The following is a 57671-nucleotide window of genomic DNA, read 5'->3' as shown; positions in this document are numbered from 1 at the left end:
GGCGCGGTGACGCCCAGCAGACCCAGGCCGTTGGCCAGGACGGCCCGCACGCTGTCCGCCAGCTTCAGCCGGGCGGAGAGCACGCCGGGCTCCTCCCCCTTGATGCGGCAGGCGTTGTAGAAGCGGTGGAAGTCCCCGGCCAGGGACACCAGATACCGGTTAATGCGGCTGGGGTCATAATCCCGAGCCGCCAGATGGAGCTCCTCCGGATACTGGGACAGAGCCTTGATAAGGGCCAGCTCCTCCGGGGCGTTCAGCACACCGGCGTCCACCCCCGCAGCGGCGGGGACCGCCGCCCCCTCCTCCGCCAGCCGGGACACCAAGGAGCAGATGCGGGCGTGGGCATACTGGACATAGTACACCGGGTTCTCGCTGTCCTCCCGCACCGCCAGGTCCAGGTCAAAGTCCAGGGGGCTGGTGCTGGCCCGGGAGTTGAAGAAGTACCGGGCCGCGTCCACTGAGATCTCGTCCAGCAGGTCGTGGAGGGCGATCGCCTTGCCGGAGCGCTTGGACATCCGCACCGGCTTGCCGTCCTGCATCAGGTTGACCAGCTGCATCAGCACCACCACCAGCCGGTGGGAGCCGTCCAGGCCCAGCCCGTCCAGGGCGGCCTGGAGCCGGGCCACATGGCCGTGGTGGTCGGCGCCCCAGATGTTGATGGCCTTGTCAAACCCCCGCACCTCCAGCTTGTTGCGGTGGTAGGCGATATCGGCGGCAAAGTAGGTATAGAAGCCGTTGGCCCGGCAGAGCACGTCGTCCTTCAGGTCCAGCTTGTCCACCTGCTCCTGGCTCTTCCCCTCCCGCATGAACTTTTCCTTCAGCAGCTGGGTGGTGTTCAGCCACAGGGCCCCGTCCTTCTCATAGGTCCAGCCCTTGTCGGTGAGCAGCTGTACAGTCTCCTCCACATAGCCGCTGTTGTGCAGTTCAGACTCCAGGAACCACTGGTCATACTCGATGCCGTACTTTTTCAGGTCCGCTTTCATCCTGGGGATGTTGACGGACAGGCCATATTCCGCCATAGCGGTCTCCCACGCATCCTGAGAGGTCTGGCCTGGAAACTCTCCCGCCTGGGCCAGGAAGCCCCGGGCCAGCTCCCGGATGTCGTCCCCATGGTAGCCCTCCTCCGGGAAGGGGTAGTTCTCCTCCCCCACCGTCAGCTGCATGCAGCGGGCGTAGATGGACATGGCGAATTTGTGGACCTGGTTGCCGGCGTCGTTGACATAAAATTCTTTCCAGGTGTCCCAGCCGTCCCGCTTCAGCACGTTGGCCAGGGTGTCCCCCAGTACGCCGCCACGGGCGTTGCCCATGTGCATGGGGCCGGTGGGGTTGGCGGAGACGAACTCCACCATCACCCGCTCGCCCTTTCCTTCGCTGCCGGAGCCGTACTCAGGCCCCTCCTGCTCCACCTGGGCGAGGACCTGGCCGTACCACTTGGGCCCCAGAGTAAAGTTCAGAAAACCGGGGCCGGCGATGTCTACCTTCTGGAAATAGCTCCCTGTCAGGTCCATGTGGTCCACAATGGCCTGGGCAATGGCCCGTGGGGCCATGTGCAGGGCCTTGGCCCCCGCCATAGCGAAGGAGGAGGCATAGTCCCCGTGAGCGGTGTCTTTGGGGATCTCCACGGTGGCCTTCACCTCTGCTCCGCCGGTCAGCACACCTGCTGCAGCGGCCCTCTCGTACGCGGCCTGGGTCAGCTCAGCGACCTGAGCCCGCGCGGCCTGGATCATATTGCTCATCTCTCGTATCACACCTTACAATAATTCTTTCTCGCTGGAGTGGGCCGCACTACTGCTTCAAGCTGCAGCCCGGTGCTGCCTCCTTAATCTTGATCTGAAATACATTTCGCCCCGCCACCGTGTGGTCGATCGCCCACCGCGGGCCGGCCCGCGGCGGGATCCCGGGCTCTTTGATTCCTCGGGCGGGAGTCAATCCCGCCCTGCGGTGCGGGCGCGGAGCGCCCGCAATCGAGATTGACCACGCTACTGCTTCAAGCTGCAGCCCGGTGCCGCCTCCTTGATCTTGATCTGAAATACATTTCGCCCCGCCACCGTGTGGTCGATCTCGATGGCATAATCGATCTCGATGTCGCCGCCGCTCTCGCCCACCTGAGCTGTCAAATGCCGGGTGTTCACCCCGATGGACATGGTGCCATAGGGGGTGTTGTACATGGACATGTGCCGCCGCCCCTCCTGAAACACCATTTGGGAGGTGTACTCCCCCACCCGGAGCAGGGTCACCCGCTCCGGCTCTATCTGGAAGGTGGTCAGGGTCCCGTCCATGCCGGTGACGGCGCTCTCCTGATAAGACAGGGTAAAGCTCTCGCCGTCCCGCTCCAAACGCCCCCCTGTCACCAGCTCGATGGTGTCCGGTTCGGCGTTCTCATATTTCTGCATCCCCTTGATGGAGATGATGACCTCTTTTTCCATAGCAGCCTCCAAAATGACGTTGTCCCGTGCGGTCTTGCCGGAGCGCACACCTGCGCCGCCCCCTGCCGCGGAATGATTATATACTCCCCATCCCGCTCTGTAAAGAAGTTCTGTATGGAAAATCCATTTTCTTTTTCCAGCCGGGGCGCTCCCTCAGTCCTCCTCCTCGATCATGTCCTGCACTGGAGGCGGGGTCTCCGGCTCGTCGTGCTCCATGTGGTCGAAGTACTCCGCCTCGGTGATCACCGGCTTGCGGTGGCGGGCGATGGCCACGATGGTGGGATACAGGATGATGGCCAGCAGGCCGCCGGAAAAGCCGTTGTTATAGAGGTTCAGCCCGGCCACCGGCGTGCCCGCATACAGTACTACCGCCGAGTGGAGGAACCCCGCCAGCACGCCGTAGGGCCAGCCGAAGTAGCCAGAGATGGGAGCCAGGGTAGTCCCGAACAGCATGGCCAGCTGGACGGCGCCGCTGGAGACCGAGGAGTGCATCACGAAGCTGCCCAGGACCACACCGGCCATGATGGGCACGATGTTGCCCGCATGCTTTCCAAAGGCAGAGAAGCCCACGATAGTCAGGACCCCGCCCACTGTGGGCCCATTCAGGTCCCCGCCGGTAAGCAGGATCACCCCCATTGCGATCAACCCGTTGACCCCCATGTTGATCAGCACCGGCGCCGCGCCAAACATGCGCAGATAGTCGCTGGGGGCCCGGCCGCTGGTCTGGAGCAGGCGGCGGTAACCCGCCCAGGCCGCCCAGACCGGCTTCCTGCAGAAAAACAGGCCGGCAAGGATGGCTGCTATGCACATCGTCCCCAGCAGCCCGCCGAACAGAGCGTTGTACCCTGTGGCCCAGAGGTAAGAGACCTCCGGCTCCGCCCCGAAGGAGCTCATCAGAGACACCAGCAGCATGGCCATCAGCCCGCAGGCAAACCCTACATTGTACAGGTTCATCCCGTTCTGGATCTTGTATGTATAGGCGGACAGGGAGGGCATTACAAAGCCGATCATCAGGCCGGTCGCCACCCCAAGCACCGGGGTGCCCCAGCCGTTGTCCAGGATGATATAGCTGATGACCGGCCCCAGGGCCGAGGACAGCAGGGCCACGGCCGCATACTTTCCAAAGGGCTCCTTTCTGCTCTTGGCGTACAGCCAAGTCCCCAGGACGATGGGCCAGGTGTTGACCGGGTTCTTCCCAAACAGGGAAAACCCCGCCATCAATCCTACCACCACCAGCGTGAAGCCGTTGGCCGGTTCCCCAGAGCTGCGCAGGATCAGCACCGAGAGGGCGGTGACTACAGAGGAGTTGATCAGGGCTGCCCCCACGCCGGCCAGCCGGACATAGTCAGTGATGAGGGGGTCCTCCGTCATCACGATGCGGATCAGGCCCCGTGCAATATTGTCCGGGGTATCCAGCAGCGCGCCCGCCAGGAAAAGCCCGGAGGCAAAGATCAGCAGCATGATATACAGGGTCTCGTACCGCATGTGGCGTGTATCCTGTGAATGGGGCATTCGTAGTCCCTCCCGATCCGATTTTTGATTTTCTGCCGCCTATGGCGCGGCGGGGCCTCTTTTCCCCTCTCCTTATTGATACTCCGCCTTTTCCTGAAAATATTCCCGGGTCTGCCGGGCGTTCCTGCGGATCTCCTCCGCCAGCTCCTCCATAGAGGGAAACTTCCGCTCCCCCCGCAGGCGGTGATAGAACTCCATCCGCATCGTCTGACCGTACAGGTCCCCGTCAAAGTCCAAGATGAAGCCCTCCACCGTCACCCGGCGGTCTCCGTCCTGCACTGTAGGGCGCACCCCCACGTTGGTAACGGCGATACGGCTCTCCCCCCCGAAGCAGACTTTGGTCGTATAGACGCCGAAGGCAGGCACGATGACTCCCTCCGGGATATGCAGGTTCACCGTGGGAAAACCCAGGGTGCTGCTGCCGATTTTTTTGCCGTGGGCCACCTTCTGAGTCAGGACATGGGGATGCCCCAGGAACTGGACCGCCCGCTCCATCTCCCCCTGGGCGATCAGGGTGCGGATGTAGGTGGAAGAGATGGTGATGCCGTCCTGCTCCACCTTGGGGATGATGTCACATCCGATGCCCAACTGGGCGCACTTCTCCTGGAGGCGCCGGGGGTTGCCCTTGCCCATATAGCCGAAGTGGAAGTCGTGGCCGGCCACCACATGGACCGCGCCCAGTTCTTCCGCCAGATACCGGTCCACAAAGTCCTCCCAGTCCATGCGCATCATGCCATCAAAGTTGGACACCACCACCTCCTGGATGCCGTAGCGGCTCCGCATCAGCCATCCCCGGTCCTCCACCGAGCTGAGCAGGGGCACTGTCTGGCCCGTGATGGCGGCGGTGGGGCTGCGGTCAAAGGTGAATGCGGCCGCCACCGCATCCAGCTCCCGGGCCTTGTCCACCACCCGGCGAAGCAGGGCCCCGTGCCCGTTGTGGACTCCGTCAAAAAAGCCGAGGGCGATCACTCGTCTGTTCTTGTTCACAATCTGATAAGTCTCCTTCTTTTTCTCTCTGCGGACTTCCGGGCGCTCACACCGGGAAGAAGCTCTTGATGGTGGTCAGCCTTCCCCGCTCCATCCGGCTCAGGGCTAGGAAGGTCCCCTCCGCCCCATAGACCCGGTACTCCCCGTCCGGTGTCTCCGGCAGGAACAGGCTCATGCCGTTGCGCACCTTTTTCTCTGCCGGAGGCTTGAGGATCAGCACAGGGCGGTCAGCAAAGTAGGCGTCCACCCCCAGAAGCAGGGACGCGGGTCCCTCCGCCTGGAGCACCTGCTCCAGAGGCAGGGCGTCCTCCAGCTTGAACCCGGCCGCCATGGTCCGGCGCAGGCCGCTCATGCAGCCCCCGCACCCCAGTGCCCGGCCAATATCATGACACAGGGTGCGCACATAGGTCCCCTTGGAACACCGGACCCGCAGGGTGTAATCCGCCGGCCCCGTCTGCTCTTCCAGCGTCAGGCTGTGGATGGTGACGGCCCGGGGCTGCCGCTCCACCTCCTGGCCCTTTCGGGCCAGCTCATAGAGCTTCTTTCCTCCCACCTTGATGGCGGAGTACATGGGGGGGATCTGCCGGATCTCTCCCCGGAACTGCCCCAGTACCTGCTCCAGCTCCGCCTGGGAGACGGAGACCGGCCGCTCCGCCAGCACTGTGCCGGTGGTGTCCTGGGTGTTGGTCTCCACCCCCAGCCGCAGGCCAGCTACATACTCTTTCTCCGACTCGGAGGCAAACTCCACCGCCCGGGTGGCCCGGCCCACGAACACGGGGAGCACACCTGTCGCTATGGGGTCCAGTGTACCGGCGTGGCCGATGCGCCTTTCGTGGAAGATCCCTCTCAGCTTGGCGCACACATCCATACTGGTCCAATCTTGGGGCTTGTCGATGATGATGATGCCGTCAGCCATGACGCACCTGCTCTATCGCCCACAGGATGGCCCGCTTGGCCTCCTCCACGCTGCCCTCCACCGTGGCGCCGGAGGCGGCGGCGTGGCCCCCGCCTCCCAGCAGGGCGCATACCCTGCTGGCGTTAAGGACCTCCGGATCAGTGCGCAGGGACAGCTTGCACGTCCCGGGCCTCAGCTCCCGGATGGTGATCGCATTCTTCACGCCCTCCACCTGTCCCACAAAGGAGGCGATATCCTCCAGGTCCCGCTCGTCGGCCCCCAGCTGGGCCACCATCGCCAGGTCCACCGCCGCCACGGCGGTCTCCCCGCCGTCAAACAGCTCCATACCCTCCACGATCCGGCTCTCGATCCGGAGGCGCTTCAGGGTCTTGGTCCGGAAGTGGCGCTTGTTCAGCTCCGCCGCAGGGATGCCGGTCTCCATCAGGGCGGCCGCCGTCCGGTGGGTGTCCGCCGTGGTGTTTCCGTAGACAAAGCAGCCGGTGTCGGTAGACACCGCCACGTAGAGGGGCACCGCCATCTCCCGGGTGACCGGGCCCAGCAGGCCCGCAATATCATAGATCAGCTCCCCGCAGGCCGCCCGCCCGGCGTCCAGGCAGGTCTCCCGGGCAAAAAACTCCTGGGAGGGGTGGTGGTCGATGGCCAGGTCCACCCGCTCCAGGTAACACCGGGCGTTCTCCGGGAACAGCCCCCGGGCGGCGATATCCACCGATACCACGGTGTCCGGGCTCCAGCCCTCCGGGGCGGTCAGCCCCTCCAGATAGGGGGTGAAGAGGCTGGTGGCCTCCGGGTTTTCCAGCACCCAGGCCGTCTTTCCCCGCCCCCGCAGGGCCAGACACAGCCCCGCTGCGCAGCCGATGGTATCTCCGTCCGGCCGGACGTGGGTGAGGATCAGAAAATCGTCCCGTTCCATCAGCCACTCCGCTGTCTGTCGCTCATTCATATCCAGGTCTCCTTTGCCCTCCGGGCCTCTGTTTACTCCTTGGGCCCCTCCACGCTGCGCAGCAGCTCCAGAATGTGGGCTCCCTTGTCGATGGAGTCATCCAGCTGGAACACCAGCTCTGGGGTGTAGCGCAGCTTCAGGGCGCTCCCCAGCTCCCGGCGCAGCCAGCCAGAGGCGGATCTCAGTCCCTTGAGCACCCGCTCCCCGTTCTCCTTGTCCAGTACACTGATATATGCCTTGGCGTACCGCAGATCCGGGGTGGTCTCCACCGCTGTCACCGAGATCATCCCAGACACCCGAGGGTCCTTGACCGCGGGGATCAGAGCGGACAGCTCCCGCTGGATCTCCTCGTTGATGCGTCCGATGCGATTGCTTGCCATAGTTGGTCCTCCTTCCCGGGCAAAACCGCCCGCAGATGAAAATCAAATGGTGACCGCCATCCGGCACTGGCCGGGGCAGCCGTTTTGTGTGGGAGGGTCGCACAGCTGCTCCAGGGCTTCCCGGTCCAGATCGCCCAGCCTCCCCTGGAACCGGGCGATCTTCTCCTCCCGGTCGTCTCCCACCCACAAATTCCACAGCTCTATTGTCTCGCCAGGGCGGCAGCTGCGCTTCAGGTAGGCCCTCAGCTGCTCCGCCTCCGCTTCTGCGGCCTCGACATTCAGCTCGTACTGCCAGAGCTTCATCTCCAGCCCCAGTGCCTCCACCGCGTCCCGGTAATACTGATGCGGCTGGATGGAAAATCCGGGAGTCTCCACCTGAACGCACGCTCCGCCCGCTGTGGAAGCAGAGCTCCGGCGTATCCCGGAGTCGTACAGTGGCAGGGGGTGATCGGCCGCCACCAGCATCACATAGCTCACAGCACAGCTCCTTTCACGCAGACAGACCCGTCCCCTCCTCAAATGAATTGGGGATGGAACGGGCCTGTTTTCGGTTGTTCCTTTTACTCCGGCTGCCGCTGGTGGAGCACGCCTCGTCCCCGCAGGGTCCGTATCTCCTGCGGCTCATCTCGGAACTGCGGGTCTGCCTAGAGACAGAGGAAGGTCAGACCTCGATCTGCTCCATCAGGAAGGCCTCTACAATATCGCCCTCCTTGATATCCTGGAACTTCTCGAAGGTGATGCCGCACTCGTAGCCCGCGGCCACCTCTTTCACGCTGTCCTTGAAGCGCTGGAGGGAGGCGATGGCCCCGTCGTAAATGACAATGTTGTCCCGGAGGAGGCGCATCTGGGCGTTGCGCTGCATCTTGCCATCCAGCACATAGCAGCCGGCCACCATGCCCACTCCGGTGATGCGGAACACATTGCGCACCTCGGCCCGGCCCAGGTCCACCTCTCGGAATTTGGGGGCCAGCATACCCTTCATAGCCGCCTCCACCTCGTTGATGGCGTCGTAGATGACCCGGTACATCCGCATATCCACATTGGACCGGGCGGCGGTCTCCTTGGCGTTGGCGTCAGGGCGGACGTTGAAGCCCACAATGATGGCACCGGAGGTAGAGGCCAGCATCACGTCGCTCTCGCTGATGGCGCCCACGGCGCAGTGGATGACCCGGACCCGGACCTCCTCGTTGGACAGCTTCTCCAGGGATGCCTTCACTGCCTCAGCGGAGCCCTGAACGTCTGCCTTGACGATGATGTTCAGGTTCTTCATCTCACCGGCCTGGATCTGGCTGAACAGATCCTCCAGGGTGACCTTGCCCACTGCGCTGCCGGAGGCCATCTTGTTCTCGTGCTTGCGCTGCTCCACCAGCTCCCGGGCCATGCGCTCGTCAGCCACGGCGTGGAAGTCATCGCCCGCACCGGGCACCTCACTCATGCCAATGATCTCCACAGGAACGGAGGGGCCGGCGGACTCCACCTTCTGGCCCTGGGCGTTAGTCATGGCGCGGACACGGCCCACGGCGGTGCCCGCGATGATGACATCGCCCTGATGCAGGGTGCCGTTCTGTACCAGCAGGGTGGCCACGGGGCCGCGGCCCTTGTCCAGCCTGGCCTCGATGACGGCACCGTGGGCGGAACGGTTGGGGTTGGCCTTCAGCTCCCGCATCTCGGCGGTAAGGACCACCATGTCCAGCAGGTTGTCAATGCCCATGCCCGTCTTGGCGGAGATGGGGCAGATAATGGTCTCGCCGCCCCACTCCTCGGGCACCAGCTCATACTCGGTGAGCTGCTGCATGATCCGGTCGGGATTGGCGGTGGGCTTATCCATCTTGTTGATGGCTACGATGATGGGGATCTCAGCGGCCTTGGCGTGGTTGATGGACTCCACGGTCTGGGGCATGATGCCGTCATCAGCGGCCACCACCAGGATGGCCACGTCGGTGATCATGGCGCCCCGGGCGCGCATGGCGGTGAATGCCTCATGGCCGGGAGTGTCCAGGAAGGTGACCGGGCTGCCCTTCACATCCACCTGATAGGCGCCGATGTGCTGGGTGATGCCGCCCGCCTCTCCGGAGACCACGTTGGCGTGGCGGATATAGTCCAGCAGGGAGGTCTTGCCGTGGTCCACGTGGCCCATGACCACCACCACGGGGGCGCGGGGCTGCAGATCCTCCTCCTTGTCCTCCGTGGTGTCGATCAGCTTCTCCTCGATGGTGACCACCACCTCCTTCTCCACCTTGCAGCCCATCTCCTCGGCGATGATGGCGGCGGTGTCAAAGTCGATGATGTCGCTGAGGGAGGCCATGACCCCGTTCTTGATGAGGCACTTGACCACCTCCGCGCCGGTCTTCTTCATCCGGCTGGCCAGCTCACCCACTCCGATCTCATCGGGGATCAGCACCTTCACCGGTGCCTTCTTGGCGATCTCCAGCTGGAGACGGCGCAGGCGCTCCTGCTCCTCCTGCTTGCGCTTGTTGCCCGGCCCCTGCTGGCGGCCGCGCTGGCGCTGGGCGTTGCGTCCCTGGAACTTCTGCTTGCCGCCCCGGTCCTGCTGACGCTGGTCGGTGAAGGACTCCAGCCGCTCGTCGTACTTCTCCAGGTTGACGGCTCCGCCCTTGCGGGTGTCCACCACCTTCTTCTCCGGCACGCGGGTGGCGGGGCGGGCCTGGGCCTGCTCCGGCTTGCCCCCCTGAGCGCGGGGCTGCTCCCCGCTCTTGTCGGCCTGGGGCGCAGCGCTCTGTGGCCTGCTCTCCCCCTTGGCAGCCGGCTTGGAGGCGCTCTGCTGTGGCTGGGCTGGCTTCGCCTGGGCCGGCTTGGGCTCATGGTAGACGTCCGCAAAAATGGACTCTATGTTCTCCACCTGGTTGTGCTGGGTCAGATAGTCGAAAATAACGGCCAGCTCCCGCTCCTCCAGGACCTGCATGTGGTTCTTGGGGGTCTGGCTGTATTTGGTCATGATCTCCGCGATGTCCTTGGAATTCAGCTTGAAGTCCTTGGCCACCTCGTGGACACGGTATTTGTTCATCATATAGGGCCACCTCGTTTCTTAGGGTTTCCCGGCAGGGTTCCTGCCGCCGGATCTGGGCTTCGCAGTCAGCTTCCGCCCGCCCGGCCCCGGTTTCCCGGGGAATGTTCGGGGCGCTCTCCCCGTCCCGGTCTCCGGCCTGCCCGGCCGTCTGCCTGAGCCGCCTTTGCCCCGCTCCCGCCTGGACGTTGTCGGCGGGGCCTCTTCCCTCTTGCTGGGGCGAGAGGGCGGGGCCGCCCAGGGCTTGTGCTTTCCCTGTCTCATATTTTTCTCGTGCTGGCGTTTTTCTCTCTGGCGCATCAGGGCGCGGTCCGCCTTAGCCCTCAGCTGCTGAGCTGCGGGGCCGTACCGCTCCTCGTCCCGAGCGGCCAGCTTCTCCGCCAGGGCGGCGGCGAACCCGAAGTCGGTCACCGCGAGCATGGCGCAGGAGCTGCGTCCCAGCTGCTCCCCCAGCTCCGCCTTGGTGAAGGGCATTTGGAGCCACAGGGCGCCCCCGGCCTCTCCGAAGTGGGCGGCCCGCCGCACCGTATTGGGGGCGGCGTCCGCCGCCAGCAGGAGCACGCGGGCCTGGTGGGCCCGGGCGGCCGCGCCCACCGGTTCCTCTCCGATCTCCAGCCGTCCGGCCTTTTTGGCCAAACCCAGGAGATGGAGGATGGGGTCATGGGGCATCGCCGGGCACCTCCTTCATCTGCTCCTCCAGGCGCTCATAGACCTCTGGAGGGATCGCCTGGGCGAAAGCCCGCTCCAGAGCCTTGGACTTTCTTGCCCGGGCCAGACACACGCTGTCCGGGCACAGATACGCCCCGCGGCCGGGCAGCTTTCCCCGGAAATCCAGGGAGATGGCCCCTTCCGGGGACTTGACCACCCGGATCAGTTCTTTTTTCGGTCTCATTTCCCGGCAGCCGACACATTGGCGCATAGGGAGCTTCTTGGGCACGGTCCGCACCACCCTTCGACGAATTAGGAATTAGGCGTAAGGAATGATGGGGAGGGGGATGATCCCCAGCTCCCCGGTCCCGGTTCTTGTACGGTTAGTCTTCCTCTGCGGGAGCGGTCTCCCCGGTCCCGGCAGAGTCCTCCGCAGGCGCCTCGGCCTCCTCGACGAACAGTTCCTCCTCGGGAGCCTCGATGGGCTCCAGGGGGGCCGAGGCCGGCTTGATATCGATCTTGTAGCCCGTCAGCTTGGCTGCCAGGCGGGCGTTCTGGCCCTCCTTACCGATGGCCAGGGAGAGCTGATCATCCGGAACCACCACCCGGCAGCTCTTGCCGTCAGGCAGGGGCTCCACGCTGATGACGTCGGCAGGAGAGAGGGCGGCGGCGATGTACTCGGCGGGGTCGTCAGAGTACTTGATGATGTCCATCTTTTCGCCCTTCAGCTCTTCCACGATGGTGTTCACCCGCTGTCCCCTGGGGCCGACACAGGCACCGATGGGGTCCACATTGGGGTCAGCGGACCAGACGGCCAGCTTGGTGCGGGAGCCCGCCTCCCGGGCGATGGACTTGACCTCCACCGTCCCGTCATAGATCTCAGGCACCTCCAGCTCAAACAGGCGCTTGACCAGCCCGGGGTGGGTGCGGGAGATGAGCACCTGAGGACCCTTGGTGGCCCGGCGCACCTCCACCACATAGACCCTCAGGCGGCTGCCCTCCTGATAGGTCTCGCCCCGCACCTGCTCGTTGACGCTGAGGTAGGCCTCCGTGCTCTCGGAGCCGCTGCCGATGCGCAGGGCCACTGCACCGCTGCGGGGATCAATCCGGGTGATGATGCCAGTGAGGATCTCGTGCTCCTTGGAGGTGAACTCGTCATAGATCATCCCCTGCTCCGCCTCCCGGATTCCCTGAATGATGACCTGGCGGGCAGTCTGGGCGGCGATGCGGCCGAAGTTCTTGGGCTTGACCTCAATGCGGATGGTGTCCCCCAGCTCCACTCGGGGCAGGGACAGGCGGGCCTCCTCCAGACTGATCTCAGTGCCCGGATTGTCCACCTCCTCCACCACCTCTTTTTTCAGGAACATGCGGACCACTCCGGTCTCCTCGTTGGCCTCCACGGTCAGGTTGTCACCCACCCCCTCGTGGTCCCGGCGGTAGGCGGAGATCAGGGCCTGGGTGATCTTTTCCATCATATAGCCCTTTTTGATGCCCTTCTCCTCCTCGATCTGGGCGATGGCGGCAAAAAACTCCTTGCTGTCCAGCTCGGTGCTGTTGACCTTTTTCGTTACTCTCTTAGCCACGGTAATTCCTCCTAAACGTATCAAAAGCGGGGGTACAGCCGCGTCTGGGCGACCTCTTTTTTCTCAAACGTGATGGGCATCCCGTTCAGCTCCAGGGTGATATCCCCATCCGCCCAGCCTGTCAAACGCCCCACAAAGTCCTTTTTCCCGTCTTTGGGCCGGTAGAGGCGCACCTCCACCTCTTCTCCACAGAAGCGCTGGAAGTGCTCCGGCTTCTTCAGCACCCGGTCGGCCCCGGCGGAGGACACCTCCAGGGTATAGCTTCCCTCGATGGGGTCCGCCTCATCCAGTGCGTCGGACAGGGGGCGGGAGACCGCCTCGCAGTCGTCGATGGACACACCTGTCTCCTTGTCGATGTAGATCCGGAGATACCACGTGCCCGCTTCCTTGACATACTCCACATCCCAAAGGGAGCAGCCCGCTGCCTCTGCCAGCGGCTGCGCCAGTTGGGCCACCAGATCGGTCACTTTCGCCATGGACTTCCTCCTGTCCGGGGCTGAATGTGCCCCCATTTTCTCAATCAAAAAGAGCGGAGCCGCAGCCCCACTCTAACCAATACTACCATAATTACTGTTTCACTATACCATACAAAGTTCTGGATTGCAAGGGGCAGCCCAGAATATTTTTAAAAAAGCAGAGAAAATTTTTCTCGCCTCAGGATATCTCGCCTCTTTCCTGTCTATTCTTTCAAGCAGCGGCACGTCCTATCCTCGCCTGCCTGCGCAGAAGCTTTCTTTCCCAATCGGGGCGGTGTGTGGTATCCCTCCACGGTCCTCCCTCCCGGCGCACTGCCGGAAAGCTCCCTCGGCGATTGACAAATATGGCACATATACTATAATATAGAGAGGGGGATCTCCCCGCCCGAGCTTCCAACAAAAGGAGGTCCTGTGGATGACTCTGGAATTTACCAACAAGCAGTTTCGGCGCCTGCTGGACCTGGTCTATATCGGCAACTGGATCCTCAACTCCACCCGGGGAGACCAGCGCTTCGCGGATTACGACGAGGTAGAAAGCCTTGTCTTCGGCAAGGCCCTGGTCAGCGGTATGCCCGCCCTGGCCGAGGTGTACGAGGGGGAGATCGTCCCCTCCCGCGCCTTTGCGGAGGGCGGCATCCACGAGGCCATCATGGAGTATGAGAACAACGTATTCTTCGATATTCTGGCCGAGGATCTGGCCCGTCGGGACATGGATGATGTCCCCATCGACGAGAGCAACTTTGCCGAGCTCACCAGCCGGATCGACGCCTACATCACCGAGTTCGAGGAGCATGGCACTGACAACATCCTGGTGGATACCGAGGGGCTGTGACCCCGGGCGCAACCCGAACGCGGCGCGGCCTTTTAGCCGCGCCGCGTTTCTGTGTCTGCTCCTGAACGGTCGTACTGAAAAAGGTAGTCATCCACTCCACCAAGTGTCTGTTGCCGGGGGATGCCCCTGCTCCCGCCTGCTCTCCGACCTGAAGCAAGAGACGGACGTCAGACCTGTATCCGGGTCCGGCGTCCGTCCGTTTTCCTGTCTGAGGCTCAGGCCTTCCGGGCCGTGCCCTCTGTTTTGGCCGCCGCCTCCGCCTTGGGCTGAGGCTTGGGCACAGGGACGACCTTCTCCCCCAGGCTGTCCTGGGGGACCAGCTCCCGGCCGGCCACTGCGTCGGTGATGCTGCGGCCGCTGGCCTGCTTGGCGTGGCCCTCCACATCCATCCGATTGCGGGGGCTGCGCACCAGACAGCCGGCCCCCTGGACACAGCCGCCGTCACAGGCCATGCCTTCGATGAAGTTGCCGTCCAGCACGCCCCGTTTCGCCTTCAGCAGGGCCACCTCGCAGGCTTCGATGCCGCTGCACGGCACTGCCTTCAGCTGGAACTCCTTATCCAGCCCCTTCTCCTTCAGGGCCTCCGCCACCGCCTGGGCCACACCGCCGCTGCGGGCGAAGTTCCGGCCGAAGGGGCTTGCCTCGTCCAGCGGGGCCTCCTCCAGGGATTCCAGGTCGATGCCGCGGGACTCGAACATGGCGAACAGCTCCTCGTAGGTCAGGGCGCAGTCAATGGCGTTCATGGTGCGGCCCAGCTGGAACTCCTTCTTTTTCGCCACGCAGGGGCCGATGAAGATCACCTTGGCATCCGGGTCCTTCTCCTTGATGTGCAGACCGATCATCACCATAGGGGACGGGGTGCGGGAGATCAGATTCTCCATCTCCGGGTGCTTTTTCTTGATGTACCCCACAAAGCCGGGACAGCAGGAGGAGCACAGCATCCCCTTCTCCACCAGCTCTTCCGACTCCCGATCTGCCACCATATCAGCCCCCAGAGCCACCTCGGCCACTCCGTTGAAGCCCAGCTTCTTCAATCCGGCCACCACCTGGCCGTAGGAGGCGGGGGCGAACTGCCCCACGATGGAGGGGGCCAGCACGGCATAGGTCTTGTAGCCCCAGTGCTCAGCACCCATGATCATGTGGATGGCATCGGTGATGAAAGACTTGTCCTGAATGGCGCCGAATGGGCACTGATACACACAGTTCCCGCAGGCGATGCACTGGCTCACGTCAATGGATGCTTTCCGGTCCGGGCCCATGGAGATGGCCTTGGCCGGGCAGCCCTTCTCACAGGGCCTCTGGGTCTTGAGAATGGCGCTGTACTGACAGGCGGATACACATCGGCCGCAGGAGATGCACTTTTCATGGTCGATGCAGGCCCGGTGATTCACAATAGTGATGGCATCCTTGGGGCAGGCATGGACGCACCGCGTGGCCAGGCATCCCCGGCAGGAGGGCCCCACGGTGATCTCGGTCACCGGACACTCGTCACAGGCGATAGGCAGCACCTCCACCAGGCAGGGGTTGCTCTTGTCCCCTCCCATAGCCAGCTTGACCCGGCTGTTGATGATGGCCCGTTCCTTATAAATACAGCAGCGCAGCGTGGCCGTGGGCCCGGGGATGATCTTCTCCGGGATGTCCAGAATAGCAGTCCCGGTCTGGAGCCTGTCCTCCCAGGTCAGGCGGGCCACCTCTGTAAGCACCGCGGTCTTCAATTCCTGGATCTTCGTTTCAAATGTACGCATTGTCTCCCTCTTCTCTCTGCCAGTCCCGTTTTCCCGCTGGCATCTTCTCTTCTTCCCTCAACTTTTGCAAGTTTTCTTTCATTTTTTATGTCATTTTATCGCAACTCTTCCACCTCTGTCAATACAAATTTCCAACAGTTTTCCACTCATGTTTCTTTTTCTCTTTGGTCACCCAAGTCCCGCCGCACCTCTCCCCCCTCCGCCGCATAGTCTGAGATAGAAAATCAGAGGCACGGGGGAAATTTTCCCTCCGGCGCCCAAAAACGGAGGGTCGGCCATGTCACCTGTCAATTCGATACAGTATTTTCTGGGGGCAAACTCCCCCACAGGATTCTATTCTCTCTACGACCAGCTTCTTCCGCCGGAGCAGGCCTCCGCTATCTACATCCTGAAGGGCGGCCCCGGCTGTGGGAAATCCACCCTGATGCGCCGCGTGGCTGCCCTGGCCCAGGAGGCAGGCGAGCCCGTGGAGTGCATCCTCTGCTCCGGTGACCCGGATTCCCTGGATGCCATCCTCCTCCCAGGCAAAAAGGCCGCTCTGGTGGACGGCACCGCCCCCCATGACACAGCACCATTAGGACACCCTGTGAAACAATCAGGATTTGCAAGGGGTTGCGGGATCGACTTTTGGACGGCACCAGCACCGGGTACGGTTACTTGGGACACTTTTATGGGACAGGCATTCAAAAATAGGCGTAACTGCTCAAAAAAATCAACCCGCTACTGATCGTAACGAGTTGATCATCAAACCACGCCGCGGTTATAGGCACCTTGCATCGGCGGCGGAACTCGAACCCACACGGTGTCGCCACCAACGGATTTCGAGTCGTTGGCAAGGACTTTCCTTTGTTGATTTTTGTGCGCATCCATTAGCGTCTGAAAACGCTGCAAGCCCTTGCGCCATGCGCGTTTGCGGGTTGTAGGCCGCTCGTTTCAAGGCTTTGGTGAAAAGCGGCCTTCCGGCACGTTTTTTGGATAACTGTTAGCATTCTGTTAGCGTTGATTATAGCATCTGCCTTTGGGCAGGTGCTATTTTTGTGTCCATTTGGAAGGAGGAACTTTATCGTAACAGGCCAATCAGCCCCGTCCATCGTCCCCGCCCTTTGGGCGGTGTTTTTGCCGCCACAGAAACGGTACAAGTAAGGCGGCAAAAACGGCGGCGAAGCCCGGACTTCAGGCTGGGGCAAAGCCGCATACGGGGTCCCGGGGTGTCCCTGGGCGCACACCTTGCCGACGGCAAGGTATAGTGCGTTATACCGCCCCGACAACCGCACATGAAAATGCCCGGCCCGCCTTGTTGGGGCCGGGCGTTTTCGTGGGCGGGGAAACCGCCGCCGCACAGGCTGCCCGATCAGTACAGGCTTCCCTGCGGCGGGTTCCATTTGGCGGGGTGGTATGTGAAAAAAGGCTGGCGATGCTTGCCCAGCTATCTGCATCAGGGAGGAGTGAACACAGAGGGATAAAAGGGCGGCAGTGACCGAGTGTTCCGCGCTGTTTGGGATTCGGTCAAATGACGGACACGGGGCAATACCAGGACTCCCGGTTGTAAGGGATGAGTTCATCGCTCATGCAGAGGATAAGCCCCGGCTGAACATCCAGCTTGAACTGCTGCAGGACGCCGAAGTTTTTATCCGGCTTGGACGGCTCTTTGCTTTTTTTGATCTCGATGGGGTACATCTTATCCCCCTCGACGATCAGCAGGTCGATCTCCTTCTTGTCGATGTCGCGGTAGTAGAACAGGTCAACAGGCTTGCCTGCGTTGTAGTAGCTCTTGACAATCTCCGTCACTACATAGGTCTCAAAGAAGGCTCCGTCCATCGCACCATTCTCCAGCGTTTCCGCAGTGGGCCAGCGGCAGAGATAGGCGGCGAGGCCGGTGTCCATGAAGTACACCTTGGGCGTCTTGACCAGCCGTTTGGTGATGTTGGAGTAGTAAGGCCGCAGGATGAAGATGATGCCGGATCGCTCCAGAATGGACACCCAAGACTTGGCGGTGGGAGCGGACACGCCGATGGTGCTGGCGATCTCGTTGTACTTCAACTCCTGTCCGGTCCGTGCCGCCATATAGACGAGGAAATCGTAGAACTCGTTCAGCTTTCCCACCTGTGCCAGATCCTTGATGTCCCGCTCAATGTAGGTGTTGATGTAGTCCATATAGAAGCGGTCACGGTCGAGGTCTGTGGAGCGCAGCTTGGGCATACCGCCCAGGAAGATGTCCTCATACACCTCGTGGATGTTCTTGCGCTTGCAGTGCTTCAGCCGCTCCCGGATGGTTTTCAGGTCGGGATGGAACAGGTCGGCGGGACGCCCCTCGATCTCCGCCGTGGACAGGCTCGCCATATCGAAGATAGCGATGCGGCCAGCCAGAGACTCGGCAACATCCTGCATCATTTTGAACTTCTGTGAGCCGGTCAGCCAGAACATTCCGTTGTTGTCCTCACCGTCCAGCGCCTTTTGGTCAACAATCTTTTTCATCTCCAGCAGGATGGACGGGACTCGTTGGAACTCGTCAATGAGGAGCGGGTAGCCGTAGGTCTCAAAGAACAGCGCGGGGTCGGTGGAGGCCAGACGGCGGGCGTTGCCATCGTCCAGTGTGACATAGCGGCGCTCTGGCTCCCGGATGTGGTTGAGCATGGTGGACTTGCCCACCTGCCGCTGACCGCAGACCATGACCACCGGGTAGTATTGGGAGGCCTTGCGAATCTGCTCCTCCAAATGTCGCTCGATGTACAATCCAAACACCTCGTTTTGAGAAATCTAAAGTGTGATTTTATTTTACTCAAATCAGTCATAAAAATCAAGTCTTAAAAGCAATTTCCTATTTCATGATATCCAACTTACTGAAGAAAAATACCGCAAAACCGATGAAAGGAGTTTTGATTTATGTCATACGCAATCCTGAGATTTGAGAAGCGCAAGGGCGGCCCGGCCAGTGCCATCGAGAAGCACCATGAACGGCAGAAAGAGCATTACGGCAGCAATCCGGATATCGACCGGGAGCGCACCGAGCTCAACCACCATCTGATCCAGCCGCGCCTGCAATATTACGGCGAGATCCAGACCCGCATTGAAAAAGCCCAGAGAGAAAATCCACAGTACAAGGTGCGCAAGGACAGTGTTAAGTTCATTGACACCATCGTCACCGCTACACCGGAGTACCTTGCCAAGCTGCCGCCCGAGGAAGTGCGCCGCTATTTTGAACACGCTCTGGACTTTTTGAAGGCCGAGGTGGGCGAGGAAAACATTTTCTCCGCCGTGGTCCACATGGACGAGCGCAATCCTCATATGCACCTCTGCTTTGTGCCCCTGACCCGCGACAAACGGCTGTCGGCCAAGGAGATCATGGACGGGCGGGACAAGCTGGTGGAATGGCAGGACAAATTCCATGACCACATGGCGGCACAGTTCCCCGGCCTGGATCGGGGACAGGCCGCCGCAGTCACCAAGCGCAAGCACATCCCCACCTGGCTCTATAAGCAGGCTCACCGCCTGACTAAAGAAATGACCCGCATCCAGAAGGATATCGAGAAAATCGGCACCTTCAACGCCAATAAGCAGAAAAAAAGTCCTGAGTCAACTTCAGAAATGGTATCCGCAGGTCAATGCCTTCGAGACCAGGCTGCGTCCCTATGACGAGCAGCTAAAGCTGCTCCAGCAGAATGAGACCATCCTGCGGTATAACGAAACGCAGGCTCAGTGGGCGCTGCACGACCAGCGGCTGGAAAATCAGTCCCTTGCCTATGAGCTGCAGGAGTATCGGGATTTTATTGACTCTATCCCGCAGGAAATTTTCGAAGAGCTGAAGGCCCGCTACGAGATGAGCGAGCAACTTCAGCAACAGCAAGAAATGTAATAGGAGGATTTTACTATGACTTACGAAGAAATGTATCCTTGCCGTGCGCAGATCATCCGTACAAAGGCCGGGCGTGAGAACGCTCCGCTGGATGAGTACAGCTACCCCGCCGACAGCGGCGAGTTCACCGGCACACTGTCCTTCCGCTGCTGGCATCCGAACAAGAAGATGTTGCTGTGCTACTTTGACACCGATGACGGAGAGCAGTTCAAGCTGCCTGTTTGGTGGCAGAGCTGGGGCGTCAACTACGCACCCGCTGAGACACACATCAACTTTGTGGACGAGGTGGAGGACGGAACCTGCTGGCGCTGCGTCTACCAGAAGAAGGACAACGGGTACATCCGGTGGCGGCGTGCCGAGCCCATTGACTAAGCTTTACTCCTCTGCATCCTGACAGGCAGAACGAGCGCCCGGTCCAACTTTCTTGGATACCGGGCGCTCGCTTTTTTGTTTGTAATGATCCAGTTCGGCGGCCAGTTTGCAGGCCAGTTCAAAACCGCAGATGAAGCTGTCGATGGACAGCAGTTCGGCAGAGCGGTCCTTTGCATCAATGATCCGCAGCACCAGCTTGCGTTCCGGCTTGTCCAGCTTTTCGATGAGCTGCCAGTGGCAGGCTTCAATCTCCTGCTTTTCTGTTGTCAGGTCCAGCGGCTGGTAGAAGCTGTCGTATAGGGCTTTTAGTGTTTCGTTCATGTGTCTCGCCTCCTGTTAGCAAGACACAATAGCACAGAAGGTCAGGAAAATCCAGCAATTATTAGTTGTCCTCTAACATATTTTCAAGTGCGCATCTAAAGTTGTCTTGCCCTAAAAGGACCGTTCCATCTCGTAAATGATCAAAGAAAATATTGTAACTGTTAGGTGAGAGGAAATGAAAGATGTATCTTTCGGGGATATTTTCGTCTTCTAACCGTTTGTTTAATTCCGCAAAGTGTTGCACGGCGTACTTGTATTTTGCCTTGTTTTCCTCGCAATCATCGCCATCATCTTTTATCTCAATAACGAGATAGTACTGCATACCGTCTTTCTCAATTTTCAGGAAGAAATCCGGATTAAATTTGTCGTGATAGTATCGTCTTGATTTTGACTCGCCTGATCCATATCGGCATGTATATTCAATCTCGTAGAAACTTCTATCTCGAGATTTGATCCATGCAGACAGCAAGGCTGCGTTTTCGCGTTTACACAAAAGCTCAACAAACTTGCGTTCAGGTTTTGAGGCGGTCAATACTGTTGTAACGGGTGTTTTAAATAGACAGTAGTCTATTTCTTTCGATGCGGACCGTGGGAAGGATTCGTCATCCAAGACCTCGGAAACAATGTTTTTCTGTTCTTCATCGGTAATCTCTTGTTCCCAATTATTTGTCAAAAAGACAGTTCGGTCTTGTCTTAGCATAGCAACACTTGTTGATTGTTTGGCAAGTGTTGCTGTTTTTATATCAAAGACATCATTGGCGATGGCCCTCGATATAATTGTTTTTTTGTTTTTTCTTAAAAGTGGAGTAAAGGCAGATAGTATTTTATGAACGTTAGTTTCAATTACCTCTTCGCCATTATTACCACGTTTTTTCATCGAGAGTCTTATAATATTTTCAATTACGGTTCGCGGTGGTAAGGCATTCTGGGTATACTCATCTTCACCCAATTTTAACGTTTTCCCTTCCCACTCTCGTTGCTCAAACTCTTCGAATAATTTGTCAACAACTTCATCAATGGTCCATGTTATGTTTCTTATTGCGTAATTTCTTTCACGCGAGGCGCCCCCCATAATTGTCTCATAGGTGGTCCCTCGCTCAACGCTGATAGATTGAGATTCTAATACAATTCCCTCTGTCATCAGACGCGTGAAATCTACCGAACAGGAATCTGTAGGTTTATCAATAGTTGTTTGTTCCGTTGAATAGTTGATATTCTTTACGGAAAAATGATACTCACTTCGTGTGCCTTCTGAAATAATAACGCTATTCACACGAGTTTCGATTTCAAGGACTTCATCAACCAATCTTTTGATTTTGCTGCTCCAGGCCTTATGGTTGAATACTACTACTTTTGGCTGTGGAGATTTATACACTTCTGGAACTCGCAGACCTCGCCCTAAAACCTGAGCAATAAGCAGTTTGGAGTTAAACGCCCGATCTTCCCAAGGGACGATTTGGAATACATTTTTGACATCCCAGCCCTCGGTTAACATGGAGACAGAGATAATCCATTCTGTTTTGTCGGCCTTATCATCGACGAATTTTAGCCTGGATACATTAGGTTTGTGTTCTCTGGATGATGTCACAATGAGTACTTTTTCCTCGATATCCGCTTTCGGCTTATTTTCTTGCTTAACCAAAAAATCAACGAAATCATCGAATAATGCTTTGGCATGTCCGATATCTCGGGTAATTAAAATTGTTAGCGGTTTTACCAGAGGATATCGTTCGATATTATCTCTGTGGTTCTGGTATATTTTCTGAAATCTTTCGTTGTTGCCCTGGCTTTCATCTTCCTTAACATAGTCAATGTTTTTTACAATACGATCCTCTATGGCCTGTCGCAAAGAATACCGGTATAAAACATCCGGAAAATACTCGTCTTCAATGTACGCTGTTCCAGTGAAGCCCAACATATACTTAAAACCGTATTTGTCGTTAAGCAAAAATTGTTTCCATTTTTTAATAGAGGCATCGTTGTCAGAAGGTTTGTTGAAAATATGGTGTGCCTCATCGCATAGCACAAGTGTATCCTGCCCCCTGCCCTCAAAACTATCATCAATAGAAGAACCCGTGTTTTCATATACGGCGTGAATGTTTTCGATACAAAGGGCCCCTTCTGATACTGTTTCGTTGGCACTAACAATACTTGGGTTTTTGCACAAGGAGTTTTCTGGAATAAGTGCCTTTAGCCCTGAAGTGCCGCTTAGTTCCCTAAATTTATCTGTCAAGCCACTTTCGATGGTTAATGAGGGACAAAGAACCAAAACCCTTTTTACAATACCGAGACCAAGGGCGATTTGTGAAATTCCATACATTACATACGATTTTCCAGTACCCGTAGCCAAATCAATAGTTGCATATAATTTGTTCTTCATCTGCAGAGCTTTGGTAAATTCCTCTAATGAGGAATACTTATCTCGTAAGCATGTATTGAGAGAATAATTGTACTCCGCCAAATCTTTCAACGCTGTATATTGGCCGGATGCGAGATAAATAATAGCAGCTTCAATTGCCTCTTTCTGGTAGACACGATCTCCGCATAATCTATTGATATAGGGTTTCCATGCGCTTAAATCCAGCCTATTTGTATTGTATGCTCGGTTTATTTTCAAGACCAGCTCTGACTGCTTAAAGGTTTTTATCTCTTGCATAGCAGTACCTCCCTTACAGAGAAAAGCTTTCAGTTAAATCGTTTCCAAAGATATCTGTATATACGACCATGATCCTGTTCCCAACAGACGATTTGTCTAACTCAATTATTAGGGTTTCATTCTCACATTTAATCTCATCAGAGAAAAACACATCTGTCATAATAAACTCTTGTCCGTTGTAATTTCGATCCAAAAAAACAGCCGAAAGCAATTCAAACCCGCTCATTTTCTTTTCTTCTGTAGTTTTGCCGGAGCGTGGCTCCTCAGAGGAAAACATATGAATCTTGATTGTGACCTTATCGTCCCCTGCCGCTATGCTGCTTTGAACAATGGGCGTTCTGTTGAAGGAAAAGCCTATTGATTCATCTAATGCGTTTACATCATTTTTGGAACGAGGCTGTCTAAATTTTTTAAAATCTTTTTGGTGAAGTTCCTTTATAATTTGATACGGAATTTTCAAAAAGTAATATCGAGTTCCATTGATTTCCTCATAATCTGTAATAAAATCCACGCGAGTAGACGGAGAAACGATGTAAACTCTTCCACCGTTCAGTCGATTTTTGATATGAGTACTGATATCTGCGATGAATGAGTCATCTACATTTGAGTCTTCATAGAGATTATAATTGAAGATAACCACGGGAAAATCGTCTTTCTTCCCGTCAAAAGAGTAACCCCCAATTTTGTGACTTTTTAAGTCAATATTAAATAAGCCGGAAACAAATTCTTTGTATTTATTGAATTCCAAATCTAAAGCAGCCTTTAAATCATATGCTCCCAGTGAGCAGGTGATAAAGCTTTTGGATCTTTGGTTGTATTTTTTGTTTTTTAGGGTCAGGGACTTTGATTTATGTATTTCAAGCATGCGCTTTTGGCATGTGAAGTGGGAAAGCTTTCCAATGTCACAGATTATCCATTTGCGCCCCAATTTTTCAGCAACTGCTGCGACTGTCCCAGAGCCAGCAAAACAATCCATTACGATATCGCCCTCATTCGACGCAGCAAGTATTATCCGTTTAATCAGTTCCTCGGGCTTTTGGGTGGGATAATCGATGAATTCGGAACTGTTCTTTTTGGTTGTTGAACTTTGGCCAATGTCCCAAACATCATCTGCTTTTTTCTCTGTAAACTCTTCATAAATCAGTTTTCCGCTCTCATCACGAGCCGAAACGAGTTTCTTTTCTTCTGCTGACCAAATGCGCTTATCACGTCGAGTTGCTTTTGCCAACGGAATCAAGACTTTGTTCGCTGTATAATGTGACGATTTCGCATACCAAAAGATTACATTATGATTATTGGCAAAACCTTTTACGTTTCCTTGGAAATTGTCCGGATAGTGCCAAACTATTTCATTCACAAAGTTCGATTCACCAAACACTTCGTCGAGAATTACTTTAATATAATGCGCCTTTTTCCAGTCCAAATGAACAAAAATACAACCGTCATCAGACAGGACTTCTCGAATGAGTATCAAACGTTTGCGAATATACTCGATAAATTCAGATCCTTTTTTCTTGTCGGTGTAGGCTTTAGCGCCTTCTTTACTTTGAAAATCGTCAGATGTAGCAAAGGGTGGATCAATGTAGACCAGTTTTATTTTACCCTTTACTTTTTTAGAAATAATGGGGTCCTCATCTTTATAAATCGTTTTTAGAAATTGTAGATTGTCGCCAAATACCATTAGGTTATGCCAGCCATCGTTGTATGCTGGATGATTTGTTCCACCAAAAATCTTTTCTACCTGTAATGGCACCGGAAAAGAACCATCGTCATCTGCCAGCAAGTCTTCTTTGCGCATTTTTCCTGCATATGCAAGTTCATATTCTTTGTGTTCTACGGGAAAAAGCTTATATTTGAAATCTGTTGGTACTTTTTCTCCCTTTTCTAATAAATCTATCAAATAATCCTTTTCGGCCTTGCTTAACACATCAAATACCCCTTTTCTTAAGAATGGTTGGGTTTCAGAAAGTCAAATAGAATTTAAAAATCACGATTTAGCTATTTGAGGCTTCTTTTCTCCGGAACACTTTCACATTGTAATAATTTCTGCACCGCGCCCCGCAGAATTCGCTCTTGGCGTGGGTGTTGTAATACACCCTGCCGCAGTTCTTGCAGACCTTCAGCGGTGTGCCGGGGTTTGTGACCATTGCGGCATAGGCAAAGCGCAGGACGGAGTCCATACTGCGCACATCCCATACGAGTTGTGGCATCCGACCGCTTGTCAGTCGATAGTTGAGAAAACCAGACAGATCCAGTACCTTTGGATTTGCTATCACATCCAGTTCCCCACGAGTGCTTTGGAAGTGCTGGTGGAGCTGCATCAACCTGGTCTGGAAGTCGTCAATATCCTCACCGTACTCCGGCCCGTTTAACGGGCGGAAACACGGGGGCACATCGTTGTCAACAGGAATCATGGGGCCACACTCGGCATCTCCGCCCAAAAGCCCGTGACGGGCTGCAAAAGCGGCACACAGGCGTTCTTTATCGGGGCCCCCCAGTCTAAGACGGCGGCCTAACTCCAAAGCATCGGCCACCAGTGCTTCCGGCTGTTCCGCGCAGTTATAGGTCAGAGAGGTCGCCCCTGGCACCGGCACCAAGTAATGTCGTTTATGGCTCTGGACAACTTCGTAGTCGGACCAGCGTGTCCACATCACATTTAGATTGGGAAACATGGTTTTTAAGTCCATGGTCAAGCCTCCAGTGTAATTCATGTAATCATAATATCATCTTTCAGTCCGAACTGCAACGCAGTCCGGACTTATTTTTCGATGCCTATCGCGCGGCGTATTGCATCCAGAGCCTTTTGCCGATGCTTGGTGATGTTCCGGGTCGAACACCTGGCCTCCTTTGCCAGATTCTCTGCCGGGAAGCGGTGAACGATGTTATCCAGCAATACTTTCTTCTGCACCGGAGTCAGTTCCCGAATTGCGGCACTGATGGTCCCGTCTTCGACCAGATGGTGCAGATCATCCGGGTTTTGAGAGAAGATGATGTCGATCCAATCATTTGCTCTGCATAATTTCAGCAGCAGATTTCCACAGAAGTATTCGCCTTCCTTGGCCTTGCGGTCAAGGAGTGTCAGGTCTGTACCGTCCCGATGGGTTTTGTGCCGCCGCTCGTTATTGGCATCGAAGCGGTCCAACTCGGCCAATACTTTGTCCCAATCACCTGCTGCCGCCAACCGTTCCAGTTTTGCATCTAATTTTGCTTCCCGCATATCTGCCTCGGTCAAAAAATTTTTCTTCGCCATGGTTCCGTTTCTGCCCTCCTAACCGTCTATAATATAGACCGTCCGTAATTGATGTAATCACAATATATAATTACATTTAAAATGTCAAGAGGCGCAGGAGGTGAGAACAATATGAGCAGAGAGGAAAAGAGACTGAGCAGGTATCGGGCCATGTTCCGGGATTACCCGGATGCGCTGACGCCGGGTGAGGTCCAGAAAATGCTGGGCATCGGGTCCCGGCTGACCTACCGGCTGCTGCAGAGCGGCCAGATTCCCAGCGTGCGTATGGGGTGGCTGTATCGTGTGCCGAAGGTAGCGATCATCGACTACCTCTGTGCGAATGAAAGCGCCGAAAAGACTTGAAAAAAGCGCCGTTCCAAGGTAACATCACACGACCTTGAAACGGCGCGGGTTGGGTACAGGTTGTACCCTACCTGACCAAACTAACCTTTTTTGAGAGGAGGAACGAATATGAAATACAGAGAGATCACCGGAAGTCTGATTGAGCGCAACGGCAAATATACCGCCGTTCTAAATCTGTACGATGTGTCGGGAAAGCGCAGGCAGAAATCCATTGCCCTGGGTATTCCGGTCAAAGGCAATACGCGCAGGGCGCTGGCTCAGCTGGAGGAACTGAAGCGGGAATACGCCGGGGCGGCTGGATTGCTCCGAAACGGAAAGCGGGAGTCACCGCTCTTTGCTGATTTTCTGAAGGACTGGTTGAAAATCACTGCACCGACCATTGAACGGAGTACTTATCAGGGATACGAGAGTATGATTGGCGCACGGCTGGAGCCGTTCTTCCGGGAACGGAAGCTGCGGCTGTACGATGTTGAGCCGAAGCACATCCGGGAGCTGCACCAGTCCATCTTTGACGATGGCTGCAACGCCAACACCGTGATTCATTACCACGCCGTGGTGCGTAAGGCTTTGCAGTATGCAGTGAAGAACGAACTGATCACAGAGAATGTGGCTGACAAAGTAGACCGGCCCAAGAAGGGCAAGTATCTGGCTGCTTTTTACTCCAAGGAGGAACTGGCCGCCTTGTTCGAGGCCACGCGGAACGACTCCATGTCGGTGGTCATTCAGCTTGCAGCCTACTACGGTCTGCGGCGCAGTGAGGTGCTGGGCATCCGGTGGAGCGCCATAGACTTTGACCGGGGCACCATTTCCATCAACCACAAGGTCACCGACGGCAAAGAAAACGGCGAGTACAGGATCTTCACCGAGGACAAGCTGAAAACCAAATCCAGCTTTCGCACGCTGCCGCTGATCCCTGCCGTGCGGGAACTCTTGCGGGAGCAGAGGGAAAAGCAGGAACGGTATCAGGCGCTGTTCAAAAAATCTTACTGTCAGGAATACCTCGATTATGTATGTGTGGACGAGATGGGTAAGCTTTTTCGTCCCAACTATGTCACCGACCACTTCAAGCTGCTTTTACAGCAGAACGGTCTGCGGCCCATTCGTTTTCATGATTTGCGGCATTCCTGCGCCAGCCTTTTGCTCAGTCAGGGAATCGCCATGAAGCAGATTCAGGATTGGCTGGGCCACTCTACCTTCGCCACCACCGCCGACATTTATTCCCATCTGGATTTTAATTCCAAACAGGAGTCGGCGGACGCTATCGCGGCGGCTTTCATGCCCGAGGAAATGGCAGAGGAAGAGCAAACTCAGGATTTCGGCATGACCATGAGTATGTGAGGTGGCCATGGACTACGGGTATTTGCGGGAGCAGTATCCCGCCGTGATCTCCAAAGATCAGCTTTACCGCATCTGTCACATCAGCAAACGCAAGGCGCTCTGGCTGCTGGAGCATGGCGTGATCCCCTGTGAAGACTCTGGCAAGCAGACCCGCCGCTTTCAGATACAGTTGGAGGATGTGATCACTTTTCTGGAGCGGCGGGATGCCGGAGAGTTGGACGGTATGCTGCCGGTGGGATACTTTTCCAGCGGCAGACATTCCGAGCGGGAGGCACGGGTATATCTGGACTGTCATGAGCTGCGGGACCTAATTTTGGACCGGTGGACGGATACGCCGGATATGCTGACGGTCAAGCAGGCCACAGCCCTGTGCGGTTACAGCATCAACGCCATTAACCGCTGGATGAAGAAGGGCGTGGTAGAGGGTGTGAACTACTACGGCACCAACCTGTTTTCTAAGGAATCGCTGGCGGAGCACCTGGCCTCTCATGCCGGACAGGACATCTCGGTCAAGTCGGAAATTCACCGGAATCTGCTGGATAAAATGTGGACAGAGCAACAAAACAGCGGCATGCCGCTGTAAAAGTTCAGAAAAGCAAAAGAAAAGCCCTGAAAACAGCCGTTTTCAGGGCTTTGGCGGAGATGGAGAGATTTGAACTCTCGCGGGTTTTAACACCCCTACCGCTTTTCGAGAGCGGACCCTTCAACCACTTGGGTACATCTCCATGTATGTTCAGCCGGTTTTCCGGCGAGACATCCGATATTCGATTGTTTGGACAACTGTTAGCATTTTGTTAGCGTTGGCCCGAAAAAATCCTCCGGGCAAATCCCGCAAAGCCTTGATATATGCGGATTTGCGGGAACGGAGTGGAGAAGTGACCGTGGGGATTTCGAGTCCGCTGCGTCTAACAGTTTTATAAAAGTCAATTTTAAAAGCGAACATACACAGATTGTAAAGGAGAGTGCGCCTGGCCGTGCTCCCTTGACTTTATCTATTGGGAGGAGAAAAGATGGTTGCAGGACACTTGCAGCAGAAAAAAGGCTATTGGTACATGGTACTCAATTTGCATGACCAGGCCGGGAGACGAAAGACGAAGTGGATTGCCACCCATCTCCCGGTACCGGGCAATCAAAAGCGGGCGGAGGAACTGCTCTTTCAGACCCGGCATCAATACGCGGATTCCAAGGGGGAAAGTGGGCTGCCGTTTGCGGACTATATGCTCCAGTGGCTGGGGACCATGAAAGCAAAAGTATCCCCCACCACCTATACCAGCTATCGAAATCTGGTGGAAAACAGCATCTGCCCTTACTTTTGGGAGAGGCGTATCACACTGGCCGGGCTTCGCGCGTCAGATGTCCAGAGATACTACGACGATCTCCTTGCGTCCGGGGTATCGGGCAATACGATTCTCCACCATCACGCCAATATCCACAAGGCACTGAAAGACGCGGTGCGGCTGGACCTGGTGGACCGGAACGTAGCCGATATTGTGGAGCGGCCAAAGAAAGTACCTTATATCCCGCGGTACTACTCACTGGAGGAGGCAAATGAACTGCTGGACAAGCTCCGGGGGCACTGGCTCTGGCTGCCCGTGATGCTGTGCCTGTTCTACGGCCTGCGCCGCAGCGAGGTGCTGGGGATTCAATGGCGGAGCATTGATTTCTCCGTGGGCACCATTCAGATCCAGCATACCAGGGTCTATCAGGAGGTGGATGACCGAAAGGTCTCCGTGGGGAGAGACACCATGAAGCAGAAAGCCAGCTGCCGCACACTTCCCATGCCGGAGGAGATCGCCGCCATTTTGCAGGAGGAAAGACGAAACCGCTATGGGGAGGAAACTCCGCCGCCGGAGAACTACCTCTGCCTGAATCCGGAGGGAGAGCCCATCGCGTCCAACTACCTCAGCCAAAGCTTCAAACAGTTTCTCCGGGATCACGGCCTGCGGGAGATCCGCCTGCATGACCTCCGGCACACCTGTGCCTCCCTCCTGATCCAGAGGCGGACGCCTCTGATTGAAGTGCAGCAATGGCTGGGACACAGTACGCTGTCCACGACGGCAGACCTGTATGCCCACCTGGAATATGAAACAAAACTGGCCAGCGCACAGACGCTGAAAAAAATTTAGCTGGAGGAATATGCCATGACGATTCAAGGGATTTTGAAAAACCTGTCGGCGGAGGATCTGGAACTCACCAAACAGTATTACAAGAGCATCCAACCCTTTGCGGTCCAGCCCAGCGATACCTGTGAATTTGATGCGGAGTTCCCCGCCGAAGACGGGGAGCGCATCATCGCGGAGATCACATTGGACGAAAACGCAGAGATAGAGGATCTGTACTGCACCTGCCGCGCCGGCGGTCTCTGCGTCCATCTGGCGGCGATGATGTGCGATATGGAGGAACGTAAGACGGTGTTCTTCTCCGGGCGTATGCAGGAGTAAGATGCCAAAAGAAGCTATAAGTCAAGAAAAATATAAAAGCGACATATTTTTCTTGACTTAACTGCAAATTAAAGATATGCTGTACTCGTGAGGTGAGGAATGTGAAGCGCAAGATCGAGGAACAGCTGATTGCCTGGAAACAAAAGACTGCCGACCGCCTGCCGCTGATTGTCAACGGCGCCCGTCAGGTGGGAAAGACCTATATCCTCCGCAAATTCGGAGAGGAGCAGTTCCAGAATGTCGTCTATATCAATCTGGAAACCAATCTGACGATTGCGTCTTACTTCAATGAGAATATCCAGCCGGAGCGACTGCTGCGGTATCTGGAGGCGTCCACTGGGGAGCGCATCATTCCGGGAGAGACGCTGATCATTTTCGATGAGATCCAATCCTGCGAGCGCGCGCTGACCTCCCTGAAGTATTTCTGCGAGGAGACGCCGGAGTTCCATATCGCGGCGGCGGGGAGCCTGCTTGGGGTGGCGATCAACCGTCAGCATTACTCTTTTCCGGTAGGTAAAGTGGAGACCATTACCCTCTATCCGCTGGATTTCGAGGAATATCTCTGGGCCAGGGGAAAGGAACTCCTCAGCGAGGAGATTCGCGCAGCCTATGACGCCATGGAGCCGCTGCCAGATGCCCTGCACCAAGAGGCTGTCGAGCTGTATCGGGAGTATCTGATCATCGGCGGGATGCCCGCCTGCATCAATGTCTTTTTGAAAAGCGGCAGCTTTCTGGATGTTCCGCTGGTACAAAATGAGATCCTGGATAACTATATCGCGGACATGGCAAAGTATGCAAGCAATACGGACAGTGTAAAGATCCGGGCCTGCTATAACTCCATCCCGGCACAGCTAGCCAAGGACAACAAGAAGTTCCAATACAAGGTGGTGCAGAAGGGCGGCAGCGCCACGCTGTTCGGGGCCTCTATCGAGTGGCTGAACCTAGCGGGCGTGGTGCTAAAATGCCAGCGCATCAACCAGGCCTTTGAACCCATCGCTGTCTATGCCGATCTCTCTGCCTTCAAGCTCTACATGGGCGACGTGGGACTGCTGACGATGAAATCCGGCATCTCCCAGCAGACGGTCCTCTCCGGCGAGGGGAATACCTTTGTGGGGGCACTTACCGAGAACTATGTGGCCCAGCAGCTGGCCGCCAAGGGCTATGACCTCTACTACTGGGAGAGCAGCAGTACCGCAGAACTGGATTTTGTGCTGCAAAAGGGCAACCAAATCATCGGTATCGAGGTCAAAAAAGGGGAGCACGTTCGCTCCCGCAGCCTCAGCGTCTTTGTGAGCAACTATAAGCCTGCCTACTCCATCCGGCTGTCGTTGAAGAATTTCGGGGAGAAGGATGGGTTGAAGTCGGTACCATTATATGCTATATTTTGTATTTAAAGAGGGCGTAGTATTTTTCATTTGTTAGTTTTTGCTTTGTCAACATAAACTAATTACTGATTAATTGCTATGTGTTTCGCGATAGTTTAGAAGATATGGTCATGAGTTTCACTAGAGAAACAAGAGACCATTAACTTAATATTTTTAGGATATGACATCCCTCTTAAAAAACAGGAACGGAGAAAATAATATGGCAAATGATTATCTGCCACAAATTGATTGTGAAAAGGTAATAACTGATGTTGCGACATCATTAATTAAAGATGCAACAGGTTCCGCATGGGACAAAATTAAATCTTTTTTTAAGGATTTGGATGTAAAAGATCAGATTCGGTATGGTAGTGCATATAATGAGTATCTTACCAATGTGCAGGCTAAGTATGGAAAGATTAAGACACTCATATATAGACATATTCCTAAAGACCTATATTCTTTTTATGAATGTATAGGTGTAAAATATTCTGGAAAAATTGTAAGTACATCTTCAGTTAATAATTTGCTATCTATCGGACATAAAATTATAATAACAGGTACTGGTGGAATAGGTAAATCAATCCTTTTTAAGCATCTGCTGTTGAATTCGGTGAAAGAAACAAATTTTATTCCTGTACTTATAGAACTTAGAAGTTTTAATTCTCTAGATACAAAAGAGATTTCTATGCACGATGCTATATACAAGATCCTAACAAGTAATGGGTTTTGCCTTGATGAAAAATATTACGATTATAGTTTATCAGAAGGGGGGTATTTGGTCCTGTTAGATGGCTTTGATGAGATTAATCGTGACCGTGTTAACAAAGTTACTTCTGAAGTAAAAAATTTTTGTTCAAAATATAATAAAAATCATTTTATTATTTCTTCCAGGCCTACAGATGCTTTTATCGGTTGGAATGATTTTTCTGAAATGTCCGCTTGCGCGCTGACAAAAGAGCAAGCATTAAATTTAATTAAAAAAATTGATTATTCTGAACCTGCAAAGAGCACATTTTATCAAGAATTGGATAATAATCTATATGATAAATACAAGTCTTTTGCATCAAATCCTTTGCTCCTCACGATAATGCTTTTAACATTTAGCAATCATGCATCTATTCCAGCGAAATTGAACGATTTTTATGAGGCAGCTTTTTCTACACTATTTAATATGCATGATGCTACAAAAGATTGTTATGTCAGAGATACCAGAACAAATCTTGGTATTGACGAATTCAAGACAATCTTCTCATATATATGTTTTAAATCATATTTTTGCGCAGAATATGAGTTTACTGAGAGCGAATTACGCCATTATATACAGATGGCAAAAGAAAAGTTCTCTTCACATTCGTTCTTGGTAGATGATTTTTTGGATGACTTGGTTTCATCTGTTTGTATGCTATTTAAAGATGGACTAAATTATCGGTTTTCTCATAGATCTTTTCAAGAATATTTTGCTGCATGGTATACCTGCAAACTGACAGATGAGGCACAATACAAATTATTAACTAGTTGGATGACAGAATCTAATTCCGTTATAACGGATGAGTATTTGACTATGCTTTTTAATCTTCAGCCAGAAAAGGTAAACAAAGTTATACTATGCCCGGGTATAAAAGATATAAAGCATATGTATGAAATTTGCGGATATTCTAAGGAATTACTTGAGCAATTATTTGATAATATATCAATACGACGCACAAGAAAGTCAGATGGCACTATTCGGTATCATTTATCATTGCTTATTAAAGATAGGTATTTGTGTAATATTATTCGTATGACGTGTAAATTAAATTGTTATAGCTATCAGACAGCGGTGTCTCATGAAGAACTGGAGCAAGAGCTAGCTACGCGGTTAGTAAAATATCTAAAAAAGTCTAACCGAAAAATTGATGAATGTCCGATAAGTACTGCATTTGAACTAGTGAATCCTAAAGAACTTTTAGATGTTTTAAAGTGGTTTGAATCGCAACTTTTGTTCTCCTTATCTATTTTGGAAAAGAACTCCGATACTTCAATTAATCGAAAGAGAAAACTTTCTTCGATTATCGAGGAATTGTAATGCGTTCATTTATGCAAATGAGCAGAGCAAATGTGATGGTCACATTTGCTCTGCTCATTATTTGGAGTGCATAGCATATGTTTTAGGGGAGGCGATTTTATGCAAAATGCAACCTTGATCCTAACCGAGCAGCGCCAATCCAACGACGAGTCCCTGATCAGCACCCTCATCCAACAAGCCATCACCGCTTGGCTCACAAAAGAACTATCCAAATGATCCCTACGCTGCGTTTTAGCGGCGTAGGGATTTCAAATAATTTCTTGCCGGGTAGCTGCTCTTGTGCTACGATCAAGGGGAGCAGTTACGCCTTTAAGGAGGTGTAACATATCCTTTGTGCAATCTATACACGGCTGAGTAAGGAGGACGAAGACAAGTATAAAACGGAATCTGAGAGTATCCAGAACCAGAAATCTCTGCTGATCCACTATGCGGTGGAGCGGGGCTGGGACATCTATCACATCTACTGCGATGAGGACTATTCTGGAGCTGACAGCCAGCGGCCGGACTTCAATCGGATGATCGAGGCGGCCAAGGAAAAGAAGTTTCAGATCCTCCTCTGCAAAAGCCAGTCCCGGTTCACCCGGGATATGGAACTGGTGGAGAAGTACATTCACGGCCTGTTTCCCATCTGGGGGATCCGATTCATCGCTGTGGCCGACAATGCTGACACAGAGGTAAAAGGAAACAAAAAAGCCCGTCAAATCAACGGTCTTGTCAATGAATGGTATTTGGAGGACCTGTCCGAGAACATCCGCATGGTCTTTGACATGAAGCGGCGGCAGGGGCAGTACATCGGCGGCTTTCCCATCTACGGCTACCGGAAGGACCCGGACAACAAGGGCCATCTCCTGGTGGACCCGGAGGCGGCGGAGGTGGTGCGGCAGATCTTCCGCTGGTCCCTGGAGGGCCACGGCAAGCAGAGCATCGCCCACATGCTCAACGACCTGGGGGTGGTCAATCCCACCCGGTACAAGGCGGAGCGGGGCTGGGACAGCAACCACTTCTGCAAGCAGGATTTCGGGCTCTGGAACAAGAATACCGTCTGGCGGATCCTCCGCAATGAGATCTACACCGGCGTCATGGTGCAGGGCCGGACCAAAAAAGTCAGCTACAAATCCAAGGCCATCATTGTCATGCCCCGGGACCGCTGGTTCCGGGTGGAGGGCACCCATGAGGCCATCATCGACCGGGAGACCTTTGAGATTGTCCAGCGAAATCTAGACATCCGCTCCCGGGAGGACGGCACCGGCATGGTGCATCCCCTGGCTGGCCTTGTGAAGTGCATGGACTGCGGCAGCACCATGAGCAAGACCTCCAACGGGAAAAAGGGGAAAGCGCAGGTATATTATCTTCGCTGTAAGCTTTATGCCGACAGCGGGACGCAGAAGCTGTGCACCCGCCACTCCATCCGGCTGGACCGGCTGATAGAACTGGTTTCCCAACGCATCCGGGACTACATCGGGGCCTACTACCATTTGGAGGAGCTGGAGCTCCCGCCGCCAAAGGACGACCACCGGGAGGCCCTGCTGCTGGAGCAGCGCACCCTGAGCGCCCAGCTGGAGAAGCGGAGCACGGCCCTGAAAAACCTGTACCTGGATAAGGTTTCCGGTGTGCTCAGTGAAGGACAGTTTGTGGAGCTGAACCAGGACTTCCTGGAGGAAAAGAGCCGCCTGGAGCGGCGGCTGGCCCAGATCGATCAGGAGCTCTCCGGTCAGGAGCAGCCCCGCAATCAGGAAGAGGTCATGGCCAAGGCCCGGGAACTGCTGGAGCTGAAGACCCTCCCCCGGGAGCTGGCGGTGATGCTCATCGAGAAGATCGAGATCGGTGAGCAGGATCAGGAGACGGGGCGGCAGGAGGTCAAGATCCATTGGAAATTCTAAGAAATATGGGGTCCCCGCCGAAGCCCAGCGGCAGCGGGTTCGGTGGAGAGAGGAGCCGCGCCGGAATGAGTGCGCTTTCGCAGCAAGGCGGAAGCGCAGGATATGAAGGCCGCGGCGACGAGGTGTCCTAAAGGGACAATACCCATGTGGTGGAGCCGAAATATCCAGGGGTGGTGGAGCAGTACATCAATCTGGGGAAGTGCTATGACCACAACGGGATGGAGGGACTCCGCACCGCCATTATTTCCTGTATGCGAGGCTACAAGGGGCACTACCAGCGGGCATACCGCTGTCTGGATGCGGCTGCCGAGCTGATGTACGACGTCCGCTCCACCTTGGACTCCGACGCGCTGGAGGAAAAGCTGTCCAAACGCGCCCGGGGCATCCTGGATCGGGAGCTGAAGCCCCGGAAGGGGGCGCCCGCCGGCACGGTGAAACAGCGTTTTCTCGGCGCCGTCACCCACCGCGGGCAGATGTGCCTCTGGGGGACAGTGGAGTGCCAGTGCCAGCGGATCTATGAGCTCTCCGACCGGTATGGCTTGGCCCACCGAATGCTGGCCCATCTGCTCTCGGGTGCCCTGAAGGCAGGCTATGATGTGGTGGCCTGCCCCTCTCCCATGGCGCCGGACCGGCTGGAACACCTGCTCATCCCCCAGCTCTCCCTGGCCTTTCTTTCCTCCTCCCCGGCGCACCCCTACCCCGGCAAGGCCTATCGTCGCCTCCTTCTGGACAACGCCGTCTCCGCCGATCTGCTCCGCCGCAGCAGGCCCCGGCTGCGCTTCTCCCAAAAGATCACCAGCGCCCTGATGGATGAGGCCGTGGATTCCCTCTCCCAGGCCAAGGCCATGCACGACGACCTGGAGGCCCTCTATCACCCCTATGTCAACTTCGAACTGGTAGACGAGACCGCCCTCGCCATTGCTGCGGAGCTCTCCCTCCTTTGAAAGCTGTTTTCTACAGCAAAGCGGCACGCCGTCCCAGATGGCGTGCCGCTTTGTTATGGTGGTCCTATAAAAAGGGGGCCCATCCCTCAGATCTTCTCTCCTACCACTTGGGCCTTGATCAGGTTGGTGGTCCCGCTCTGCCCGATGGGCACACCGGCAGTGATCACCACTGTATCCTCTGCGGACACCACCTCTTCCTTTCTGGCACACTCCACACACAGGGAAAGCAGGCGGTCTGTGGAGTCCACTGACCCGAACAGGAATGGGTGGACACCCCAGGTAATGGCCAGCTGGCGGCGCACCCGCTCCGTAGTGGTGAATGCGGCGATGGTGCAGCCTGGGCGGAAGCGGGAGATCACCCGGGCAGAGTTTCCCGACTGCGTGGCCACTAGGATGGCCTTCGCCTCCAGATCCAGTGCCGTGGTGCAGCAGCTGTGGCTGATGGCATCGCTGATGGGGCGTTCCGCCCGCTTGGAGAACCCCATCTTCTGGAACCTGCCCCAGTAGTTGATGGCCTGCTCCGCCGCCAGCACAGTGTCCGCCATGGTGCGCACAGCCTCCAGGGGATATTTGCCCGACGCGGTCTCCCCAGAGAGCATGACGCAGGAGGTCCCATCGAATACAGCATTTGCCACGTCGGAGACCTCCGCCCGAGTGGGTCTGGGGTTTCTCATCATGGAGTCCAGCATCTGGGTGGCCGTGATGACCGGCTTCCCCTGGTGAATACACTTGGCGATCATCTCTTTCTGGAGCACGGGCACCTGGCAGGCAGGCACCTCCACCCCCAGGTCTCCCCGGGCCACCATCAGCCCGTCTGAGGCCTCGATGATCTCGTTCAGGTTGTCCACACCCTCCAGGTTCTCGATCTTGGAGATAATCCTGATCCCCTGTCCACCGTGCCGGCACAGTTCCTCCCGGATATCCTCCACATCCTCCGCCTTGCGGACAAAGGAGGCCGCCACATAGTCAAAGTCCTGCTCCACCGCGAACCGGAGGTCCTCCCGGTCCTTTTCCGTCAGCGCCGGCAGATGAATATGTACGTTGGGGATGTTGATGCTTTTGTTGTTGGAGAGAACGCCCCCGTTCTCCACCTCACAGTGGATTTCCGGCCCTCTCACCTCTTTGACCAGCAGATCCACCAGTCCGTCGTCCACCAGGATGTGGCAGCCGGGCTCCACTTCGTTTGCCAGGTTCTGATAGGTCACTGACACCCGTCCGGCATCGCCCTCTACCTCTTCCGTGGTCAGGATGAAGGGGGCGCCCCGTTCCAGGCTCACCGGGCCGTCCCGGAAGGCCTTGATGCGGATCTCCGGGCCCTTCGTGTCCAGAATCGTGGCCACCGGGCGCCCCAGCTCATCCCGCACCCGCTTCAGCTTTTGCAGCGTGGCCAGCTGGGACTCGTGCGTGCCATGGGAAAAGTTGAATCTTGCCGCGTTCATGCCAGCCAGAATCAGCTGGCGCAGGGTCTCCTCATCGTCCACAGAGGGCCCCAGTGTGCATATGATCTTTGTCTTTCTCAATTCAGGCATAACTGTTACCTCTTTCCCTGTTTCCTTGCAATTGTCTCGCTTCTTCTGCCCCCTATCATACTACATTTTTTGCCGTTTGAATATTTGTTTTCTGTTAAAATCCCGGGGAACGGGGCGCGGTGCGGCGAGAAAAAACTGCGGCTGCTATTTTCGAAATCAGACAGTTTAGACAAATCAGCGTTTTCCTCTTGACGCACTCCGGTTTTCTGCGTATAATATTTAAGCACATATCTCAGCGCAGCAAAATGATGTTTTATTCCGTGTGCGCCGTCTGCCCGCCTCCAGAGCCAGTCATCCCAGACAGGGCCCAGACGTTTCTGATACGCTGGAATAGCTCAGTCGGTAGAGCAGCTGATTCGTAATCAGCAGGTCGCGTGTTCAAGTCACGTTTCCAGCTCCAAAACACCCCGCAAACATACTCGTTTGCGGGGTGTTTTTGCGCCCTTTTGCGGGATACATCAGGGCCTTGGCCCACAAGCTGAAAGAAGCGGAAAGCACTGGAGAAAAGGGATTTTCCTTTTCTCCGGTGCTTTTCCTGTGCTCACATGACATGCGTCATAAAACTGCCCATCTTCTCCGCCGCCTGCTCCTGCACCAGCAAATCCACCGCTTCTTGGGGGATGGAGATTTTTCGGGCATAGGTCGCTGTCTTGGGCCGAGTCACCTTGATCCCTCCGCCCTGGACGACCCACTTGGATACCAACAGTGCTTTGCGCTCCACCTCCAGATTGCTCCAGAGCAGGGCGGCCAGTTCGCCTTTCCGCAGGCCGCTGATTCGTTCCACAAAGAACACAGGGAGCATCCAGCGGGTATCTGCCTTCCTTGAGGCAGGCGCAATGTCCTTTTGCTACAGTTCTTACTGCATCATTGCAAATGGATATCAGGAAGAGAGCCTTCCTTTAAATATTTCGATATATTTTACAAAGAATTTACCGCAGTGCGGTAGCTGAAAAAGCTTTGCTGATATACGATATGTTTCTGGCCCGGTCATAAAAGAAGCATTAAGGAGAAAAACAAGCTGAGCTTGTGCGCGAAAAGCCTGCGGGTGATGGAAAGGCCATCGCCATGATGCTGCATTTCAGCAGCCTCACCACAGCCAGGTTTCAACTGATGGTCACGCTGTTGAAACTTGCCTGGCAAAACCAGAATTTCCTGGAAGTCTGGCGGTGTGCTCCCGCTGTATTCTGTCGAAAATGCCCTCTGAGGCTCGGCCCAGATTGGGCCGAGCCTCAGAACACAATACAAAGATTAGGGCGCTGGGAAGGAAATGGTTCAAACAGTACATCTATCTGCCGCCCAATCTTTCCTCCGGTCTGCTGTCCATCATTACTGCGGGGAAGCGTGTACCTTTTATTGGGTGCGTTTGCAAAAGGTGCACGCCTTGCCCGCATCATTGACAGAGTAGCCGACCATGGTAATCAGCTGTGATCTGCATCAAAAAAATTCAGTATTTATTACAAATGGACCACTAATATTTTGTAATAACACGCACTTAAAAAACTTGGACCATGTAAATTTATTACAAAGCGAGGAGCAGGAAAATGCAACATGACATACAGGTTTTAGACCGAGTGAAAAGCGCTTATGCTACCCTGCGCCCCTCGGAGCAGCGGGTGGCAGACCAGGTGCTGGCTGATCCGGAGAAGTGCACCCGGTGCACCATCGCAGAACTGGCAGACCAAGTACAGGTAAGCCAGCCAACGGTGGTCCGGTTTGTGCAGGCGCTTGGCTTTGACGGCTAAAGGACGCATGACGAATAACAATCCGGCAATAGGTATCATGGGTATAGCGGATATGTTCTTGATAGGCTTCGTATTCAGTCATGGAAAATCCCCCTTTCTTCGATTATGGGAAAGGGCGGCAGCACTTTTTGCTGTCGCCCCTTGATTACCCACCAGCAAGGACAGGCGGGGCTGTCAACAGTGGGCGCAGCCCATTTACTTGCCGTTGACTGGCTCGGCTGGGTTTGCTACTTGTAGTATTATTTGATTATCGGCGTAATGTTTAATGTAAATTGAAATGCACCATGTTATGAATTGTGCAAGCGGCACGCTAATCCAAATTGCAAAGCCTTCACAAAACTCGATTTGTGGCAAAAAGACAAGTAAGATTGCAATAATAACAGGCTCGGCATAAACAAGCAGATAGGAAAGTGATGTTTTCTCTGTTGCATACAAATATGAAGTTGTAATACGCACATACGCCAAACATAATACTGTAATCAAAAATAGCGGTAAATAACTTGCTACATTTTGATTTGTTTCTATCGACGCACCAAACAAAATCCCGATATGATCACGAAGAAGAAAAACAATCGTCATACAGGCAAATGCAATAACTCCGCTTACCACATATGCCAGCTTTCTCATTATTTTCAATGTGCTTAACTGTCCCTCGCCATAATATCTGCTGACAAGAGGTTGGCTTCCGTCTCCAACTCCTTGTAACAGAAGATAAACTATTGCCATAATATAAGCAATGCAGCCATATACGGCAACTGCCTGTTCTCCGCTATGAAGCATTAAGCTACGATTCATTAAAATTGTTGTTATCTGACAGGAAAAAGTCAAGCCAAAAGGAGAAAGAGAAACTTTTAAGATTTCTGTCATATAGGGTAAAAATTTTTCTGCCGGAAAACAGAAGCCGATATTTTTTTTAATCAAATATCCAACTGCAAGTATCACGGTAACTCCTTGTCCGGCAATGGTCGCCCATGCTGCGCCTGCCATACCTTGCCCGTATTCCCAAATAAACAGGTAGTCTAAAATGATGTTGGTTATAAATCCTGCTATCATAGTGAACATGGCAAATGATGAACCGCCTAAATTACGAACGAATGGCACAAGTCCTGTCGCAAAAATTTGAAATGTTGCTCCAAAAGCAATTACACGAACATAATCTCTCATCAACTCACGGATTTCTCCCTCTGCTCCAAACAAATGAATCAATGAAGAAATTCCTCCTAAAATAGCGATGGTTAAAAATAGGCTAAATGCTGTAAGCAAAAATACTGTACTTGTAAAACATTCTTTTTCTTCTTGCTGCTGTTTTTGCCCTTTGAGTATTGCATACCGGATTGCTCCTGCCAGCCCTATTCCTGTTCCAACAGCTTGGATGAAAGCGGCAATAGGATATGCTAAATTAATGGCAGCCAAACCATTATCTCCCAGACTGTTGCCTACAAAAAAGCCATCTACTATTGTATATACGCCAGAAAGCGCAAAAGCCATAACAGATGGAATAACAAACTGTAAGAAAGTTTTCTTATGATTCATTTTCCATCTCTCCCTTTCTGAACAGTTGGATAAATTGTGTTAAGGTGTCATTCATCTCTGTAATCCTTTCTATCCCTATCTCATTCATTACCTGTAATTCTTTTTTTTGAAGTTTTTTCATAATTTTATCAGTAACCCTTTTTCCCTTGGGAGTAAGCCGTATTTCTTTGTTGCGTTTATCTTCTGGAATAGCAGACATTTCTACAAGCCCTTTTTCTATAAAATCTTTTAATATGGTATTAACTGTCTGCTTAGGGATATACCACTTCTGACTGATTGATTTTTGGGTGCAAACTTCGCTGTTATCATAAAATGAGTAGATAACTAAAAGGCTGTTTGATGAAAGACCTTGTGCTTTTGCCCATTCTTCATAGATGGCATTGCTTTCTTTCCAAAGTGTATAGTATCGTTGCAGTTGTTCTAATATCTCATTTCCAGTATCCATAATTTCCTCCTAAAATTAGTACGGTATCGGACTTATTTATATAATCGTCCGATGCCGTACTAATGTCAAGCATATTTTAAGAAATAGTGGGGAGCCGTCTATGAAATTCCTGTTTGTTACTTTACCGCACATGAGCATTGGGGCAAGTCACGTATTTATCAATTGTTAACAATGGAAGAGAGAACAGGCGGCCTACAGGCGACACCAGCTCTTGGACAGCCGCGTTTGTCCTGAAGTAAAGAGAGTATTTTAAATCTCTCCATGGAAAATTTCGACCTGCCCCGTTTGGTCAATGCTTTAGATGAAGCGATTCTGGAGGATAGTTGCCAGTTATAATCTTCAACTGCCTGCCCAGCAGCAAAAAAGCCACCGAAAAATGATTCTCAGTTGCAACCATCTACCTTAGAGGGGTCATATCACATTGCGCTGTTTTACAAAGTGTTCGGACGAAGTCACGCCAAGTCGCAGTATAGGAATGTCAAGATCCATGGGTGCAGGTGTTGTCAGCAGAAAAATGGCGGCCGTAGTTCCGGCGGTGATCCCCTCCACTGCCCATTTCACCACATCGGCGGAGCGGGCAGCGGACAAAGGGATATCCGGAAGTTGGAGGCGGCGGGCTGATCGATACTCTCATGCTGGCAGGGGACAGCCCCCTCGCCAGTCTGGTCAGCAAAGCCCTGAACCGGCGTTCACCACCGCCGCGGGCTCCTTCCGGAAAGTATGGAAACTGACCGAGCAGATCAGCTAACGCGGCCTGTCAACGAGTCAGTTGACAGGTCTTGATGATTTCAATATACTGATAGGCAGAAGGAGGGTTCGGTATGGACTTTCAAAGCTATTTCCCGGTTTGGAACAAGCTGACACCGGCTCAGCAGGAACGCATCCTTGGCAGCCTGATGGAGCGCAGGGTAAGCAAAGGGACCGTGATCCACAATGGAAGCATGGACTGCACCGGCCTTCTGTTGGTGAAGTCCGGCCAGCTTCGGGCCTATATTCTCTCCGACGAGGGGCGCGAGATCACCATCTACCGTCTGTTTGACCGGGATATGTGCCTGTTTTCCGCCTCCTGTATCATGCGTTCCATTCAGTTCGAAGTGACCGTTGAGGCGGAAAAGGACACTGACCTTTGGGTAATACCTTCCGAAATTTATCAGAGCATCATGGAAGGATCTGCGCCTGTTTCCAACTATACCAACGAACTGATGGCCTCTCGCTTCTCCGATGTCATGTGGCTCATGGAGCAGGTCATGTGGAAGAGTCTCGACAAGCGTGTAGCCGCATTCTTGTTGGAGGAAGTGTCTATCGAAGGGACCAGCCATCTGAAAATCACCCATGAGACCATTGCCAATCACCTGGGTTCCCATCGGGAAGTGATCACCAGAATGCTTCGATATTTTCAGAATGAGGGGATGGTCAAGCTGTCCCGCAGCAGCATCGAGATCACCAATGCCAAAAAGCTGGAAGAATTGAACGGTCAATAATAAAATGTCCGCCGAGTTGAACACAAGGCGGACATTTTCAGCTTTCTATCTGATTTTCAGCAGCTAACGCCCAGCTTTTTCCACAGCGGCTTTGAAGGCGTCGTCTGTTGCAGGTCGATCCAGCCTGACAGATGCTGTTTTGTCCTCCAGACTGACGGACTCTTCCGCAATACCGGGCAGTTCTGCCGCACACCGCTCCACTCTGGTGGACCAGTGCATACCGGTAATATCAAACTGTTCTCTTTGCATAGCAGCCCCTTTTTCTGTCTGTATCCCTTTGCAGGATCATATATGAGTTTGATTTACTGATCCATATTGCAATCTGCTTCTGAGGCTGCCACTTACCACAGCCTTACGACTCGTCAGGTCCTTGCCATGCCGTCCACGCTCAGCACAACGCCGGTGATGTAGGACGCCTCATCGGAGGCCAGGAACGCAAATGCGTTGGCAATATCCTCCGGCTGGCCCAGGCGGCGCAGCGGGATCCTGGCGATCATAGGCTCGATGACCTCCTTGGGCACCGCTTTCATCATATCAGTCTCCGTAATCCCAGGAGCAACCGCGTTCACACGGATGCCCTTGGGTCCCAATTCGCGGGCCAGCGATACGGTCAGTCCATTCACCGCAAATTTGGATGCGGGATAGGCAAAACCGCTGGGCTGACCGGAGATGCTGACCATTGAGGACGTGGAAAGGATCACGCCCGTCCCCCGTGCCACCATACACTCTGCTGCGGCGCGGGTGGTATTGAATACGCCCTTTACGTTCAGATCCATGACCTTATCAAAGGTCTCCTCTGTGTATTCCATAAATGGGGTGCTTTCGGAAACGCCTGCGTTATTGACCAGGATATCCACACATCCATACTTCTCAGTGGCAGACCTGAACGCTTCCCGCACAGACTCCAGACTGGCCAGATCAGGGCTGATGCCGGCGATGATCGCATCAGGATATTTTTCTTTCAGCCGTTCAACCGCCTTTTCGGCAGAGGCTTGTGAACTTGCGGTCAGGATGACCCTAGCACCTTCTCTCAGGAACTTATCCGCCGTAGCATAACCAATGCCGCGGCTGCCTCCGGTGATGATCGCCACTTTATCTTTCAGCCTCATGGGAAGTGCCCCTTTCTGTTTTGATTTTCCCCTCAGTGTACAGAGGGTATGCTCATATTTTACCTAAAGAATACCGGCCGTTCCGTGATGACATCACACTTTGCTGTTCCGCGCCTTGCAGACCAGTTGGGTCATGGTCCCCATAGGGCAGTACACACACCAGCTGCGGGGTTTGAACAGCACCATGGTGATCAGGCCAAGAACAGTGGAGGTCAGCATCACGCTGTAAAATCCAAAGGCGAACTGCGCCACGCCGGGATGGAGGAATGTTCCGTGATAGCCCCACTGCCAGGGCAGCTTGAACGTCCACAGCAGCGTCACCACCTGCTTTAAGTCCTGTGCTTCCGCAAACACCAGATAGGTGTTCCAGAGCATCACAAAGAACATGGCAAAAAAGAATACCAGAAATCCATATCGGAATCCTTTGCTTTTCATCCACTTTGGAATGTCCTTTCTGCGGGAGAGACCGAAGCGGCCCCCCAGCAGGCCAAACAGCTGCCCTCTGCCGCAGTAGCGGTTGCAGTAGCCTTTTGTTCCTTTCACAGCGGAGATGATCAGCGGGATAAAGAAGCAGAAGAGCCCCAACCATGCAAACAGGATATTGAAAAAGCCCAAGATCAGATAGGTCAGAGAAACGACCCAGAGATGATCATACCAATGTCTTTTCATCTTTCCACCTCCCGGATCTCGACAACGCTGGCGGGACACTCTTTCGCGCATTTCCCGCATCCCACGCAGTTGTCCATATTCACCTGCGCCATTATGCCCTTCATAATCTGAATCGCTCCCAAAGGACAGACTTTCACGCAACAGCCACAGGCAACACAGTCCTCCTGCACAACAAAGGCTTTTCGTTTCTTTCTGATAGCAGACATAAGCACCCTCCCGTCATTGATCGGCATCATTATACCGGAGAGATCCACTTTCTTCCGTGATGATATCACCTTTTGAATATAGAAAAAGCCACGCTCTCCTGATGGAAAGCGCGGCTTTGGCAGTTTGCAGTTATTTGTCCATTCCACAGCTCATGGCTCTTTCAACCAATGCCCGGTCGTTTGTTACCGCATCATAGAAGCGGAACCCTCCGGCGAAGTTATAGGCTTCGTGGCCGTTGGCTTCCAGAATGCGGCAGGCAATATAGCTGCGCAAGCCGCTCTGGCAGGTCACATATACAGGCTTACCCGGCTCTATCTCATCCAGCCGGTCCCGCAAGTCATCCAGCGGAATATTACCGAATCCTTCCATATGGCCCCCAGCGTATTCGTCCGGGGTCCTGACATCCAGCAGGATCGCACTTCCATCCCTTGGAAGATGGTCAACGTCCTCCAGATACCACTGCTTCATGGTACCGTTTGCAATATTGTCGATCATGAATCCCGCTATGTTCACAGGGTCCTTGGCGGAGGAGTAAGGAGGTGCATAGGCCAGATCCAGGTTTTTGAGCTGAGTTGCTCTCATGCCTGCATGGATGGCGGCAGCCAGCACATCGATCCGCTTGTCCACACCCTCGTAACCTACGATCTGAGCGCCCAGCAGGCGGCAGGTCCCCTTCTCAAAGACCACCTTCATGGTCATCAGCTTTCCGCCGGGGTAATAACCCGCGTGGCTCATGGGGGACAGGATCACTTTGTCCACATCCAGCCCCGCCTTTTTTGCATTGGTCTCGTTGATGCCGGTAGTGGCGGCAGTTATATCAAATACCTTGATGACGCTGCTTCCCTGAGAACCCAAATAGCGGCTGTCGCCGCCGCAGATATTGTCCGCAATGATGCGCCCCTGCTTGTTGGCGGGACCGGCCAGGGAGATCAGGGTATCCTCGCCGGTGACATAGTGCTTCACCTGTACCGCATCGCCCGCGGCATAGATGTCCGGCACAGATGTCTCCATCCGGTCGTTGACCACAATACTGCCCTTGATCCCCAGTTCCAGACCAGCTTCTTTCGCGAGAGCGGTGTCCGGCGTGATGCCGATGGCCAGCACCACCATATCCGCATGAAGGGGAGCGCTGTCCTTCAGCAGCACATCCACACCGCCGTCCTTTTCCTCAAAGCCTTCCACGGTATATCCCAGGGCCAGCTTCACACCGTGCTTGCGTGCCTCTGCGTGGATAAAGGATGCCATATCCGCTTCGAAGGGATTCATCAGCTGCTTGGGGCGCTGGACGATAGTGACATCCATGCTGAGCTCCCGCAGATTTTCCGCCAGTTCCAGACCAATAAAACCGCCGCCCGCCAGAACGACAGACTTGGGGTTATGCTTATTGATGTGATCTTTGATCCGGAAGGTATCCTCCACGGTGCGCAGAGTGAACAGATTCTCCAATCCAACGCCGGGGAGGCGGGGTTGAGCGGGCTTCGCACCAGGGGACAGGATCAGCTTGTCATAGCTCTCTTCGAATTCTTCTCCGGTCTCCAGATTTTTTACCGATACCGTTTTCCTGTCCGGGTGGATAGCCTTCACCTCGTGGCGGACCTTCATGTTCACACGGAACCGGGCGAAAAAGCTCTCCGGTGTCTGAAGGGTCAGTTCTTCAGGGGCAGTGATCACATCTCCGATGTAGTAAGGCAGACCGCAGTTAGCGTAGGAAACAAAGCCTGAACGCTCGAACACCACGATCTCAGCCTGCTCATCCAGTCTGCGGAGCCTTGCCGCGGCTGTGGCTCCGCCTGCCACACCGCCTACGATCACGACTTTCATATTATCGTTCCACCTTTCCCGCATAAGCTGCAATGCCGCCGATGTTGTTTACATTGCGATATCCCATACGCCGCAGCAAGCCGGCAGCCTGACGGCTCCGGGCGCCAGAGTGGCAGTAGACATACAGTGCCATATTTTTATTTTCTGCGACAGAGGCCACCTTGTCAAGAGCCTGAAGCGGAACGTTTTTGCTGCCGGGGATATGGCCGTCTCTGTATTCTTCAGAGGTACGGACATCCAGCAGGACAGCACCGGGCGTGGCCAAATATTCCTTTACACCCTGATCGATATCGGCTTGCTGGAAGAGATCGAAGAACCCCATCGTCATCCCTCCCTACAGCATCCCAAGAATTGCATTCTTGGGTCTTGCACCTATAGCCTGATCGACGATCTTTCCGTTTTTCATGACGACCAAGGTAGGAATGCTCACCACACCAAACCGGCTCGCCAGCTCCGGCTGCTCGTCCACGTTCACCTTGCCGACCTTGATATCGTTGCGCTCCCGGGCGATCTCCTCCACGATGGGGACGACCATGCGGCAGGGACCGCACCAGGGAGCCCAGAAGTCCAGCAGAACGGGCTTGTCGGAATTCATCACTTCACTCTGGATGTTGTTCTGATCGATATTGATAGCGGACATATTCAGATCCTCCTTCTTGTTTCTTTATGGCTCTATCATAGCCAGATCCCGGCTGCATTTCCGTGATGACATCACTTAACGCGGGATTCTGCTCTCCAACTGCCAGCATCTTCTGAGTCGCTTCCGCCATGGCACTGTGCTCATGCTGCCGGGTGGAACGGACTCTCTGCCGGCCTTCTCTGACATTCAAAAAACTTCGTGACCAGAAAAGGGCACCACGCCTGTGGGAGAAATACAGGAGAGAATAAAAGCCGCAGGGAAACGTCGTGACGACTTGCCCTGCGGCTGTCCTTGATCCAGCATCGAAACAGAAGGAGGGCGGGGCGGCTGTGCCGTCCCGCCCTCCTATTCATGCAGGGGCGATTTACTTTACTTGGTCAGGCTCTCCACAAAGCGCATGAGGATGGTGGCCACCTGCGCCCGGGTTGCGCTGCCCTGAGGGGCCAGCAGGCCGGCATCTGTACCGGAGATTAGGCCCTCGCCCACGGCCCAGCGCACAGCCTCCAGGGCGTAGGCGCTGACGCTGGCGCTGTCCCCGAAGGAGGACAGGGAGCTGCCCCCAGCGGGACTGCCCGCATAGCGCCACAGCATGGTGGCAAGCTGCTCCCGGGTGATGGAACCGTCTGGATCAGAGCCGTCAGAGATGCCGTTCTCCCTGGCCCATTCCATGGCCTTTTCATACCACACAGCCCCGCCGGTGGTGTCCTGTCCGTCAAAGCGGGCCAGAACAGTCATCAGCATGGCACGAGTCATGGGGTTGTCGGGGGTGAAGGCGGTGTCACTGGTACCAGAGAACAGCTCATGGGCAGTGGCGAAGTTGATGGCGTCCTTCGCCCAGTGGTTCCGAGTGTCATCAAAATTCCTGCTGCGGTCCACCAGCACCAGTTCAGCGGAGCCGGCCAGCTTGACGGTCATCCCCGCCTTAGTGGGGACGGACAGCTTCACCACCTCGCCGGTGTCCGTGTCCACGGCCACAGTGCCGCAGTCCACGTCGGCGGGGATGATCACAACGGCCTCGCCCACGGACTTTGGGACGGTGATCTCAGCAGTCACATCCTCGCCCGGCTCATCCACGGTCTTGATCTTGACACCGTTTTTGGTTGTCTCGGTGGTGGTCACAGTGCCGTCCTTCTGGGTCTCCACCACTAGGATGGAGCCGTCCTGGAACTTGGTGGTCTCAGTGACGGTGCCGGTTTTCTTGTCTGTGACAGTGGTGGTTTTGGAGCCGTCCCTGTTGGTGGTGGTCTCCGCGGTAGTGCTGCTGCTGGAGCCGCCGCCACCGCCGGAGGAGCGGCGGGAGACGGTCACGGTGCATTCGCTGCTCCCTGCGGTGTAATTGTTCGTTTCAGCACAGGATGCGGTAAAGGTGTACCTGGCATCCCTGTTGTCCAGCTTGACAGATACGGTCCCATCCGTCAGAGTCAAAATCTTGGCCTCGCTGCCTTGGTCATCAGTCTGGGTGACGGCCACAGTGCTGTCCGCGGGGGCGGCCTTGACTGTCAGTTCCACAGTACCGCCGCCGCGAAGCTCGGCTTTGTCGGAAGAAATGGTGATGGCGGGGACAGCCTTGGCGATCTTCACAGTCACATTGCCGGTCACATCGTTGTGGTTGGCCTTGGCAGCCCTGTAATAGACGGTATATTCTCCTGCGTCGGTAAAGGTGGGATTCGTCTCGCTGTACGTGCCGTTCTCCGTGGTGGAGTAAATCACAGCCGCGCCCTCTGCCGTTACAGTGATGGAGTGCGGCTGGCCGTCATAAGTGCCGTCGTAGCCCTGAGCGGTGACAGAGAAGTCGGCGTTGCGGATGGTGATCTTTGCAGACGCGCTTGCACTGCCATAGTTGTCCGTTTCGGCCAGAGTCGCCTTGGCATAGTAGATGCCCGCGGCAGTGGGAGCGGTTTCAGACTCATCCTTGGAACAATCTTCATCGGTATAATACCGGATGGTGATGGTACCATCTGTAATCGCATTGCCCGCGCTGGTCTTGGCCGCAGCAGTCATCGCATATGCAGTGCCATAGGTCACAGATACGTCGGACATTGCAACAGTGGGGGCGTTGTCCCTGGTGATCTGGAATGTGACCTCGGCGGAATCGTTTCCGATCGTAACGGTGACCTTTGCCTCACCAACATTGATGTTACTGGAATAGGAAACTCTATACTGGCTGTCCGCGATCACATCTCCGGTAGTGCTGTTTCTGACAACAACAGCGGGCTCGATGGCCGTACCAGTGTAGGTTTGATCTTGGATCACATCAACAGAATAACTGCTGTCCTCACCGATCTCCTTTGTCCAGAGGGCATACAGCATAATGTCGCTGGTATAGTCTTCTGCGCCCAAAGATGTAATTTTTGGCCCGGTGAAGCTGCTGTCCGCAAACCAGCCGCCGAAAACACAGCCTTCGCGGGTAGGAGCAACAAGATCCGTCACGGTACCATAGGTGTGTTTATCAGGTGCATTCACACCAGCAACGCCACCGTTCAGTTCATAGATAATTTTGTACTCGTTTGGTGCCCAGATAGCATTGGGACCGCCCCTAGCCGCATCGCTGCTAAAGGAGTCGGAGAATGTATAGGGGTTTTCCCATAGATAGCCTTCTTGCCCAACATAGTTCGTTGCCCAGCGGTCAATGTGATAGCCTGTCAGTTCAAAACCGCAGACTTCTGTAAAATCAACAGTTTCTCCGACAAGTCCAAGAACCGTATAGCGTATGTCGTTGATAGGCTGGTTTGTATCTGGAGAAATAGACCTCAGGGTTAGGCTCAGAGCTTTATGTAAAACCGCAGTGTTTCCTGCCCTTCGCAACACATAATCCGCATTTTCAGCAGGTTCGTATTTAATGCATGAGTAATTATCTTCGGTTACACCAGAAGCAACCACAGTACCATTGTTCACATCCACGTCATTTACATTCCAGGTCAAACCGATTTGCGATGATTGGGACAAATTACTCAAATCCGTCGTTGATGTGACAGTCGCAACATACATATTGGCCCCAGCCAAAGAAGATTGATTATCCTGAATGGTAGTTGTCCCTGAAATCGTTGCAGTTCCACCCGCATTTTTATTGGGACCGCTTATATGTACTCCTCCACCATGACCGGTTATCGATTTATTGTCAGTAATAACGCAGTCCAACAGGTTCAGAACAACACCCGGATTTGCTTGAATACCGCCGCCGTTTGCAACGGTACCGCTTCCTTGGGCCCCACAGGAATTTCCTTGAATGGTACAGTTGGCAATAGACACGGTAAGACCTGTTGTGATCTGGATGCCGCCGCCAGAGTCCTTTGAGCAGTTGTTCTTGATCTCTCCGCCGGTGATGCTAAGCTGATTGTTCGAACCGTTACTAAAGTAAATGCCACCGCCAAGGAGGTTTTTTTCACCAATGACAGCTTCATTATAGGACACAGAACCACCACTCATTGTAAAGTGGCTGGCTGAGCCAACCTGAATTCCACCGCCGCTGACTGCGGTGTTGGACGAAATATCAGCCCCATCTTCGATCTTCAAGTCACCAGAGCCCACTTGAATACCACCGCCACCTGCAGATGAGGTATTTTCACAGACAGCAGATGCAACGGTCATATCGAGATGAGTATGTCTTTGGGATTCATCGTCTCCCTGATCAACCCCGCCATAAATGCCACCTCCGCCATTTGCTGCTCCGTTATCGCAGATGGTGCCGCCATACATGTAAAATCCAATATAATAATCATCCGGAGTATCAGATACCTGGGCATTTGCACCGCGAGTCATCAGACCTACGCCGCCGCCAAAGGCGCGGCCTTCACCGCCACTCACAGCGGCAACATTTTGAGAAATCTCTCCTCCGTTCATAATGAATGTGCCATTTTCATAAACAGCAACACCGCCCCCCAAGGAATCGCTGTTGCCCGTGCGATTTGTTCCGCTTGTGACTTTGGAGTAATTTGTATTTGTTACAGCATTATTTTTTACAGAGGAACCCTCGTTCATTGTCAGTGTGCCGCCATAGACGGCGATACCTCCACCCATGTTATAGTATCGAGGAAGGTCATAGGTTTGTCCACTCTCTTCATAGGTCGTATGATCGTAAGCATTGTCCTGAGTGCTGGTATGGTTGTTGTTTTGGACTACTGCACCATTATCCAGCGTTACCTGACCGCCCTCGATCCGAATTGCAGCCTCATCCGCGGCCAGCCCAACAGCAGTTTCACCAGTCCACGTTGCGCCACCGTCAATAGTAATATCCTTTAAGGTCAGTTCTGCTCCAGCCGGCACAGAAATCAGTTCTCCCTGATAGCTTTGATCGCGCTTGATGGTGCCGCCGCCAGAGATGGTTACATTACCAGAGATGGTCACTTTTGCACCGATAGTCAAGGTCTCACCTTGGTTAACAACGAGATTTTCAGACAGTGTTGTCTCATCGTCCCATATTCCGTTATTCGCTATATTATCCGCAGGATAGAGAAGCCCGATCACGGAATTGATGGTTTCATCGTTTTCCACATCAAGGCCGTATTCCTCGGCATAGGCGTAGATCTCGGAGATTTGGTCGCTGATCCTCTCCACCTGCTCCTCGTCCTCCGGATCAATATCAGCTGGGTCAGGCAGAGCCGCGATCAGCGCCGTAAGCTGTTCCTCCGCCGTGGGGCCGACAGGTTCTCCCTGTTCACCCGCCGGCTCCTGCTGCTCATCAGCAGGAGCCTCATAGGTACAGGCGGTATAGTCCGCCGTGCAGATGGGGCAGTCCGTGTTCACGGTCTCCCCGGTACAAAGGGACTCGCAGATGCAGGCCGGCTCTTCCGGCCCGGCCGCCTCCTCCACCGGAGGCTCACCGTGGACCTCTCCAGGCTCCTCTGTGACCACGGCAGGAGCCACATTCTGCGGTCCCTCCGCCGCCAGCGCGCTCACAGGCATCAGCGATAATACCAGTACCAGCGATAAGAAACTTGACAATATCCGTTTTTTCATTTCTCGTTCCTCCTGTTACGATTTTCCAGACCGGGAATTAGAGCTGACCGGCCCCATTTTATTCCCATTCTTCCAGCGTCCGCCGACAGCGTTCCAGCCGTTTGGGGCTGACTTTCCCGGCGCAGACGGGAACAGCCGCACTTCTGCGGCCCCGCCCTGGAATAAATGGCGGCCTTCCAGATATGACCGTTGGGACACTCCCGCCAAGCCATCCGGCGGCTTCCCGCTGTCACGTGCTCCGGGGTTAGGTCGGGGGACGCACCACTGGGCGGCCACCTCTCGGGCCAGTAAGTACGCCAGTTCTTCTGTCTCCTGCCATAGGACCCCTCTCTTGGCGTCAGCGTCCTGTTTTTGACCGGTGCCCACTGGGTCAGCAGGACCAGCTCATCCCGCTCCGCGCAGTAGTCGTAGAGAGTCATTCGCAATATTTATCGCCTCCAATCTTTTTAGAATTCCCATTCTGTCCCATCGTTTGCTATATAGGCCATACAAAGAGAGATAGAGCGAATGAAAAGCGTCTTTTCCTGTTCTAAAAACAGGTAAAAAGCCGTAGCAAGGAAAGCCGCAAAAATATTCCATTTTGCGGCTCATATTTTTGTGCCCAAAAGCAGGTCCTGCTCTTGCTCTTTTGAAAAGAAAGTGGTAATATTTACATGGAATATGTAATTCTGGCAGTTTTATATTTACAGCAAATGAGACAGAATGGGAATTTCGACTTTATGATACAAGTCCCAGTCGGTCCAGCTGCCGCTGGTGTTCCGCCCCGGAGGTCAGGAGGTAGATGCGGGTGGTCTCGAGGCTGGAATGGCCCAGCACATCCGCCAGCTTCACGATGTCACGGCTGGCCCGGTAAAAGGCCGCGGCGAACAGATGGCGAAGGTTGTGTGGAAAGACCTTGCTGGCCGCGACCCCCGCCGTCTTGCACAGCCCCTTCATCTCCGCCCAGATCTGACGGCGGCTGAGGGGCGTCCCGTTTCTGGTGAGAAAGATCTCGCCGGAAGCGGTTTTTTGCTGTTTGGCGTATTTCAGCAGCTTGCGGCACAGCTTGCTGGGGATGAGGATGGTGCGGATCTTGCCTTTCAGGGCGACCTCCGCCCGGCCCGCTCTGGCCGCCTCCACGGTAATATACTGCACCTCGCTGACCCGGATGCCGGTGGCGCAGATGGCCTCCATCAACAGAGCCAGCCGCGTTTTGTTCTGCGCCTTTGCCGCAGCGGTGAGGGCGTTGTAGTCGGACCGGGTCAGGTCCCGGCTGTCATCCCGGAACATCCGCCGCTGGACCTTGAGAAACTTCACCCGGCAGTCCCCGAAGCCCAGAAAGTCCAGCAGACTGTTCAGGGCGGAGAGCATGGCATTGACGCTGGCGGGGGCGTAGCCCCGCTCCACCAAATGGGTCTTCCACGCCGCCGTCCGTTCCTTGGTGATCTCCCGCCCCTCCAGCCAGCGGGCGAAGGCCCGGACGTCCCGCAGATATTTCTCTACGGTGGCGGCGCTTTTTTCTTCCAGCCGAAGATGGTCCGCATACGCCTGGATGTGTTCCAATGCTGGTCTGTGTTCGCTCATGGTACTCCTCCTTGATGGTTCTATATGGCTATTTTACGGGTAAAGCAACGCCCACAGCGGCAAATACCTCTGTGGGCGTTCCGATACTGTCCTGCTTGCCGTGCTGACAGCTTGCCACTGACAGAGGGAACCTATGCGCTCGGCTGACGGTTTGACTTTGGGCGGTCACCGACACTTCGCCGCTCATGAGGCACATGCAGGCTTTTTCCATCTGCTTGGTCACACAAAAGCCCTCCATCCAGGTGGAAGCCGGTACACTGCGCAGCGCTTTATATTCCCGTTCGCTCATGTCAAAACCTCCGCAGGCCGCATTTGAGCGGCCGGTTTTTGATTTTTTTCTTCACTCCCCGTTTACTTTCATAGATTAGCCTGTTAAAATATAAAAGAGCGCGGCAGGACCTTGTTGGGCCGCCGGGAGGCAAGATTTTCTCTGGAGAAGGAGCACCCAATATGTCTAAATTTTTAGAGAAGGAATCCAGCGACACTCTGTACCGAGCCATCGTGTCTTTACAGGACGTGGATGAGTGCCGCCGCTTTTTTCAGGATCTGTGCACCGTGTCCGAGCTGAAAGCCATGGAGCAGCGGATGGAGGTAGCCATGCTGCTGGACCAGGGGCTGATATACAGTGACATCCTGGAGCGCACCGGCGCCTCCAGCGCCACCATCAGCCGCGTCAACCGCTGTCTTCACTACGGCGCCGATGGCTATCAGGCCGTCATCCCCCGTCTGAAGGAGCGTCAGGAATGAACAGCTATGGATTTCTGGCCGGCTGCTACGATGAGTTCACCACCGATGTGGACTACGCCGCCTGGGCCGAATACATCCAGCGCCACTTTGAACGGGCGGGCCTGCCCGGCTCCACTGTGCTGGATCTGGCCTGCGGCACCGGCTCCCTTACCCGCGAGCTGTCCCTGCGGGGATATGAGATGATCGGGGTGGACCTCTCCCCCGACATGCTGGCCCAGGCCGCAGAAAAGAACCGGGATGCGGAGGGGATCGCCCCCATTTTTCTGTGCCAGAGCATGGATCAGCTGGACCTGTATGGCACCATCGACGCCTGCGTGTGCTGTCTGGACAGCATCAACTATGTCACCGACCCCAAAAAGCTGCGGAGGGCCTTTCAGCGGGTCCACCTGTTCCTCATGCCCGGCGGGCTGTTCCTCTTTGACGTCAACACCCCCGCCAAGCTGGAGGGCCTGGATGGCCAGGTCTTTCTGGACGAGACGGAGGACGCCTACTGCGTCTGGCGGGCAGAGTATTCCCGCCGCCGCCGGGTCTGCTCCTACTTCATGGATATCTTCCGCCTGGAGGAGGAGAGCGGCCTGTGGGAGCGGGGAGAGGAGCTCCACGAGGAGCGGGCCTACACGCCGGAGGAGCTGACCAGCTATCTCCGCGACGCCGGGTTCACCCAGATCAAGCAATATGGAAATCTGAAGCACCGTCCCCCCAAGCCTGGGGAGGACCGCATCTTCTTCACCGCACGAAAGGAAGTCTGATCATGTCCGACCATATCATCCGCGCCATCACCGCCGACGGCTCGGTCAAAGCTGTCGCCATCACCGGCCGGGACCTGGTGGAGCGTGCCCGCACCATCCACACCCTGCTCCCCGTGGCCACCGCCGCCCTGGGCCGCACCCTGCTGGCCGCCTCCATGATGGGGGATATGCTGAAAGAGGACAACGGCGCTCTCACCCTCCAAATCAAGGGCGGCGGGCCCCTGGGCACCATTCTGGCTGTCTCCGACTGCGGCGGGAACGTGCGGGGCTATGTGCAGGATCCCCATGTAGAGCTGATGGAGAAGGTCCCCGGTAAGCTGGATGTGGGGGCCGCCGTGGGCACCGACGGCAGTCTCACCGTCATCAAGGACCTGGGACTGAAGGAACCCTATATCGGCTCTATCGGCCTGTTCTCCGGGGAGATCGCCGACGACATCGCCATGTACTTTGTGGAAAGCGAGCAGATCCCCACCGCCTGCGCCCTGGGAGTTCTGGTGGACCGGGACCAGAGCGTCCTGGCCGCCGGCGGCTATCTGATCCAGCTGCTGCCCGGCGCAGAGGAGGGCCTGATCGACAAGATCGAGGCCGGCGTTCGCCGGGTGGGCTCTGTGAGCCACGCCCTCTCCCGCGGGCTGGACGCCCAGGGCCTGCTGGAAGAGGTGCTCTCTGACTTTCAGCTGGAGGTCCTGGAGACCCACCCGGTGGAGTACCGGTGCAGCTGCAGCCGGGAGCGGGTGTCCCGAGCGCTGATCAGCATGGGACGTGAGGAGCTCTCCTCCCTCATCGCGGAGCAGGGACAGGCCGACCTGTCCTGTCAGTTCTGCGACAAGGTCTACCACTTCTCAAAGGAGGAGCTGGAGGGGCTGCTGTCCTCTATGTGACACCCCCTCCTATTGGGAAAGGATAAGGGCAGGAGCCCCCACGGGAAACCGTGGGGGCTCCTGCCTGCTTTTTATCTGTTTTCTTCCATGAGGTATTGTTCGATAAAATGGGAGGCCGTCGCCCCGTCCGCCGTGGCGGTCACGATCTGCCGCAGGGGCTTGGTCCGCACATCCCCCACGGCGAAGACCCCCGGCAGCCCGGTGCGGGTCGTCTCGTCAGCCTTGATATACCCCTGCTCGTCCAGTTCCACCTGCCCCCGGAAGAGCTCTGTATCCGGGACCCGGCCAATGGCCACAAAGATGCCCTCACAGGCCAGCTCCCGCCGTGCCCCGGTCCTCACATCCTCCAGTATCAGGCCGCTCACCCGCTTATCCCGCAGGAGCTCCACTGCCCGGCTGTTCCACAGGATCTGGATACCGCTGTCCTTCAACGCGTCCATGTACACCTTCGAGGCCCGCAGGGTATCCCGGCGATGAATCAGATAGACCTCTCTGCACAGCTTGGACAGGTAGAGTGCGTCCGCCACAGCGCTGTTCCCTCCACCCAGTACCGCCACTGTTTTATTTCGGTACATCATGCCGTCGCAGGTGGCGCAGTACGCCACCCCCCGGCCCCGCAGCTCCCGCTCCCCGGGCAGTCCCATCTCCCGTGGAGAGGCCCCGGTGGCCAGCACCACAGCTCTGGCCCGCACCTCCCCCTCACTGGTCTGGATGACCTTGGGAACCGCAGCCAGCTCCACACCAGTCACCTCGGCGAAGCGGGTCTCCACCCCGAAGCGCTCCGCCCCCCGCTGCATCTTCTCCCCCAGCTCGAAGCCATCCACTCCCCCTTCGAACCCTGGGTAGTTGTCCACCTGTCCGGTGGTTGCCATCTGTCCCCCAGGGGACAGCTTCTCCAGCACCACCACTGAAAATCCGCTGCGGGCGCAGTACAGCCCAGCGGTATATCCCCCCGGCCCTCCGCCGATAATCGCTACATCATAGAGCTTCTGTTCCACCTTGTGACCCTCCTCTCATTTCTGTGCAGGCAGGGCTCCTCAATCCTCTATCGCGCCCTGCCCCTTCAGCCACTCCAGGATCGCCGCTTTGGAGGCCGGGTTGATGAGCTGCTCGCTGGCCTGCCCTCCCCGGAACAGGATCAGGGTGGGGATGGTCTCCACTTCATATTTCTGCGCCAGCACCTGAGCGTCGTCCACGTTCAGCTTGGCCACTGTCACCCGCCCCGCCAGTTCCTGCTCCAGCTGCTCCACTGCGGGGCCCAGCCGGCGGCAGTAGCCGCACCAGGGGGCCCAGAAATCCA

57 protein-coding genes and 2 tRNA genes (2 of these 59 only partly in view) are annotated in these 57671 nt (G+C 55.0%); 19 read left to right on the top strand and 40 right to left on the bottom strand.

Going from position 1 to position 57671, the window contains the following annotated elements; genetic code table 11:
- From argS to BN1969_RS07295, 13 genes are all read right to left on the bottom strand, one after another.
- Window positions 1–1736 carry the 5' portion of an arginine--tRNA ligase gene (gene argS, locus BN1969_RS07355; protein ID WP_050623706.1) on the bottom strand. The gene continues 13 nt to the left of window position 1, outside the view, so only the first 1736 of its 1749 coding nucleotides appear in the window; its start codon is at window positions 1734–1736; its stop codon lies beyond the left edge, outside the window.
- Between the two features lie 243 nt (window positions 1737–1979).
- Window positions 1980–2474: a YwiB family protein gene (locus BN1969_RS07350; RefSeq protein ID WP_242850295.1), complete on the bottom strand. Its 495-nt coding sequence runs from the start codon at window positions 2472–2474 to the stop codon at window positions 1980–1982.
- A gap of 105 nt (window positions 2475–2579) precedes the next feature.
- A complete protein-coding gene (locus tag BN1969_RS07345; protein WP_242850294.1) occupies window positions 2580–3938 on the bottom strand; it encodes a DUF1576 domain-containing protein in 1359 nt (452 codons plus the stop codon).
- Window positions 3939–4010: 72 nt separating this feature from the next.
- A complete protein-coding gene (ribF, locus tag BN1969_RS07340; protein WP_050623704.1) occupies window positions 4011–4925 on the bottom strand; it encodes a riboflavin biosynthesis protein RibF in 915 nt (304 codons plus the stop codon).
- A 46-nt stretch (window positions 4926–4971) separates the two neighbouring features.
- Complete coding sequence (gene truB, locus BN1969_RS07335; protein ID WP_050623703.1) at window positions 4972–5841, bottom strand: tRNA pseudouridine(55) synthase TruB; 870 nt, start codon at window positions 5839–5841, stop codon at window positions 4972–4974.
- Window positions 5834–6781 carry a DHH family phosphoesterase gene (locus BN1969_RS07330; RefSeq protein WP_050623702.1) on the bottom strand — a complete coding sequence of 316 codons (948 nt, stop codon included), beginning with the start codon at window positions 6779–6781 and terminating at the stop codon, window positions 5834–5836. The genes truB and BN1969_RS07330 overlap by 8 nt, the downstream gene beginning before the upstream one ends.
- Window positions 6782–6813: 32 nt before the next feature.
- Window positions 6814–7161: a 30S ribosome-binding factor RbfA gene (gene rbfA, locus BN1969_RS07325; RefSeq protein WP_050623701.1), complete on the bottom strand. Its 348-nt coding sequence runs from the start codon at window positions 7159–7161 to the stop codon at window positions 6814–6816.
- Window positions 7162–7203: 42 nt separating this feature from the next.
- The gene (locus tag BN1969_RS07320; protein ID WP_050623700.1) at window positions 7204–7638 is read right to left on the bottom strand and encodes a hypothetical protein; all 435 of its coding nucleotides are present in this window, start codon (window positions 7636–7638) and stop codon (window positions 7204–7206) included.
- 184 nt (window positions 7639–7822) lie between these two features.
- Window positions 7823–10189: a translation initiation factor IF-2 gene (gene infB / locus BN1969_RS07315; protein ID WP_077138726.1), complete on the bottom strand. Its 2367-nt coding sequence runs from the start codon at window positions 10187–10189 to the stop codon at window positions 7823–7825.
- 18 nt (window positions 10190–10207) lie between these two features.
- The gene (locus BN1969_RS07310) at window positions 10208–10855 is read right to left on the bottom strand and encodes a L7Ae/L30e/S12e/Gadd45 family ribosomal protein (RefSeq protein ID WP_050623699.1); all 648 of its coding nucleotides are present in this window, start codon (window positions 10853–10855) and stop codon (window positions 10208–10210) included.
- Complete coding sequence (gene rnpM / locus BN1969_RS07305; RefSeq protein ID WP_050623698.1) at window positions 10845–11123, bottom strand: RNase P modulator RnpM; 279 nt, start codon at window positions 11121–11123, stop codon at window positions 10845–10847. The genes BN1969_RS07310 and rnpM overlap by 11 nt, the downstream gene beginning before the upstream one ends.
- A 94-nt stretch (window positions 11124–11217) precedes the next feature.
- Window positions 11218–12417 (bottom strand): transcription termination factor NusA, encoded by a 1200-nt coding sequence (nusA, locus tag BN1969_RS07300; RefSeq protein ID WP_050623697.1) that lies wholly within the window; start codon window positions 12415–12417, stop codon window positions 11218–11220.
- 20 nt (window positions 12418–12437) lie between these two features.
- The gene (locus tag BN1969_RS07295; protein WP_050623696.1) at window positions 12438–12893 is read right to left on the bottom strand and encodes a ribosome maturation factor RimP; all 456 of its coding nucleotides are present in this window, start codon (window positions 12891–12893) and stop codon (window positions 12438–12440) included.
- Between the two features lie 415 nt (window positions 12894–13308).
- Between BN1969_RS07295 and BN1969_RS07290 the strand changes: the two genes are divergently transcribed.
- Complete coding sequence (locus BN1969_RS07290; protein ID WP_050623695.1) at window positions 13309–13725, top strand: hypothetical protein; 417 nt, start codon at window positions 13309–13311, stop codon at window positions 13723–13725.
- Window positions 13726–13940: 215 nt separating this feature from the next.
- Here BN1969_RS07290 and BN1969_RS07285 read toward each other — a convergent pair whose 3' ends face one another.
- Window positions 13941–15470 (bottom strand): 4Fe-4S dicluster domain-containing protein, encoded by a 1530-nt coding sequence (locus BN1969_RS07285; protein ID WP_077138725.1) that lies wholly within the window; start codon window positions 15468–15470, stop codon window positions 13941–13943.
- A 277-nt stretch (window positions 15471–15747) separates the two neighbouring features.
- Between BN1969_RS07285 and BN1969_RS18530 the strand changes: the two genes are divergently transcribed.
- A complete protein-coding gene (locus BN1969_RS18530) occupies window positions 15748–16197 on the top strand; it encodes a hypothetical protein (protein ID WP_077138724.1) in 450 nt (149 codons plus the stop codon).
- Window positions 16198–16976: 779 nt separating this feature from the next.
- On the opposite strand, the gene BN1969_RS07275 is transcribed toward BN1969_RS18530, so the two are convergent.
- Window positions 16977–18212, bottom strand: coding sequence for an ATP-binding protein (locus BN1969_RS07275; protein WP_242850293.1), 1236 nt, complete (start codon window positions 18210–18212; stop codon window positions 16977–16979).
- A gap of 141 nt (window positions 18213–18353) precedes the next feature.
- Between BN1969_RS07275 and mobV the strand changes: the two genes are divergently transcribed.
- Both mobV and BN1969_RS07260 read left to right on the top strand, forming a co-directional pair.
- Window positions 18354–19103 (top strand): MobV family relaxase, encoded by a 750-nt coding sequence (mobV, locus tag BN1969_RS07270; protein ID WP_050623693.1) that lies wholly within the window; start codon window positions 18354–18356, stop codon window positions 19101–19103.
- A 235-nt stretch (window positions 19104–19338) separates the two neighbouring features.
- On the top strand, window positions 19339–19695 hold the full coding sequence (locus BN1969_RS07260; protein WP_050623691.1) for a hypothetical protein: 357 nt from the start codon (window positions 19339–19341) through the stop codon (window positions 19693–19695).
- A gap of 3 nt (window positions 19696–19698) precedes the next feature.
- On the opposite strand, the gene BN1969_RS07255 is transcribed toward BN1969_RS07260, so the two are convergent.
- The 5 genes from BN1969_RS07255 to BN1969_RS07235 form a co-directional block, all read right to left on the bottom strand.
- On the bottom strand, window positions 19699–20016 hold the full coding sequence (locus tag BN1969_RS07255; RefSeq protein ID WP_050623690.1) for a DUF6809 family protein: 318 nt from the start codon (window positions 20014–20016) through the stop codon (window positions 19699–19701).
- Window positions 20017–20077: 61 nt separating this feature from the next.
- Complete coding sequence (locus BN1969_RS07250; RefSeq protein WP_050623689.1) at window positions 20078–22672, bottom strand: DEAD/DEAH box helicase; 2595 nt, start codon at window positions 22670–22672, stop codon at window positions 20078–20080.
- A 13-nt stretch (window positions 22673–22685) separates the two neighbouring features.
- Window positions 22686–24599 carry a site-specific DNA-methyltransferase gene (locus BN1969_RS07245; RefSeq protein WP_050623688.1) on the bottom strand — a complete coding sequence of 638 codons (1914 nt, stop codon included), beginning with the start codon at window positions 24597–24599 and terminating at the stop codon, window positions 22686–22688.
- Window positions 24600–24666: 67 nt separating this feature from the next.
- Entirely contained in the window at window positions 24667–25359 is a 693-nt protein-coding gene (locus tag BN1969_RS07240; RefSeq protein ID WP_050623687.1) for a hypothetical protein, read from the bottom strand.
- 71 nt (window positions 25360–25430) lie between these two features.
- The gene (locus BN1969_RS07235; RefSeq protein WP_050623686.1) at window positions 25431–25922 is read right to left on the bottom strand and encodes a hypothetical protein; all 492 of its coding nucleotides are present in this window, start codon (window positions 25920–25922) and stop codon (window positions 25431–25433) included.
- 111 nt (window positions 25923–26033) lie between these two features.
- Between BN1969_RS07235 and BN1969_RS07230 the strand changes: the two genes are divergently transcribed.
- The 3 genes from BN1969_RS07230 to BN1969_RS07220 all read left to right on the top strand — a co-directional run bounded on the left by BN1969_RS07230 (window position 26034) and on the right by BN1969_RS07220 (window position 28185).
- The gene (locus BN1969_RS07230) at window positions 26034–26264 is read left to right on the top strand and encodes a helix-turn-helix domain-containing protein (RefSeq protein WP_050623685.1); all 231 of its coding nucleotides are present in this window, start codon (window positions 26034–26036) and stop codon (window positions 26262–26264) included.
- Window positions 26265–26372: 108 nt separating this feature from the next.
- Window positions 26373–27602 (top strand): tyrosine-type recombinase/integrase, encoded by a 1230-nt coding sequence (locus BN1969_RS07225; RefSeq protein WP_082203535.1) that lies wholly within the window; start codon window positions 26373–26375, stop codon window positions 27600–27602.
- Window positions 27603–27609: 7 nt separating this feature from the next.
- A complete protein-coding gene (locus BN1969_RS07220) occupies window positions 27610–28185 on the top strand; it encodes a helix-turn-helix domain-containing protein (RefSeq protein ID WP_147577032.1) in 576 nt (191 codons plus the stop codon).
- 51 nt (window positions 28186–28236) lie between these two features.
- Here BN1969_RS07220 and BN1969_RS07215 read toward each other — a convergent pair.
- Window positions 28237–28327 (bottom strand) — tRNA-Ser (locus tag BN1969_RS07215).
- A gap of 285 nt (window positions 28328–28612) precedes the next feature.
- Between BN1969_RS07215 and BN1969_RS07210 the strand changes: the two genes are divergently transcribed.
- From BN1969_RS07210 to BN1969_RS07190, 6 genes are all read left to right on the top strand, one after another.
- Window positions 28613–29728 (top strand): tyrosine-type recombinase/integrase, encoded by a 1116-nt coding sequence (locus tag BN1969_RS07210; RefSeq protein WP_050623683.1) that lies wholly within the window; start codon window positions 28613–28615, stop codon window positions 29726–29728.
- A gap of 15 nt (window positions 29729–29743) precedes the next feature.
- A complete protein-coding gene (locus tag BN1969_RS07205; RefSeq protein WP_050623682.1) occupies window positions 29744–30043 on the top strand; it encodes an SWIM zinc finger family protein in 300 nt (99 codons plus the stop codon).
- A 101-nt stretch (window positions 30044–30144) separates the two neighbouring features.
- Complete coding sequence (locus BN1969_RS07200; RefSeq protein ID WP_050623681.1) at window positions 30145–31437, top strand: ATP-binding protein; 1293 nt, start codon at window positions 30145–30147, stop codon at window positions 31435–31437.
- Window positions 31438–31627: 190 nt separating this feature from the next.
- Window positions 31628–33475 carry an NACHT domain-containing protein gene (locus BN1969_RS17885; protein ID WP_147577028.1) on the top strand — a complete coding sequence of 616 codons (1848 nt, stop codon included), beginning with the start codon at window positions 31628–31630 and terminating at the stop codon, window positions 33473–33475.
- Window positions 33476–33801: 326 nt separating this feature from the next.
- Complete coding sequence (locus tag BN1969_RS07195) at window positions 33802–35355, top strand: recombinase family protein (RefSeq protein WP_077138723.1); 1554 nt, start codon at window positions 33802–33804, stop codon at window positions 35353–35355.
- Window positions 35356–35501: 146 nt separating this feature from the next.
- Window positions 35502–36299, top strand: coding sequence for a hypothetical protein (locus tag BN1969_RS07190; protein ID WP_077138722.1), 798 nt, complete (start codon window positions 35502–35504; stop codon window positions 36297–36299).
- Window positions 36300–36385: 86 nt separating this feature from the next.
- Here the strand turns inward: BN1969_RS07190 and pyk are convergent, their stop codons facing one another.
- The gene (gene pyk, locus BN1969_RS07185; protein ID WP_050623679.1) at window positions 36386–37828 is read right to left on the bottom strand and encodes a pyruvate kinase; all 1443 of its coding nucleotides are present in this window, start codon (window positions 37826–37828) and stop codon (window positions 36386–36388) included.
- A gap of 324 nt (window positions 37829–38152) precedes the next feature.
- On the opposite strand from pyk, the gene BN1969_RS07180 reads away from it, so the two are divergent.
- A tRNA-Thr gene (locus BN1969_RS07180) sits at window positions 38153–38228 on the top strand.
- A 141-nt stretch (window positions 38229–38369) separates the two neighbouring features.
- Here BN1969_RS07180 and BN1969_RS07175 read toward each other — a convergent pair.
- Window positions 38370–38621 (bottom strand): site-specific integrase, encoded by a 252-nt coding sequence (locus BN1969_RS07175; RefSeq protein ID WP_133248302.1) that lies wholly within the window; start codon window positions 38619–38621, stop codon window positions 38370–38372.
- 194 nt (window positions 38622–38815) lie between these two features.
- Window positions 38816–38968: a hypothetical protein gene (locus tag BN1969_RS17880; RefSeq protein ID WP_154669729.1), complete on the bottom strand. Its 153-nt coding sequence runs from the start codon at window positions 38966–38968 to the stop codon at window positions 38816–38818.
- Between the two features lie 401 nt (window positions 38969–39369).
- On the opposite strand from BN1969_RS17880, the gene BN1969_RS07170 reads away from it, so the two are divergent.
- A complete protein-coding gene (locus BN1969_RS07170) occupies window positions 39370–39570 on the top strand; it encodes a MurR/RpiR family transcriptional regulator (protein WP_050623677.1) in 201 nt (66 codons plus the stop codon).
- 195 nt (window positions 39571–39765) lie between these two features.
- Here the strand turns inward: BN1969_RS07170 and BN1969_RS07165 are convergent, their stop codons facing one another.
- Together BN1969_RS07165 and BN1969_RS07160 are read right to left on the bottom strand one after the other, a co-directional pair.
- Window positions 39766–41103, bottom strand: coding sequence for an MATE family efflux transporter (locus tag BN1969_RS07165; RefSeq protein WP_050623676.1), 1338 nt, complete (start codon window positions 41101–41103; stop codon window positions 39766–39768).
- On the bottom strand, window positions 41093–41548 hold the full coding sequence (locus BN1969_RS07160; protein WP_050623675.1) for a MarR family winged helix-turn-helix transcriptional regulator: 456 nt from the start codon (window positions 41546–41548) through the stop codon (window positions 41093–41095). Before BN1969_RS07160 ends, BN1969_RS07165 begins: the two co-directional genes overlap by 11 nt.
- An 821-nt stretch (window positions 41549–42369) precedes the next feature.
- On the opposite strand from BN1969_RS07160, the gene BN1969_RS07155 reads away from it, so the two are divergent.
- Window positions 42370–43029 carry a Crp/Fnr family transcriptional regulator gene (locus BN1969_RS07155; RefSeq protein ID WP_050623674.1) on the top strand — a complete coding sequence of 220 codons (660 nt, stop codon included), beginning with the start codon at window positions 42370–42372 and terminating at the stop codon, window positions 43027–43029.
- 63 nt (window positions 43030–43092) lie between these two features.
- On the opposite strand, the gene BN1969_RS17875 is transcribed toward BN1969_RS07155, so the two are convergent.
- From BN1969_RS17875 to BN1969_RS07095, 12 genes are all read right to left on the bottom strand, one after another.
- Window positions 43093–43278: a heavy-metal-associated domain-containing protein gene (locus BN1969_RS17875; RefSeq protein WP_077138721.1), complete on the bottom strand. Its 186-nt coding sequence runs from the start codon at window positions 43276–43278 to the stop codon at window positions 43093–43095.
- Window positions 43279–43391: 113 nt separating this feature from the next.
- Window positions 43392–44138, bottom strand: coding sequence for an SDR family NAD(P)-dependent oxidoreductase (locus tag BN1969_RS07150; RefSeq protein WP_050623673.1), 747 nt, complete (start codon window positions 44136–44138; stop codon window positions 43392–43394).
- A 93-nt stretch (window positions 44139–44231) separates the two neighbouring features.
- Entirely contained in the window at window positions 44232–44807 is a 576-nt protein-coding gene (locus tag BN1969_RS07145; protein ID WP_050623672.1) for a hypothetical protein, read from the bottom strand.
- Window positions 44804–45160, bottom strand: coding sequence for an ATP-binding protein (locus tag BN1969_RS19170; RefSeq protein ID WP_461375058.1), 357 nt, complete (start codon window positions 45158–45160; stop codon window positions 44804–44806). The genes BN1969_RS07145 and BN1969_RS19170 overlap by 4 nt, the downstream gene beginning before the upstream one ends.
- Entirely contained in the window at window positions 45144–46835 is a 1692-nt protein-coding gene (locus BN1969_RS07135; protein WP_050623671.1) for an FAD-dependent oxidoreductase, read from the bottom strand. Before BN1969_RS07135 ends, BN1969_RS19170 begins: the two co-directional genes overlap by 17 nt.
- A gap of 1 nt (window position 46836) precedes the next feature.
- A complete protein-coding gene (locus BN1969_RS07130; protein WP_050623670.1) occupies window positions 46837–47157 on the bottom strand; it encodes a rhodanese-like domain-containing protein in 321 nt (106 codons plus the stop codon).
- Between the two features lie 12 nt (window positions 47158–47169).
- On the bottom strand, window positions 47170–47475 hold the full coding sequence (gene trxA, locus BN1969_RS07125; RefSeq protein ID WP_050623669.1) for a thioredoxin: 306 nt from the start codon (window positions 47473–47475) through the stop codon (window positions 47170–47172).
- Window positions 47435–47605, bottom strand: a complete 171-nt coding sequence (locus BN1969_RS17870) for a hypothetical protein (RefSeq protein ID WP_154669728.1) — start codon at window positions 47603–47605, stop codon at window positions 47435–47437. Before BN1969_RS17870 ends, trxA (BN1969_RS07125) begins: the two co-directional genes overlap by 41 nt.
- A gap of 239 nt (window positions 47606–47844) precedes the next feature.
- A complete protein-coding gene (locus tag BN1969_RS17505) occupies window positions 47845–52431 on the bottom strand; it encodes an S-layer homology domain-containing protein (protein WP_082203534.1) in 4587 nt (1528 codons plus the stop codon).
- The gene (locus BN1969_RS19070) at window positions 52428–52850 is read right to left on the bottom strand and encodes a zinc-ribbon domain-containing protein (protein WP_050623665.1); all 423 of its coding nucleotides are present in this window, start codon (window positions 52848–52850) and stop codon (window positions 52428–52430) included. The genes BN1969_RS17505 and BN1969_RS19070 overlap by 4 nt, the downstream gene beginning before the upstream one ends.
- A 298-nt stretch (window positions 52851–53148) precedes the next feature.
- Window positions 53149–53994 (bottom strand): tyrosine-type recombinase/integrase, encoded by an 846-nt coding sequence (locus tag BN1969_RS07100; RefSeq protein WP_050623664.1) that lies wholly within the window; start codon window positions 53992–53994, stop codon window positions 53149–53151.
- A gap of 28 nt (window positions 53995–54022) precedes the next feature.
- Entirely contained in the window at window positions 54023–54283 is a 261-nt protein-coding gene (locus BN1969_RS07095) for a hypothetical protein (protein ID WP_050623663.1), read from the bottom strand.
- Between the two features lie 161 nt (window positions 54284–54444).
- On the opposite strand from BN1969_RS07095, the gene BN1969_RS07090 reads away from it, so the two are divergent.
- From BN1969_RS07090 to hslO, 3 genes are read left to right on the top strand one after another with little or no spacing between them, the layout of a single operon-like run.
- Window positions 54445–54741 (top strand): YerC/YecD family TrpR-related protein, encoded by a 297-nt coding sequence (locus tag BN1969_RS07090; RefSeq protein WP_050623662.1) that lies wholly within the window; start codon window positions 54445–54447, stop codon window positions 54739–54741.
- The gene (locus BN1969_RS07085) at window positions 54738–55490 is read left to right on the top strand and encodes a class I SAM-dependent DNA methyltransferase (RefSeq protein ID WP_050623661.1); all 753 of its coding nucleotides are present in this window, start codon (window positions 54738–54740) and stop codon (window positions 55488–55490) included. The genes BN1969_RS07090 and BN1969_RS07085 overlap by 4 nt, the downstream gene beginning before the upstream one ends.
- A gap of 2 nt (window positions 55491–55492) precedes the next feature.
- Complete coding sequence (gene hslO / locus BN1969_RS07080) at window positions 55493–56371, top strand: Hsp33 family molecular chaperone HslO (protein ID WP_050623660.1); 879 nt, start codon at window positions 55493–55495, stop codon at window positions 56369–56371.
- Between the two features lie 71 nt (window positions 56372–56442).
- On the opposite strand, the gene trxB is transcribed toward hslO, so the two are convergent.
- Window positions 56443–57369 (bottom strand): thioredoxin-disulfide reductase, encoded by a 927-nt coding sequence (trxB, locus tag BN1969_RS07075; protein ID WP_050623659.1) that lies wholly within the window; start codon window positions 57367–57369, stop codon window positions 56443–56445.
- 39 nt (window positions 57370–57408) lie between these two features.
- Window positions 57409–57671: the 3' portion of a thioredoxin gene (gene trxA / locus BN1969_RS07070; RefSeq protein WP_187120335.1), read on the bottom strand. Its footprint extends 64 nt past the window's final position; only the last 263 of its 327 coding nucleotides appear in the window; its start codon lies beyond the right edge, outside the window — the gene reads right to left on this strand; the stop codon is at window positions 57409–57411.

The sequence above is a fragment of the Clostridium phoceensis genome, from assembly GCF_001244495.1.
Lineage (GTDB): Bacteria > Bacillota > Clostridia > Oscillospirales > Oscillospiraceae > Lawsonibacter > Lawsonibacter asaccharolyticus.
The sequence above is the reverse complement of the archived record's forward strand: the minus strand, read 5'-3'. Positions and strand labels throughout refer to the sequence as shown.

Bases quoted from the DNA above. Each gene is read 5' to 3' on its own strand.
- BN1969_RS07160 (WP_050623675.1), bottom strand. From the start codon at position 41,548: ATGGATACTGGAAATGAGATATTAGAACAACTGCAACGATACTATACA.
- BN1969_RS17885 (WP_147577028.1), top strand. From the start codon at position 31,628: ATGGCAAATGATTATCTGCCACAAATTGATTGTGAAAAGGTAATAACT.
- mobV (WP_050623693.1), top strand. From the start codon at position 18,354: ATGTCATACGCAATCCTGAGATTTGAGAAGCGCAAGGGCGGCCCGGCC.
- BN1969_RS07095 (WP_050623663.1), bottom strand. From the start codon at position 54,283: ATGAGCGAACGGGAATATAAAGCGCTGCGCAGTGTACCGGCTTCCACC.
- BN1969_RS07220 (WP_147577032.1), top strand. From the start codon at position 27,610: ATGGACTACGGGTATTTGCGGGAGCAGTATCCCGCCGTGATCTCCAAA.
- BN1969_RS17875 (WP_077138721.1), bottom strand. From the start codon at position 43,278: ATGCAAAGAGAACAGTTTGATATTACCGGTATGCACTGGTCCACCAGA.
- BN1969_RS07205 (WP_050623682.1), top strand. From the start codon at position 29,744: ATGACGATTCAAGGGATTTTGAAAAACCTGTCGGCGGAGGATCTGGAA.
- BN1969_RS18530 (WP_077138724.1), top strand. From the start codon at position 15,748: ATGTCACCTGTCAATTCGATACAGTATTTTCTGGGGGCAAACTCCCCC.
- BN1969_RS07165 (WP_050623676.1), bottom strand. From the start codon at position 41,103: ATGAATCATAAGAAAACTTTCTTACAGTTTGTTATTCCATCTGTTATG.
- BN1969_RS07345 (WP_242850294.1), bottom strand. From the start codon at position 3,938: ATGCCCCATTCACAGGATACACGCCACATGCGGTACGAGACCCTGTAT.
- BN1969_RS07170 (WP_050623677.1), top strand. From the start codon at position 39,370: ATGCAACATGACATACAGGTTTTAGACCGAGTGAAAAGCGCTTATGCT.
- trxA (WP_050623669.1), bottom strand. From the start codon at position 47,475: ATGTCCGCTATCAATATCGATCAGAACAACATCCAGAGTGAAGTGATG.
- BN1969_RS07150 (WP_050623673.1), bottom strand. From the start codon at position 44,138: ATGAGGCTGAAAGATAAAGTGGCGATCATCACCGGAGGCAGCCGCGGC.
- BN1969_RS07135 (WP_050623671.1), bottom strand. From the start codon at position 46,835: ATGAAAGTCGTGATCGTAGGCGGTGTGGCAGGCGGAGCCACAGCCGCG.
- BN1969_RS07255 (WP_050623690.1), bottom strand. From the start codon at position 20,016: ATGAACGAAACACTAAAAGCCCTATACGACAGCTTCTACCAGCCGCTG.
- BN1969_RS07310 (WP_050623699.1), bottom strand. From the start codon at position 10,855: ATGCCCCATGACCCCATCCTCCATCTCCTGGGTTTGGCCAAAAAGGCC.
- pyk (WP_050623679.1), bottom strand. From the start codon at position 37,828: ATGCCTGAATTGAGAAAGACAAAGATCATATGCACACTGGGGCCCTCT.
- BN1969_RS07290 (WP_050623695.1), top strand. From the start codon at position 13,309: ATGACTCTGGAATTTACCAACAAGCAGTTTCGGCGCCTGCTGGACCTG.
- BN1969_RS07235 (WP_050623686.1), bottom strand. From the start codon at position 25,922: ATGGCGAAGAAAAATTTTTTGACCGAGGCAGATATGCGGGAAGCAAAA.
- BN1969_RS07130 (WP_050623670.1), bottom strand. From the start codon at position 47,157: ATGGGGTTCTTCGATCTCTTCCAGCAAGCCGATATCGATCAGGGTGTA.
- BN1969_RS07145 (WP_050623672.1), bottom strand. From the start codon at position 44,807: ATGAAAAGACATTGGTATGATCATCTCTGGGTCGTTTCTCTGACCTAT.
- BN1969_RS07085 (WP_050623661.1), top strand. From the start codon at position 54,738: ATGAACAGCTATGGATTTCTGGCCGGCTGCTACGATGAGTTCACCACC.
- BN1969_RS07330 (WP_050623702.1), bottom strand. From the start codon at position 6,781: ATGAATGAGCGACAGACAGCGGAGTGGCTGATGGAACGGGACGATTTT.
- BN1969_RS07240 (WP_050623687.1), bottom strand. From the start codon at position 25,359: ATGGACTTAAAAACCATGTTTCCCAATCTAAATGTGATGTGGACACGC.
- infB (WP_077138726.1), bottom strand. From the start codon at position 10,189: ATGATGAACAAATACCGTGTCCACGAGGTGGCCAAGGACTTCAAGCTG.
- BN1969_RS07100 (WP_050623664.1), bottom strand. From the start codon at position 53,994: ATGAGCGAACACAGACCAGCATTGGAACACATCCAGGCGTATGCGGAC.
- BN1969_RS07155 (WP_050623674.1), top strand. From the start codon at position 42,370: ATGGACTTTCAAAGCTATTTCCCGGTTTGGAACAAGCTGACACCGGCT.
- BN1969_RS19070 (WP_050623665.1), bottom strand. From the start codon at position 52,850: ATGACTCTCTACGACTACTGCGCGGAGCGGGATGAGCTGGTCCTGCTG.
- BN1969_RS07210 (WP_050623683.1), top strand. From the start codon at position 28,613: ATGGTTGCAGGACACTTGCAGCAGAAAAAAGGCTATTGGTACATGGTA.
- BN1969_RS07225 (WP_082203535.1), top strand. From the start codon at position 26,373: ATGAAATACAGAGAGATCACCGGAAGTCTGATTGAGCGCAACGGCAAA.
- rbfA (WP_050623701.1), bottom strand. From the start codon at position 7,161: ATGGCAAGCAATCGCATCGGACGCATCAACGAGGAGATCCAGCGGGAG.
- BN1969_RS07295 (WP_050623696.1), bottom strand. From the start codon at position 12,893: ATGGCGAAAGTGACCGATCTGGTGGCCCAACTGGCGCAGCCGCTGGCA.
- truB (WP_050623703.1), bottom strand. From the start codon at position 5,841: ATGGCTGACGGCATCATCATCATCGACAAGCCCCAAGATTGGACCAGT.
- BN1969_RS07250 (WP_050623689.1), bottom strand. From the start codon at position 22,672: ATGCAAGAGATAAAAACCTTTAAGCAGTCAGAGCTGGTCTTGAAAATA.
- BN1969_RS07090 (WP_050623662.1), top strand. From the start codon at position 54,445: ATGTCTAAATTTTTAGAGAAGGAATCCAGCGACACTCTGTACCGAGCC.
- BN1969_RS07260 (WP_050623691.1), top strand. From the start codon at position 19,339: ATGACTTACGAAGAAATGTATCCTTGCCGTGCGCAGATCATCCGTACA.
- BN1969_RS17870 (WP_154669728.1), bottom strand. From the start codon at position 47,605: ATGGCGGAAGCGACTCAGAAGATGCTGGCAGTTGGAGAGCAGAATCCC.
- hslO (WP_050623660.1), top strand. From the start codon at position 55,493: ATGTCCGACCATATCATCCGCGCCATCACCGCCGACGGCTCGGTCAAA.
- BN1969_RS17505 (WP_082203534.1), bottom strand. From the start codon at position 52,431: ATGAAAAAACGGATATTGTCAAGTTTCTTATCGCTGGTACTGGTATTA.
- BN1969_RS07230 (WP_050623685.1), top strand. From the start codon at position 26,034: ATGAGCAGAGAGGAAAAGAGACTGAGCAGGTATCGGGCCATGTTCCGG.
- BN1969_RS07285 (WP_077138725.1), bottom strand. From the start codon at position 15,470: ATGCGTACATTTGAAACGAAGATCCAGGAATTGAAGACCGCGGTGCTT.